The sequence below is a fragment of the Natronorubrum sediminis genome, assembly GCF_900108095.1.
Classification (GTDB): Archaea; Halobacteriota; Halobacteria; order Halobacteriales; family Natrialbaceae; genus Natronorubrum; species Natronorubrum sediminis.
On record NZ_FNWL01000003.1, the window covers coordinates 50,501 to 106,794 of the forward strand.

53 protein-coding genes, 2 tRNA genes and 1 pseudogene (1 of these 56 cut by a window edge) are annotated in these 56,294 nt (G+C 61.2%); 24 read left to right on the forward strand and 32 right to left on the reverse strand.

The features are described from left to right. Both BLW62_RS18760 and BLW62_RS13845 read left to right on the forward strand, forming a co-directional pair. A pseudogene (locus BLW62_RS18760) lies at window positions 1-315 on the forward strand (hypothetical protein); the annotation flags it as partial. A 775-nt stretch (window positions 316-1,090) separates the two neighbouring features. Continuing rightward, complete coding sequence (locus tag BLW62_RS13845) at window positions 1,091-1,657, forward strand: hypothetical protein (protein WP_090507651.1); 567 nt, start codon at window positions 1,091-1,093, stop codon at window positions 1,655-1,657. A gap of 169 nt (window positions 1,658-1,826) precedes the next feature. On the opposite strand, the gene hisE is transcribed toward BLW62_RS13845, so the two are convergent. From hisE to BLW62_RS13885, 8 genes are all read right to left on the reverse strand, one after another. After that, the gene (hisE, locus tag BLW62_RS13850) at window positions 1,827-2,111 is read right to left on the reverse strand and encodes a phosphoribosyl-ATP diphosphatase (protein WP_076584365.1); all 285 of its coding nucleotides are present in this window, start codon (window positions 2,109-2,111) and stop codon (window positions 1,827-1,829) included. Beyond that, on the reverse strand, window positions 2,112-2,579 hold the full coding sequence (locus tag BLW62_RS13855) for a bifunctional nuclease family protein (RefSeq protein ID WP_090507652.1): 468 nt from the start codon (window positions 2,577-2,579) through the stop codon (window positions 2,112-2,114). Between the two features lie 116 nt (window positions 2,580-2,695). Then, window positions 2,696-3,319: a pyridoxal 5'-phosphate synthase glutaminase subunit PdxT gene (gene pdxT / locus BLW62_RS13860; RefSeq protein ID WP_090507653.1), complete on the reverse strand. Its 624-nt coding sequence runs from the start codon at window positions 3,317-3,319 to the stop codon at window positions 2,696-2,698. Between the two features lie 23 nt (window positions 3,320-3,342). Then, the gene (locus BLW62_RS13865; RefSeq protein WP_090507654.1) at window positions 3,343-4,242 is read right to left on the reverse strand and encodes a VOC family protein; all 900 of its coding nucleotides are present in this window, start codon (window positions 4,240-4,242) and stop codon (window positions 3,343-3,345) included. Between the two features lie 259 nt (window positions 4,243-4,501). Then, window positions 4,502-6,607 carry a bacterio-opsin activator domain-containing protein gene (locus BLW62_RS13870; RefSeq protein ID WP_090507655.1) on the reverse strand — a complete coding sequence of 702 codons (2,106 nt, stop codon included), beginning with the start codon at window positions 6,605-6,607 and terminating at the stop codon, window positions 4,502-4,504. 80 nt (window positions 6,608-6,687) lie between these two features. Continuing rightward, window positions 6,688-7,140 carry a group I intron-associated PD-(D/E)XK endonuclease gene (locus tag BLW62_RS13875; protein WP_090507656.1) on the reverse strand — a complete coding sequence of 151 codons (453 nt, stop codon included), beginning with the start codon at window positions 7,138-7,140 and terminating at the stop codon, window positions 6,688-6,690. A gap of 211 nt (window positions 7,141-7,351) precedes the next feature. Beyond that, window positions 7,352-7,424 (reverse strand) — tRNA-Asp (locus BLW62_RS13880). Between the two features lie 295 nt (window positions 7,425-7,719). Further along, a tRNA-Asp gene (locus tag BLW62_RS13885) sits at window positions 7,720-7,792 on the reverse strand. 310 nt (window positions 7,793-8,102) lie between these two features. Here BLW62_RS13885 and BLW62_RS13890 point away from each other — a divergent pair. The 9 genes from BLW62_RS13890 (at window position 8,103) to BLW62_RS19290 (ending at window position 17,993) form a co-directional block, all read left to right on the forward strand. Then, window positions 8,103-8,330 (forward strand): DNA-directed RNA polymerase subunit H, encoded by a 228-nt coding sequence (locus BLW62_RS13890; RefSeq protein WP_076583657.1) that lies wholly within the window; start codon window positions 8,103-8,105, stop codon window positions 8,328-8,330. Continuing rightward, complete coding sequence (locus BLW62_RS13895; RefSeq protein WP_090507657.1) at window positions 8,330-9,904, forward strand: DNA-directed RNA polymerase subunit B''; 1,575 nt, start codon at window positions 8,330-8,332, stop codon at window positions 9,902-9,904. Before BLW62_RS13890 ends, BLW62_RS13895 begins: the two co-directional genes overlap by 1 nt. A 6-nt stretch (window positions 9,905-9,910) precedes the next feature. Continuing rightward, window positions 9,911-11,740: a DNA-directed RNA polymerase subunit B gene (rpoB, locus tag BLW62_RS13900; RefSeq protein ID WP_090507658.1), complete on the forward strand. Its 1,830-nt coding sequence runs from the start codon at window positions 9,911-9,913 to the stop codon at window positions 11,738-11,740. A gap of 3 nt (window positions 11,741-11,743) precedes the next feature. Next, a complete protein-coding gene (locus BLW62_RS13905; RefSeq protein ID WP_090507659.1) occupies window positions 11,744-14,668 on the forward strand; it encodes a DNA-directed RNA polymerase subunit A' in 2,925 nt (974 codons plus the stop codon). Beyond that, on the forward strand, window positions 14,661-15,851 hold the full coding sequence (gene rpoA2 / locus BLW62_RS13910) for a DNA-directed RNA polymerase subunit A'' (protein ID WP_090507660.1): 1,191 nt from the start codon (window positions 14,661-14,663) through the stop codon (window positions 15,849-15,851). The genes BLW62_RS13905 and rpoA2 overlap by 8 nt, the downstream gene beginning before the upstream one ends. Beyond that, window positions 15,851-16,270: a NusA-like transcription termination signal-binding factor gene (locus BLW62_RS13915; protein ID WP_090507661.1), complete on the forward strand. Its 420-nt coding sequence runs from the start codon at window positions 15,851-15,853 to the stop codon at window positions 16,268-16,270. Before rpoA2 ends, BLW62_RS13915 begins: the two co-directional genes overlap by 1 nt. Before the next feature lie 346 nt (window positions 16,271-16,616). Further along, window positions 16,617-17,045, forward strand: a complete 429-nt coding sequence (locus tag BLW62_RS13920) for a 30S ribosomal protein S12 (RefSeq protein WP_004267302.1) — start codon at window positions 16,617-16,619, stop codon at window positions 17,043-17,045. 2 nt (window positions 17,046-17,047) lie between these two features. Continuing rightward, complete coding sequence (locus BLW62_RS13925) at window positions 17,048-17,656, forward strand: 30S ribosomal protein S7 (protein WP_090507662.1); 609 nt, start codon at window positions 17,048-17,050, stop codon at window positions 17,654-17,656. 211 nt (window positions 17,657-17,867) lie between these two features. Then, a complete protein-coding gene (locus tag BLW62_RS19290) occupies window positions 17,868-17,993 on the forward strand; it encodes a DUF7503 family protein (protein WP_449289557.1) in 126 nt (41 codons plus the stop codon). 7 nt (window positions 17,994-18,000) lie between these two features. On the opposite strand, the gene BLW62_RS13930 is transcribed toward BLW62_RS19290, so the two are convergent. From BLW62_RS13930 to BLW62_RS13940, 3 genes are all read right to left on the reverse strand, one after another. Next, a complete protein-coding gene (locus BLW62_RS13930) occupies window positions 18,001-20,085 on the reverse strand; it encodes a hypothetical protein (RefSeq protein ID WP_090507663.1) in 2,085 nt (694 codons plus the stop codon). Window positions 20,086-20,151: 66 nt separating this feature from the next. Then, window positions 20,152-20,871 (reverse strand): DUF7504 family protein, encoded by a 720-nt coding sequence (locus BLW62_RS13935; protein WP_090507664.1) that lies wholly within the window; start codon window positions 20,869-20,871, stop codon window positions 20,152-20,154. A 205-nt stretch (window positions 20,872-21,076) separates the two neighbouring features. Next, window positions 21,077-21,832: a DUF5781 family protein gene (locus BLW62_RS13940; RefSeq protein WP_090507665.1), complete on the reverse strand. Its 756-nt coding sequence runs from the start codon at window positions 21,830-21,832 to the stop codon at window positions 21,077-21,079. 244 nt (window positions 21,833-22,076) lie between these two features. Here BLW62_RS13940 and BLW62_RS13945 point away from each other — a divergent pair, with 244 nt between their 5' ends. After that, window positions 22,077-24,263, forward strand: a complete 2,187-nt coding sequence (locus BLW62_RS13945; RefSeq protein ID WP_090507869.1) for an elongation factor EF-2 — start codon at window positions 22,077-22,079, stop codon at window positions 24,261-24,263. A 425-nt stretch (window positions 24,264-24,688) separates the two neighbouring features. Here BLW62_RS13945 and serS read toward each other — a convergent pair whose 3' ends face one another. Beyond that, window positions 24,689-26,068, reverse strand: coding sequence for a serine--tRNA ligase (gene serS / locus BLW62_RS13950; protein ID WP_090507666.1), 1,380 nt, complete (start codon window positions 26,066-26,068; stop codon window positions 24,689-24,691). A 139-nt stretch (window positions 26,069-26,207) separates the two neighbouring features. Between serS and BLW62_RS13955 the strand changes: the two genes are divergently transcribed. Further along, entirely contained in the window at window positions 26,208-27,416 is a 1,209-nt protein-coding gene (locus BLW62_RS13955) for a potassium channel family protein (RefSeq protein WP_090507667.1), read from the forward strand. 86 nt (window positions 27,417-27,502) lie between these two features. On the opposite strand, the gene BLW62_RS18765 is transcribed toward BLW62_RS13955, so the two are convergent. The 3 genes from BLW62_RS18765 to BLW62_RS13965 form a co-directional block, all read right to left on the reverse strand. Further along, window positions 27,503-27,640, reverse strand: coding sequence for a hypothetical protein (locus BLW62_RS18765; protein WP_175459757.1), 138 nt, complete (start codon window positions 27,638-27,640; stop codon window positions 27,503-27,505). A 254-nt stretch (window positions 27,641-27,894) separates the two neighbouring features. Next, entirely contained in the window at window positions 27,895-28,476 is a 582-nt protein-coding gene (locus BLW62_RS13960; RefSeq protein WP_090507668.1) for a magnesium transporter, read from the reverse strand. Next, window positions 28,476-29,051 (reverse strand): magnesium transporter, encoded by a 576-nt coding sequence (locus BLW62_RS13965; protein ID WP_090507669.1) that lies wholly within the window; start codon window positions 29,049-29,051, stop codon window positions 28,476-28,478. The genes BLW62_RS13960 and BLW62_RS13965 overlap by 1 nt, the downstream gene beginning before the upstream one ends. 167 nt (window positions 29,052-29,218) lie before the next feature. Here BLW62_RS13965 and BLW62_RS18770 point away from each other — a divergent pair, with 167 nt between their 5' ends. Then, the gene (locus BLW62_RS18770; RefSeq protein WP_175459758.1) at window positions 29,219-29,395 is read left to right on the forward strand and encodes a hypothetical protein; all 177 of its coding nucleotides are present in this window, start codon (window positions 29,219-29,221) and stop codon (window positions 29,393-29,395) included. Beyond that, window positions 29,382-30,449 (forward strand): magnesium transporter, encoded by a 1,068-nt coding sequence (mgtE, locus tag BLW62_RS13970; protein ID WP_090507670.1) that lies wholly within the window; start codon window positions 29,382-29,384, stop codon window positions 30,447-30,449. The genes BLW62_RS18770 and mgtE overlap by 14 nt, the downstream gene beginning before the upstream one ends. Before the next feature lie 106 nt (window positions 30,450-30,555). Here mgtE and BLW62_RS13975 read toward each other — a convergent pair whose 3' ends face one another. Together BLW62_RS13975 and BLW62_RS13980 are read right to left on the reverse strand one after the other, a co-directional pair. Next, window positions 30,556-30,948, reverse strand: coding sequence for a fluoride efflux transporter FluC (locus BLW62_RS13975; RefSeq protein WP_090507671.1), 393 nt, complete (start codon window positions 30,946-30,948; stop codon window positions 30,556-30,558). After that, window positions 30,945-31,358, reverse strand: coding sequence for a fluoride efflux transporter FluC (locus tag BLW62_RS13980; protein ID WP_090507672.1), 414 nt, complete (start codon window positions 31,356-31,358; stop codon window positions 30,945-30,947). The genes BLW62_RS13975 and BLW62_RS13980 overlap by 4 nt, the downstream gene beginning before the upstream one ends. Before the next feature lie 234 nt (window positions 31,359-31,592). On the opposite strand from BLW62_RS13980, the gene BLW62_RS13985 reads away from it, so the two are divergent. Next, window positions 31,593-32,498 carry a cation diffusion facilitator family transporter gene (locus BLW62_RS13985; protein ID WP_090507673.1) on the forward strand — a complete coding sequence of 302 codons (906 nt, stop codon included), beginning with the start codon at window positions 31,593-31,595 and terminating at the stop codon, window positions 32,496-32,498. 3 nt (window positions 32,499-32,501) lie between these two features. Here the strand turns inward: BLW62_RS13985 and BLW62_RS13990 are convergent, their stop codons facing one another. Continuing rightward, window positions 32,502-33,728, reverse strand: coding sequence for a sensor histidine kinase (locus BLW62_RS13990; RefSeq protein ID WP_090507674.1), 1,227 nt, complete (start codon window positions 33,726-33,728; stop codon window positions 32,502-32,504). Window positions 33,729-33,919: 191 nt separating this feature from the next. Here BLW62_RS13990 and BLW62_RS13995 point away from each other — a divergent pair, with 191 nt between their 5' ends. Next, a complete protein-coding gene (locus BLW62_RS13995; RefSeq protein WP_090507675.1) occupies window positions 33,920-34,846 on the forward strand; it encodes an MBL fold metallo-hydrolase in 927 nt (308 codons plus the stop codon). A 131-nt stretch (window positions 34,847-34,977) separates the two neighbouring features. On the opposite strand, the gene BLW62_RS14000 is transcribed toward BLW62_RS13995, so the two are convergent. Next, window positions 34,978-35,364 carry a hotdog family protein gene (locus BLW62_RS14000; protein WP_090507676.1) on the reverse strand — a complete coding sequence of 129 codons (387 nt, stop codon included), beginning with the start codon at window positions 35,362-35,364 and terminating at the stop codon, window positions 34,978-34,980. Between the two features lie 200 nt (window positions 35,365-35,564). On the opposite strand from BLW62_RS14000, the gene BLW62_RS14005 reads away from it, so the two are divergent. Further along, window positions 35,565-36,002 carry a hypothetical protein gene (locus BLW62_RS14005; RefSeq protein ID WP_090507677.1) on the forward strand — a complete coding sequence of 146 codons (438 nt, stop codon included), beginning with the start codon at window positions 35,565-35,567 and terminating at the stop codon, window positions 36,000-36,002. A 107-nt stretch (window positions 36,003-36,109) separates the two neighbouring features. On the opposite strand, the gene BLW62_RS14010 is transcribed toward BLW62_RS14005, so the two are convergent. The 5 genes from BLW62_RS14010 to BLW62_RS14030 all read right to left on the reverse strand — a co-directional run bounded on the left by BLW62_RS14010 (window position 36,110) and on the right by BLW62_RS14030 (window position 43,517). Further along, window positions 36,110-37,798, reverse strand: coding sequence for an aldehyde ferredoxin oxidoreductase family protein (locus BLW62_RS14010; protein WP_090507678.1), 1,689 nt, complete (start codon window positions 37,796-37,798; stop codon window positions 36,110-36,112). 141 nt (window positions 37,799-37,939) lie between these two features. Beyond that, the gene (locus tag BLW62_RS14015; RefSeq protein ID WP_090507679.1) at window positions 37,940-38,212 is read right to left on the reverse strand and encodes a hypothetical protein; all 273 of its coding nucleotides are present in this window, start codon (window positions 38,210-38,212) and stop codon (window positions 37,940-37,942) included. A gap of 81 nt (window positions 38,213-38,293) precedes the next feature. Continuing rightward, on the reverse strand, window positions 38,294-40,252 hold the full coding sequence (locus BLW62_RS14020) for an AMP-dependent synthetase/ligase (RefSeq protein ID WP_090507680.1): 1,959 nt from the start codon (window positions 40,250-40,252) through the stop codon (window positions 38,294-38,296). Window positions 40,253-40,795: 543 nt separating this feature from the next. Further along, window positions 40,796-41,932 carry a thiolase family protein gene (locus tag BLW62_RS14025; RefSeq protein WP_090507681.1) on the reverse strand — a complete coding sequence of 379 codons (1,137 nt, stop codon included), beginning with the start codon at window positions 41,930-41,932 and terminating at the stop codon, window positions 40,796-40,798. 121 nt (window positions 41,933-42,053) lie between these two features. Then, window positions 42,054-43,517, reverse strand: coding sequence for a hypothetical protein (locus tag BLW62_RS14030; protein WP_090507682.1), 1,464 nt, complete (start codon window positions 43,515-43,517; stop codon window positions 42,054-42,056). Window positions 43,518-43,893: 376 nt separating this feature from the next. Here BLW62_RS14030 and BLW62_RS14035 point away from each other — a divergent pair, with 376 nt between their 5' ends. Then, window positions 43,894-44,646 (forward strand): DUF5806 family protein, encoded by a 753-nt coding sequence (locus BLW62_RS14035; RefSeq protein WP_394328163.1) that lies wholly within the window; start codon window positions 43,894-43,896, stop codon window positions 44,644-44,646. Between the two features lie 362 nt (window positions 44,647-45,008). Continuing rightward, complete coding sequence (locus tag BLW62_RS14040; RefSeq protein ID WP_090507683.1) at window positions 45,009-45,968, forward strand: hypothetical protein; 960 nt, start codon at window positions 45,009-45,011, stop codon at window positions 45,966-45,968. Between the two features lie 190 nt (window positions 45,969-46,158). Here the strand turns inward: BLW62_RS14040 and BLW62_RS14045 are convergent, their stop codons facing one another. Both BLW62_RS14045 and BLW62_RS14050 read right to left on the reverse strand, forming a co-directional pair. After that, window positions 46,159-46,704 (reverse strand): DUF7529 family protein, encoded by a 546-nt coding sequence (locus BLW62_RS14045; RefSeq protein WP_090507684.1) that lies wholly within the window; start codon window positions 46,702-46,704, stop codon window positions 46,159-46,161. 99 nt (window positions 46,705-46,803) lie between these two features. Then, window positions 46,804-47,514, reverse strand: coding sequence for a lipoyl protein ligase domain-containing protein (locus tag BLW62_RS14050; RefSeq protein WP_090507685.1), 711 nt, complete (start codon window positions 47,512-47,514; stop codon window positions 46,804-46,806). 168 nt (window positions 47,515-47,682) lie between these two features. Here BLW62_RS14050 and BLW62_RS14055 point away from each other — a divergent pair, with 168 nt between their 5' ends. Beyond that, window positions 47,683-47,844, forward strand: a complete 162-nt coding sequence (locus BLW62_RS14055) for a preprotein translocase subunit Sec61beta (RefSeq protein WP_076583722.1) — start codon at window positions 47,683-47,685, stop codon at window positions 47,842-47,844. A 115-nt stretch (window positions 47,845-47,959) separates the two neighbouring features. Here BLW62_RS14055 and BLW62_RS14060 read toward each other — a convergent pair whose 3' ends face one another. From BLW62_RS14060 to BLW62_RS14085, 6 genes are all read right to left on the reverse strand, one after another. Further along, complete coding sequence (locus tag BLW62_RS14060; protein WP_090507686.1) at window positions 47,960-48,709, reverse strand: protein-L-isoaspartate O-methyltransferase family protein; 750 nt, start codon at window positions 48,707-48,709, stop codon at window positions 47,960-47,962. A 107-nt stretch (window positions 48,710-48,816) separates the two neighbouring features. After that, a complete protein-coding gene (locus BLW62_RS14065; protein ID WP_090507687.1) occupies window positions 48,817-49,476 on the reverse strand; it encodes an HVO_0476 family zinc finger protein in 660 nt (219 codons plus the stop codon). Between the two features lie 146 nt (window positions 49,477-49,622). Beyond that, window positions 49,623-50,573 (reverse strand): aminopeptidase, encoded by a 951-nt coding sequence (locus tag BLW62_RS14070; RefSeq protein WP_090507688.1) that lies wholly within the window; start codon window positions 50,571-50,573, stop codon window positions 49,623-49,625. An 84-nt stretch (window positions 50,574-50,657) separates the two neighbouring features. Continuing rightward, on the reverse strand, window positions 50,658-51,845 hold the full coding sequence (locus BLW62_RS14075; protein WP_090507689.1) for a DUF8167 domain-containing protein: 1,188 nt from the start codon (window positions 51,843-51,845) through the stop codon (window positions 50,658-50,660). A gap of 1 nt (window position 51,846) precedes the next feature. Beyond that, on the reverse strand, window positions 51,847-53,166 hold the full coding sequence (locus tag BLW62_RS14080) for a DUF8167 domain-containing protein (RefSeq protein ID WP_090507690.1): 1,320 nt from the start codon (window positions 53,164-53,166) through the stop codon (window positions 51,847-51,849). Between the two features lie 233 nt (window positions 53,167-53,399). Then, a complete protein-coding gene (locus BLW62_RS14085; RefSeq protein WP_090507691.1) occupies window positions 53,400-53,990 on the reverse strand; it encodes a DUF7382 domain-containing protein in 591 nt (196 codons plus the stop codon). 75 nt (window positions 53,991-54,065) lie between these two features. On the opposite strand from BLW62_RS14085, the gene BLW62_RS14090 reads away from it, so the two are divergent. The 3 genes from BLW62_RS14090 to BLW62_RS14100 form a co-directional block, all read left to right on the forward strand. After that, window positions 54,066-55,118 (forward strand): ATP-binding protein, encoded by a 1,053-nt coding sequence (locus BLW62_RS14090; RefSeq protein ID WP_090507692.1) that lies wholly within the window; start codon window positions 54,066-54,068, stop codon window positions 55,116-55,118. Between the two features lie 80 nt (window positions 55,119-55,198). Beyond that, entirely contained in the window at window positions 55,199-55,861 is a 663-nt protein-coding gene (locus BLW62_RS14095; protein WP_090507693.1) for a DUF7310 family coiled-coil domain-containing protein, read from the forward strand. Continuing rightward, on the forward strand, window positions 55,858-56,294 hold the 5' portion of the coding sequence (locus tag BLW62_RS14100; protein ID WP_090507694.1) for a DUF7311 family protein. Its footprint extends 28 nt past the window's final position; the window shows 437 of its 465 coding nt (coding positions 1-437); it begins with the start codon at window positions 55,858-55,860; its stop codon lies beyond the right edge, outside the window. Before BLW62_RS14095 ends, BLW62_RS14100 begins: the two co-directional genes overlap by 4 nt.

A 56,294-nucleotide genomic window follows, 5' to 3' on the forward strand; every position in this document is an offset into this window, starting at 1 on the left:
GACGACGCGGACGACGACGAAGCCGACGATGACGACGCGGACGACGAAGCCGACGATGACGACGCGGACGACGAAGCCGATGACGAACTCGATGACGTCGAAGAGCTCATCGTCGAAGAGCTGAACATCGAAGAACTCACCGTCGAAGAACTGAACATTGAGGAACTCAACATCGAAGAACTCACCATCGAGGAGCTGAACATTGAGGAGCTCAACGTTGACGAACTCCCTCTCGATGACGACGATGTCGACTCTGACGACGACAAGGACGACAAGGTCGACGACGATGACGACGACACCGACGCAGACTGCTGAGTAACTACTCAGCTCGAATCAGTTAGTAGCCAATACTTCTTTTTTGTACACTGCACGCCGTTAGCGACCGCCTGCAACCATTCTGAAAGGGAGTTACGCGTCGACCGAAGTGGCGAACGACGTGAGCAACGCAGCCGACACGTGCCCCGTCCGTTCTCACCAACGGGTATTCCTATCGACTCGAGCGAGTCGTTGTTATTCTCCCCGCACAGAAGCGTGAACCGACTCGACCGTACTCTGGCTGGGACGCTCTTCGCGGAGACCCGTGTCGAGAGTCATCACAGCCGACCACAGCGAAATTCGTCGAACGAGACCGTCGATGGTCCATTAGTCGATTGTTACACTCCACTTCTACTGAGATCGCCACTGACCCGAGGGGCTTCGTCGACTCCTCTCTACATCGCTCGCGTCGGGATCGTAAGTGGCCTGCGCAATATGGACCAATCGTTCACCACCGTGACGGTGTGTATCCCGACGTGGAGGACGAAGCCTGTGTCCGTTCCTTTCACAAACTCCACTTTCGTTTCGACGCCGATAGGGGTATTCACCTCGTGGCGAAATTACACTCGATGTCCGCCGCTGAGAACGGGTTTCTGCTGATCAAAAGGTGCGTTTGGGTGCAATCCATGCGTGCTCGGACCTGTCCGAACTGTTTCGAATACCTACACAGTTTATAATAATTATAGTAATTGATGATAGCTCTGTGTTAGCAGTTGTGATGAGAAACAATAACGTTTCCCGTCGTACGGCTATCAAAGTATCCGGTGCTGCCGTTATGGTCGGATTGAGCGGCTGTGCTGACGATACCGGTCAAGAAAGTGAAGGGGATGACAACCCGGACGAAACCGACGACAACGGGGAGTCCGACGTCGACCCGATCGATGGCTCGGCCGAGAGCGTCGACGAAACGGTCGAGGAGGTTAACAGCGGCCCGATCGCCGATACCAACGAAAACGTCGAAACCATCAACGCCGAGTTAGAGAACGTCGACGAAGTCGAGGGAATCGACGACGTTGCCGCCGAAACCGTTGACGAAGCCCAAGACGAAGCGGACCGCCTCGAGAGTGAGGTCGATCGACTTCAGGACGACATCTTCACGCAGGTTGTCGCCGAGATCAACGCCCAATCAGAAGAACTCCTCGGTGAGGAAATCGCCGATCCGGTCGAAACCCCTGATGAAGCTCGGGACGAAGCCCAAGAAATCGACGACGAATTCGGCAATGCGGCCGAGGAAGCGGTCGAGGCACTGAACGACGCTGCGGACAACGTCGAGGAAAATCAAACGCACCTGAACGGCGCAGCCGATGCGCTAGAGGACGTCGAGGAGGACGAAGACGAGTAACGACGACCTCACTGGGCACTCGGAAACGAACGTCTGTTCACACTCGAGCAATCGCGCTGGCGAGAGTATCGAGTTTCGCGACCAGCTATCGACTCGTTGTCGTTGGTTCTCGCTTCGAAGACGAGCCCATCTCCCGCCAGCGGAGTGTCCCGGAATCGACCCGCCCAGATTACCGTCGTGCCTCGAGTTCGGCCTCGAGGTCCTCGAGACTCATCTCTTTCATCGAGAGCAACACCAGCAGATGGTAGACGATGTCGGCTGCCTCGTAGGCGACCTCGTCGTGATCGTCGTCTTTGGCCGCCAGAACGAGTTCCGTGGATTCCTCGCCGAGCTTTTCTAACACTGCGTTTTCGCCCTTCTCGTGCGTGAACAGCGACGCGGTGTAGGAGTCCTCCGGGAGCGTTTCCTTCCGATCTTCGATGACGGCGAACAACTCCTCGAGCGTGTCGTCCATCTACATCTCACCCGTGACGGTGCGAATATCCTCGAGTTGCTCGAACGTTTCGCTCTCGTCGCGTCCGTCCTCGAAGACGTCTTCGGTAATCTCGATCGGGACGTTCGTTCGGGCCGCAAGCGCGAGCGAGTCACTCGGTCGACAGTCGATGACCGTCTCGCCGCGTGGCGTCTGGACGTGCAGGTCGGCGATGTAGGTTCCGCCCCGTCCGTCGGCACGCTCTTTGATTTCGTTGACGACAACGCGGTCGACACGACTCCCCAGTTCCTCCAGCACGTCGAGGAGGAGGTCATGAGTCAACGGCCGGCCGATGTCTTCGGCCTCGAGCCCGCGCGCGATACTCGTCGCCTCGTTGAATCCGATGAAAATCGGCACGACGTCGTCTTCGTCGGCGACCTCGAGAACGACCACTGGAACTGGTCCCTGTGGCGTCCCCGCGACGCGAACCGCGTCGATGGATGCCTGCATATCGCTATCCTTGCGTGCGAGAGAGAAAACATGTCCGGTCGCGAATGCATGCACGGAATTGACTCTGGGTTACCATGACCGGTATTGGAATTGGGGCTCGAGTGTGGGAACCCGCTTCAAACGTGCTCGAGCGCGGGTACGCTCGCGTCTTTGTTCTCGAAAAACGCCAGTTCGTGGATGCGACTGTCCAGCGTCAGTTCGGGGTGGAAGGCAGTGCCGACGACGGGGCCGTCTCGCACGGCGACCGGTCGGCCGTTCCACGATGCCAGCACCTCGACGGTCTCGCCAACGTCGTCGATTGCGGGTGCGCGGATGAACACTGCCGGATACGGTTCGTCGTCGGCCAATCCGTCGACTGCGAGCGGCGCTTCGAAGCTGTCTTTCTGGCGGCCGAAGGCGTTTCGCTCGATGGTTACGTCGACGAGATCGAGTTCCTCGACCCGGTCATCGTTCGCGTCGCTCGAGGCGACGATCAATCCGGCACACGTCACGAACAGCGGTTTGTTAGCGCCGACGTGATCGCGGAGTTCCGGTGCGATACCCTCGCTCTGGACGAATCGGGAGATGGTCGTCGATTCGCCGCCGGGCATGGCGAGGAGGTCGCACTCGGGGACCAGCCCCGACTCACGGATTTCGTGGACGGTGACCTCGCGTCCGTGGGCGCTCACTGCGCGTTCGATAGCCGCCGCGTGCTCTTCGACGTCGCCCTGAACGGCGACGACGCCAGCGGTCAGTGACATGGCCGCGGATAGGCGGAGGGGTATCAAAAAGGCCGCGTCCCCGATTCCGACTCGGTGACGAGCCGAACGATCGTGCCGTCGGGATCGCTGACGGCGATTCCGTCGCCTCGCTCGTCGACCGCGTGCCCGTCCGCCTCGAGTCGCGTTCGAATCTCCTCGAGCGCTTCACTCGAGGGCACGACGAGTTCGAACCACGCCAACCCCTGCTCGTCGGGGGATCTCGGGTTCGAGCGCCGATTCCAGGTATTGATCCCGATGTGGTGATGGTAGCCGCCTGCAGCCAGAAACACCGCCGACGGTGCCGTGTCCATCACGTCGAAGCCCAGCGCGTCCGCGTAGAACGCCCGTGACTCCTCGAGCGAGGAAACCTCGAGGTGGACGTGTCCGACGGTCGTGTCAGGTGGCACCGTCTCCGCTGGCGCTGCACTCGGGCCGTCCGCCTCCGCCGTGGGCCTCTTCGCTTCTTCTAGTTCCTCGAGATCCAGCGGCCACGAGCCGATCTGTAGGCTCCCGTCGTCCTCGCGGGGCCATTCCGACTCGGGACGGTCGACGTACACCTCGACGCCGTTTCCCTCCGGATCTCGACAGTAGAGGGCCTTACTGACGCCGTGATCCGACGCTCCACTGAGCGTCCAGTGATCTCTGATTCGAGCGAGCACATCCGCTAACGCTGCGTCGCTGGGAACGCGAATCGCCACGTGGAACAATCCGGCTGACGCCTCGTCTCGAGGGCTGGCGTCCGGCTCGGCGTCTATCTCGAGCAGTGGCGTCCCATCGACGCCGAGCACCGCCGGGTCTCGGTTCACGACCTCGAGGCCGATCACCTCGCGGTAGAACTCGATGACCGTCGACTCATCGCTGACGGTCAGTGCACATCGACCGAGTCGCGTCGACGCCGGCCGTTGCAGGTCGGGACTGGTCATACGCCGAATACGTGCTCTTCGCCTATATACTGTCGAACGGTGTCTCCTCTCAGTCTGCAGTGTTCGTCGAAACGTCGTGTTTTGCATTCGACTGGAAGCCCGTCGGGCGTCGCCACTCGAGGATATTGTGAAAGGGAAAGTTGGGGTGGGGGGATTGGGGGTGGCGATAGACTATCGCAGATCGCCATTTGTGGGTACGATTCGATGCAGCGTAAGTATACTTACTAATTATGTTGCCATTTCCCGAATCGGATACTAATTATCTAGAACTGCCATCGAACACGAGGGAGACGAGCTTTCGCTCGGCCGCTCGCAAGTGGTACTGATACGTCGGTGAGGAAATATCGAGTGCCGCCGCAAGATCCTCACCAGTGCTGTCACGTGGCCACTCGAAAAAGCCGCTGTAGTGGGCCGCTTGCAGGGCTTCGAACTGCTTCGTCGTCAATCGCTCCTCGAGGTGCGTCTCGATCTGTCGGACCGACCGCGTCGTCGTCTCCCGTCGCGCCTCGAGTTCGACGTCGGCGTAGTGGTCTTGAATCGCCTCGACGAGTGATCTGGTCTGGACCTGTTGGGACACCTCGAGGGCGAGCGTCGTCGTTCCATCCGCCGCCGTCGCTCGCTGTAAGTGCACGTCGTACGTTCGTAGTACGTTCAAAATCGGTGACGACGTAACCGTGAGTTCGAACAACGTCTGTTCGTCCCCCTCCGAGACGACCGACACCGTCTCGATGGATGCCCATTGCGCTACTGATGGGAGCGTGGACGTCGGTGCACTGACGAAGACGACGTACGAATCGCTCTCTCGGCTGATGACGCCTTCGACCGTAATCGCCCCGTTTACTCGCTTTGCAACGCGATTGAGTAGCAACCGGGAGTCGTGACACGCGACCTCGATCTCGAGTCGGTTGTCGGTTACCATCGCGTGCGTGCGCTCGACCGACCGAATTGCGTGTCCGATCGTCTCACCGAGTTCACCGAGAACGTCCTGTTCACGCTCGCCAACCGAGTCCGCACCCTTAACGTGGACGAGCAAGACGCCGTAGTGACGGTCCATATCGGTCAGTGCCACCGCGAGGACCGTCTGATAGCCGTACGTCAGGGCTTCCTTTCGTCGCTGGCTCCACCCCTCTTCCTCGAGGACGTTTCTGACGACGCGTACGTCTCCGTCCTCGAGAGTCTCATCGATCAGTTCGAACTCCGGCGTTCGATCACCGTCGTCACGAACTCGATCGATAAACGCCGTGTCGACGCCAGCCCAGGCGGTTGGTTCCATCGGATCGTTGCTATCGGCGATCCAGGCGAAACAGTAGCGTTCCGTGTCGGCTAACCGATCACAGACCGTCGTCTCGATCTCCGAGCGCGTCGACGCCTGTGTCACACCGTGGGTAATCTCCCTGACGATCTCGTTCGTGTGATTGAGCTGCGTCAACTCCTCGTTCTGGCGCGTGAGCGTCCGATCGTGCTCTCGAAGGAGTTGTTCTCGTTCGGCACGGTCGAGGGCTGCCTCGGTGTTCGCTGCCAACGTGTGAAACAGCTCCTGCATGGTCTCGTCGAACCCGTCGACGGTCTTCGTTCCCGCAACCAACATGCCGTGCGTTCCGAGTGGCACGAGTAACTCACTTTGATTCGGTGGCGTCGCGTTCAGCGCCCCCGCATCCTGACTCACATGCTTGTAGTAGGCACTTTCCCCCTCTGAAAAGACGGACCAGAGGTTCCCATCTTCGCGCGTGATGGATTCGTCTGGATCGATGATTCCGTCCGATTTGGCAGACACCGCTGCCGACTCGAGTCGTCCTTCACCTGGTTCGAACGCGTACGCTGCAGCGACCGAAACGTCTAAAATGTCACTCGCAGTTTCGACGGCAACCTCGTAGATCTCGGCTTTCGTCCCCGCTCGCATGAGGTCCCGGGTCGCCTCGTGTAACGCCGTCACCGTCCGCTGGTAGCGCCGTTTACTCTCGTGTAACGCCGTCTCAGTTCGATACTGCGAGACGGCGTTCGTAATCTGATTCGCGAGCACCGCGTACTGATCCGATCCGGAGTCTTTCTGTAAATACTGGGTCACTCCCGCCGCAATCGCCTCGCTCGCCACGGCTTCTGACCCTCGACCCGTAAACAGAATAAACGGTAGTTCGGGATCACTTTCACGAACCCGATCGAGCAACTCGAGGCCCGTTAGCGTCGGCATCTCGTAGTCGCTCACGATACAATCGATCGGCTGTTTCTCGAGGCACTCGAGCGCCTCACAGGCGCCCGTCGCCGTTTTGGTCACGATCGCGTCGCGCTCTCGCTCGAGCATTTCACCGGCGAGTTCGGCAAATCCGGGTTCGTTATCGACGACGAGGACGGTGATCGGTTGCGTCATTGATTTCGATTCGGTCTGCCGTGAGGACAGTCTCTGATTGCGAACACTCGATTGAGTACTAAATAAGTAGCTCTTGAAGGTTATCCGGTCCGATCGTGGCTGTGTTTGGGGCGACAGTTTTCAGGAATCGTTCCGTCGAACTCGTAGGAGTCTGCCCAATTTATCGATGGATGATCGATACGTGAATCGAATCGTAACTCCATCTTTTGGGTCGTTGCATCCACCTCGTTGACCCAGTACAGTGTGTCAGTAGCGGGGTAGTACACGAGGAACGCATCGATTGCATCACCATACGTGTGCTCGTAGTACTCTCCATCTTTCGTCGTTTGTGAGTGCGTATTGAAACGTATCGTTTCGGCCTTGTTCTTCCACGCTGTCTTGCACTGAATTCGGTAGAGATCCCCGCTATCACCGACGACGAAATCGTACTTGTCGTTGTCTCCAAATGGAATTGAAACGTTGTACCCATACTCGATCAGTGTCGCAAGTACTTTCGACTCAGTCCGATCTCCAACGTCCTTCGAATTAGACATACCGTGGTTGCCTTTACTTTCCGATAAAAACATGCGGCGTCGAGAACACTTTCGCCTTTTGACAGCGGTTAGCCGATCAAAAAGCTCCTGGAGCGGGGTTTGAACCACGGTCGTTTCGCTGGCTGTGTTCGTTTCACTTATAGAATCAAATCCCTATCGAAGGTTCTCACAGACAAGTGACTCGCGTTACTCGTCGTGTTAGTTTGTAAAACGCCCGGAGCGGGATTTGAACCCGCGTCACAACCGTGACAGGGTTGTATGATGGGCCACTACACCATCCGGGCTTACAACACATCGTTTTCCGGTAACACTCTTAAGGGTTGTGCTCTGGAGATTGGCTGACTCACTTCCCCCACCGTCTTGGCGGAATTTTCTAGTACGGAAGTGTGTATGGAACCCTCTTCTCGAGCCGTGGTTCACTCGCGAATTGACGTCAATAGAATACACCCAGTGCGGGATTTGAACCACGGTCGCTTCGCTCCACTCCCTGTTTCAAATTCCGCTTCGTGTCGTCTATTCCGCTCACGGATGACGAGCACACGCTACGCGGTGCTCGGTAGAATTGTTCGCGGAAGAAGACGCCCGGAGCGGGATTTGAACCCGCGTCACAACCGTGACAGGGTTGTATGATGGGCCACTACACCATCCGGGCTTACAACACATCGTTTCCCGGTGACGGTATTAAGGCTTTCCAATCGAGTGCCGTGTGGTACGGGGAATCGGGACACGACGCCGGCACATCGACGCACTTTGTCACTGCTACACATGCTCCACAAGGAATTTAACTGATACTGGGATAGTAGCAGATGTGATCGGCACCTTCGATCAGGGTTGCCCGGTCGGCTAGCTACTGCTTCCGCTCGAGTTAGAAACCGTTAAATGCGTCCCGCCGGTATCTTCCTGTAGTATCCCGTGACAGCCGTTTCTCTCCCGATAGCCCACATGCACATCAACCTCAACACATGGTAGACGTAAGCCAACACGAACTCGTACCGGAGCACACTGTGCTCGATGAGGACGTCCTCGAGGGTGTCCTGACCGAGTATGACATCGACCGTACAGACTTACCGAAAATCAAGCGCACCGATTCAGCCTTGCCGGACGAAGCGGAGGTCGGAGACGTCATCAAAATCGTTCGGGACTCACGGACAACTGACCAAGCAGTCGTATATCGACTTGTGGTGGAATAATGGCAACTGAACTGAACAGATCAAAACGACGCGACATTTCACGCGAATACTTCTCGAAGGAACGACTCGCAGAACACCACTACCGTTCGTTCAACTCCTTCCTCAACCGGGGGATGCAACGGGTGGTCGACGAGAAGGAGACGATCGATACGGACATTGGCGATAAAGAGGGCGAAGAACCGGTTCACGTCAAACTCGGCGACGTTCGCGTCGTCACGCCTCGAGTTCGGGAAGCAGACGGCTCCGAAGAACTGCTCTACCCGCAGGAGGCTCGACTCCGCAACATCACGTACTCCGCGCCGGTCTTCATGGAAATGTCGATCGTCAAGGGCGAGGAGGGTGACCAGCGCGTCGTCGACTCGACGGAGACGAAGATCGGTCGGATGCCGATTATGGTCGGCTCCGATAAGTGTAACATTGCCGGCTTCTCCGACGAAGAACTGATCGAAATTGGCGAGGATCCTGCCGATCCCGGCGGCTACTTCATCGTCAACGGCTCCGAGCGCGTGCTAATGACCAGCGAGGACCTCGCGCCGAACAAGATCCTCGCAGAGTACGACACGAAGTACGGCGACGAGATTCAGGTCGCCAAGACGTTCTCCCAGCGCCGTGGTTATCGAGCCCTCGTGCTGTGTGAACGAACGCGAGACGGGCTCCTCGAGGTTTCCTTCCCCTCGGTCTCGGGCTCGATCAACTTCGTCACGCTCGTGCGCGCACTCGGACTCGAGAGCGACGAAGAGATCGTTCACAAGGTCTCGAACGACCCCGAGGTCGTCAAGTACATGCTCGAGAACCTCGAGGAAGCGGAGGTTCAGACCGAGGAAGAAGCGATCGAGGAACTCGGTAAACGCGTCGCCTCCGGCCAGGGCAAGAACTACCAGCTCAAACGTGCGAACTACGTCATCGACCGATATCTTCTCCCGCACCTCCACGAGGACGGCGTCGAGGAAGAAGACGTCCGAATCAACAAAGCACACTATCTCTGTCGGATGGCCGAAGCCTGTTTCGAACTCGCCTTGGGCCGTCGCGATTCGGACGACAAGGACCACTACGCGAACAAGCGACTGAAGGTCAGTGGCGACCTGATGAAGGATCTGTTCCGAACGGCGCTGAACAAACTCGCACGGGACGTGAAGTACCAACTCGAGCGAGCGAACATGCGAAACCGGAACCTCTCCGTTTCGACGGTGGTTCGCTCGGACGTGCTCACGGAGCGCCTCGAGCACCCGATCGCGACTGGCAACTGGGTCGGTGGTCGATCCGGTGTCTCACAACTGGTCGATCGAACGGACTTCATGGGCGTGCTCAGCCACCTTCGCCGTCTGCGATCGCCGCTGTCGCGTTCACAGCCACACTTCGAGGCGCGGGACTTACACGCGACCCAGTGGGGTCGCATCTGTCCCTCCGAGACGCCTGAGGGACCGAACTGTGGGCTAGTGAAGAACTTCGCGCAGGCGATGGAACTCTCCCAGAACGTCGAGGACGAACAGGAACTCAAACGAGAACTGGCATCGATGGGCGTCGAGGGCATTCCGGGCCTCGAGGGCATCGAGCGATCGACCGCAGACGACTAATCAACTATGAGCAGCCAAGAGCGAGAAGCGAAAGTCTACGTCAACGGATCGCTGGTGGGGACCCACCCAGATCCACACGAACTGGCCGAACAGATTCGCGAATCACGACGCATCGGCGACGTCAGCGAGATGGTCAACGTCTCCGTGAAAGAGCGGACGCGTGAAGTGATCGTCAACGCAGACGCCGGCCGAGCACGCCGACCACTGCTGGTTGTCGAAGACGGCGAGCCACGGATCTCCCAACAGGAGATCGAGGCACTCCAGGACGACGACCTCGAGTTCGAGGACTTAGTCGAGCACGGCTACATCGAGTTCATCGACGCCGAGGAAGAAGAGGACATCTACGTCGCCGTCGACGAAGACGATCTGACCGAGAAACACACGCACCTCGAGATCGATCCTCAACTCATCTTCGGGATCGGTGCGGGGATGATTCCGTACCCAGAACACAACGCCTCCCCGCGTATTACGATGGGGGCGGGGATGGTCAAACAGTCGCTGGGACTACCGAGTGCGAACTACCGAATTCGCCCGGACACGCGCCAGCACCTGCTGCACTACCCGCAGCTTTCGATGGTCAAGACGCAGACGACGGAGCAGATTGGGTTCGACGACCGTCCGGCCGCCCAGAACTTCGTCGTCGCCGTGATGAGCTACGAGGGGTTCAACATCGAGGACGCGCTGGTCATGAACAAAGCCAGCGTCGAGCGTGCACTCGCGCGCTCGCACTTCTTCCGGACCTACGAGGGCGAGGAACGACGCTACCCCGGTGGTCAGGAGGACCGCTTCGAAATCCCGAGCCAGGACGTCCGTGGCGCACGCGGTGAGGAAGCCTACGCCCACTTGGACGAGGACGGCCTCGTGAATCCGGAAACGACCGTCGACGAGAACTCCGTGCTACTCGGCAAAACCTCTCCGCCGCGATTCCTGGAGGAACCCGACGACATGGGCGGCCTCTCACCACAGAAGCGTCGGGAGACCAGTGTTACGATGCGCTCGGGAGAGAGCGGCGTCGTCGACACGGTTACGCTGATGGAAGGCGAGGACGGCTCGAAGCTCTCGAAGGTCTCCGTGCGCGACGAGCGAATCCCCGAACTCGGGGACAAGTTCGCGTCCCGTCACGGACAGAAGGGCGTCGTCGGCCACCTCGCACCCCAGGAGGACATGCCGTTTACCGAGGAGGGAGTCGTTCCCGACCTCGTCCTCAATCCACACGCGTTGCCATCGCGGATGACCGTCGGGCACATCCTCGAGATGATCGGCGGCAAACTCGGCGCGATGGAGGGACGACGCGTCGACGGGACGCCGTTCCTCGGCGAGGACGAGGATGAACTTCGCGACGGTCTCGAGGAGAACGGCTTCAACTCCGCGGGGAAGGAGACGATGTACTCTGGCGTGACGGGAGAGAAGATTGAAGCCGAAATCTTCGTCGGGATTATCTTCTACCAGAAACTCTACCACATGGTCTCGAACAAACTGCACGCCCGTTCGCGCGGTCCCGTGCAGGTTCTCACTCGACAGCCAACGGAGGGTCGCGCCCGCGAAGGTGGACTCCGTATCGGTGAGATGGAACGGGACGTCTTCATCGGCCACGGTGCCGCGATGACGCTCAAGGAACGACTGCTCGACGAGTCCGACCGCGAGTTCATCAACGTCTGTGGCCAGTGTGGGATGAGCGCGGTCGAGAACGTCGAACAACGACGTGTCTACTGTCCGAACTGCGACGAGGAGACCGACATCCACGAGATCGAGATGAGCTACGCGTTCAAGCTTCTCTTGGACGAGATGAAGGCACTGGGTATCGCGCCACGACTGGAACTGGCAGACGCCGTTTAAACAATGCAACACAGCACACCAAAAGATATCGGATCGATCAACTTCGGGCTGATGGAGCCCGAGGAGTACCGGGAGATGAGCGCGACGAAGATCATCACCGCCGACACCTACGACGACGACGGGTTCCCCATCGACATGGGGTTGATGGACCCGCGCCTCGGCGTGATCGATCCCGGCCTCGAGTGTAAGACCTGCGGGAAACACTCCGGTTCCTGTAACGGCCACTTCGGGCACATCGAACTGGCCGCGCCGGTCATCCACGTCGGCTTTACGAAGCTCATTCGACGACTCCTGCGAGGGACTTGCCGAGAGTGTTCGAAGCTCCTGCTCACCGAGGACGAACGAGAGGAGTTCCGAGCGGACATCACGGAGTCTCGAAAGCTCGGTCGTGACCTCAACGACGTCACCAAAGCCGCGATCCGACAGGCTCGAAAGAAGGATCGTTGTCCGTTCTGTGGGGAGGTCCAGTACGACATCGACCACGAAAAACCAACGACGTACTACGAGGTCCAACAGGTTCTGACGAGCGAGTACTCCCAGCGCATCGCTGGTGCGATGCAGGGTGACGAGGAAGCCGGTATCGAACGCACGACGCCGGACGAACTCGCCGAGAAGACAGAGATCGAACTCACTCGAGTTAACGAGATCCTCTCGGGATCGTTCCGTCCGCGCGAGAGCCAGCGAAAGGCGATCGAGAAGGCACTCGACATTGACCTCACGGAAGAGGACACGAACAAGTTGATGCCGAGTGACATCCGGGATTGGTTCGAAGCAATTCCGGACGAGGACATTCAGGTCCTCGGTATCGACGCCGATCGCTCCCGGCCGGAGTGGATGATCCTGACCGTCCTCCCCGTGCCGCCGGTCACCGCACGGCCGTCGATTACACTCGACAACGGCCAGCGATCCGAGGACGACCTCACGCACAAACTGGTCGACATTATCCGGATCAACCAGCGATTCATGGAAAACCGTGAGGCTGGTGCGCCACAGCTGATCATCGAGGACCTCTGGGAACTGCTCCAGTACCACGTCACCACCTTCATGGACAACGAGATTTCGGGCACGCCGCCAGCGCGACACCGCTCCGGACGGCCGCTCAAGACCCTCTCCCAGCGTCTCAAAGGGAAGGAAGGTCGCTTCCGTGGCTCGCTCTCCGGGAAGCGTGTCAACTTCTCGGCCCGGACCGTCATCTCGCCGGACCCAACCCTCTCGCTGAACGAGGTCGGGGTTCCAGACCGTGTCGCAAAGGAGATGACCCAGACGATGAACGTCACCGAGCGCAACCTCGAGGACGCCCGTCGGTTCGTCTCTAACGGACCGGAAGGCCATCCGGGTGCGAACTACGTCCGACGGCCGGACGGTCGCCGACTGAAGGTGACCGAGAAGAACTGCGAGCAACTCGCAGAGAAGGTCAAAGCCGGGTGGGAGGTCAACCGCCACCTCATCGACGGTGACATCGTCATCTTCAACCGCCAGCCGTCGCTCCACCGGATGTCGATCATGGCCCACGAGGTCGTGGTCATGCCGTACAAGACGTTCCGACTCAACACCGTCGTCTGTCCGCCGTACAACGCTGACTTCGACGGCGACGAGATGAACATGCACGCCCTCCAGAACGAGGAAGCCCGCGCGGAGGCCCGCGTCCTCATGCGCGTCCAAGAACAGATCCTGAGCCCCCGCTTCGGTGAGAACATCATCGGCGCGATTCAGGACCACATCTCGGGAACGTACCTGCTCACGCACGACAACCCGCGGTTCAACGAGACGCAGGCGCTCGACTTGCTTCGGGCGACCCGGATCGACGAACTGCCGGAACCCAGCGGAATCGACGACGAAGACGAACCGTTCTGGACCGGCCACGACGTCTTCTCCGAACTCCTCCCCGACGACCTCAATCTCGAGTTCACCGGGACCGTCGGCGATCAGGTCGTCGTCGAAGACGGGCAACTCCTCGAGGGAACGATCGCCGAGGACGAAGTCGGCGAGTTCGGCGGCGAAATTGTCGACACGATCACGAAAGAGTACGGCAACACTCGCTCGCGAATCTTCATCAACGAGATTTCGACGCTCGCAATGCGTGCGATCATGCACTTCGGGTTCTCGATCGGGATCGACGACGAGACGATCCCGGAGGAAGCACAGTCTCGAATCGACGAGACGATCGAGGACGCGAACGATCGTGTCGAGGAACTCATCGAAGCCTACGAGAACAACGACCTCGAGAGTCTCCCCGGTCGAACGATCGACGAGACCCTCGAGATGAAGATCATGCAAACGCTCTCGCGTGCGCGTGACAATGCAGGGAACATCGCCGACGAGCACTTCCAGGACGACAATCCGGCCGTCGTCATGGCAAACTCCGGTGCGCGTGGGTCGATGCTCAACCTGACACAGATGGCCGGTGCAGTCGGTCAGCAGGCAGTCCGAGGAGAGCGCATCAACCGTGGCTACGAGGATCGAACACTGAGTCACTACGAGCCAAACGACCTCTCCGCGGAGGCACACGGGTTCGTCGAGAACTCCTACACCAGCGGCCTGACGCCCCGGGAGTTCTTCTTCCACGCGATGGGTGGCCGCGAGGGCCTGGTCGACACGGCAGTCCGGACCTCGAAGTCCGGGTACCTCCAGCGTCGTCTGATCAACGCCCTCTCCGAACTCGAGACCCAATACGACGGGACGGTCCGAGACACCTCGGACACCATCGTCCAATTCGAGTTCGGCGAGGACGGCACCTCGCCGGTTCGCGTTTCATCTGGAACGGACAACACCATCGATGTTGACGAGATCGCGACGCGCGTACTCGATTCGGAGTTCGACTCCGAGGCCGACCGAGACGACTTCCTCGGTACGAAGCCACAACTGACGAACCTCTCGGAGCACGCGGATGATCGCCTCGAGGGAACGGAGGTGACCTCCGATGACTGAGGTCGACTACGACGTGAGCGACGACACGATCGCCGTCGTCGAGGACGCCGACCTTCCGCGACGACTCAAAGACGAGGTCTACGAGACGATCGAATCGCGAGACGACGCGACGGTCGAAGACGCCGACGAACTCGCGAAAGCCGTCGAAACGCGCTACGTCGATACGCGTGTCGACCCACTCGATCCCGTTGGAACCGTCTCGGCGCAGTCGATCGGCGAACCCGGAACGCAGCTGACGATGAACACGTTCCACTACGCCGGTGTTGCGGAGATCGACGTGACTCAGGGGCTCCCACGCCTCATCGAACTCGTCGACGCGCGGAAGACCCCGGATACGCCGATGATGACGGTCTATCTGGAAGACGAATACGCCACCGAACGCGAGAACGCTCACGAAGTCGTCTGGAAACTCGAGGCGACGAAGATTCTCGCACTCGGTGACGTCTCGACGAACGTCGCCGACATGCGGGTTCAGATCTCGCTCAACGAGGACACGTTAGAAGAGCGCATGATCACGCCCGACGAGGTTGCCGAGATAATCGAGGACAACCTCGGCGTGAGCACGGTTCAGCAGGGAACCGAGATTCAGTTCGGTCCGGAAGAGCCGTCGTACCGAGACCTCCTGCAGTTAGTCGAAGAACTGCGTGACATCACGTTCAAGGGAATCGAAGAGATTTCCCGCGTCGTTATTCGCCGCGAAGAACTCGAGGACGGCGAGGAGTTCGTCCTCTATACGGAAGGGTCGGCCTTCGGTGACGCCCTCGAGATCGAGGGTATCGACGCCTCGAGAACGACGTGTAACAACATCCACGAGATCCATCGAAATCTTGGTATCGAGGCAGCTCGCGAAGCGATCATCGAGGAGACGAACAACACGCTGGCCGAGCAGGGTCTCGACGACGTGAACGTTCGGCACCTGATGCTCGTCGCCGACATGATGACCAACGAGGGGACGATCGAGTCGATCGGTCGCCACGGCATTTCCGGATCGAAAGACTCCGTCCTCGCACGTGCGGCATTCGAGGTTACGGTCAATCACCTCCTGAACGCGGCGATCCACGGCGAGATCGACGAACTCGACGGCGTTACCGAGAACGTTATCGTCGGCAAACCGATCAAGCTCGGAACCGGGGACGTCGACCTGCGGATGGGATCGACCGGTCCGAGTAGTCAAGCTGACTGATGGGCGTCACCCTCGAGGACGAGGCACGTCAGTACCTCGCGGCCTTCGAAGACGTGACGGAGACGACGGGACGGGATTGTCTCGTCGACGATGAGAAGCTACTGATCGTCGTAAACAGCGGCGAGATGGGCGAGGCGATTGGTCCGGGCGGCCAGAACGTTACGCAGTTCGAGGATCGAGTCGACAAATCGGTTCGGCTCGTCGAAGACGCGGATGATCCCGAAACGTTCGTTGCGAACGCGCTCGCACCCGCTGCGGTGTATAACGTAACCGTCAGCGAAAACGACGACCTCGTCGCCTACGTCGAGGTCGCAGACGAAGATCGCGGCGTTGCGATCGGTTCGGGCGGCGAGACGATCGAGCGGGCGCGTACCCTCGCGGATCGCCATTTTGGGTTCGACGATGTGCAGTTGATCTGAGTCGGTCTGCGTGCAGTCGCGTACGTTTGTTTTGAGCCGCGTTCTCACTCGAGAATCTGTTGGAATGCCAATCAGCAACAGCGGGCGAATCTGGGTTTCGACGAGCTTATTCAACTTCTCCCCGTCGGGATCCGTCGTTCACAAGCATTCGTACGAGGGGAAACGGATCGGCAACCGTTCGGATACCTCCTGTCCGCCGAGGCGCGCTACGCCGTGCTCTGTCCGTAACTCGAGTCGTTCTGAAACGCGCTCAGATTCCTCGAGGGGGGTACGTCGAGCGTTCTCGAGGCGTAACGTCCGACTCCAAAAGGGGACGCTTAAGTGCCTCCGTCGGATACCGACGTGCATGGCAAACGGCAAATACGCCGCGCGCAAGCTCAAGAAGGACCGCCAGAATCAGCGGTGGTCCGACTCTGACTACGCGCGCCGTGCACGTGGACTTCGAGAGAAGTCGGACCCGCTCGAGGGTGCCCCACAGGCTCGCGGTATCGTCCTCGAAAAGGTCGGCATCGAAGCGAAACAGCCCAACTCGGCGATTCGAAAGTGCGTCCGAGTGCAGCTCATCAAGAACGGAAAGCAGGTCACCGCGTTCTGTCCCGGTGACGGTGCCATTTCGTTCATCGACGAACACGACGAAGTCACCATCGCCGGTATCGGTGGGGCGAAGGGTCGTGCGATGGGTGACCTTTCCGGTGTCAACTACAAGGTCGACAAGGTCAACGGCGTCGCGCTGAAAGAACTCGTTCGCGGAAACGCAGAGAAACCGGTGCGATAATCATGGCGACAGAAGATCAACCAGATCCAGACGCCCCTGCTGGCGGCGCAGACGTGGGCGCACAGTTGTTCGGCACGTGGGATATCGACGAAATCGCGTACGAAGATCCCTCGACCGAACGCTACATCACGGTCACGCCGGTCGCTCACACCGCCGGTCGACACGCCGGCAAACAGTTCAAGAAGTCTCAGGTCTCCATCGTCGAGCGCTTCATCAACCGACTGATGCAGACCGAGGAGAACACGGGGAAGAAACAACAGACGCTCAATCACGTCCGCGATGCGTTCGAACTCATCAACGAGCGGGTCGACGAAAACCCGATTCAGGTACTCGTCACCGCTGTCGAGAACGCAGCTCCGCGTGAGGAGACCGTCCGCCTGAAATACGGTGGTATCTCCGTTCCGAAAGCTGTCGACGTCGCACCTCAGCGACGAGTCGACCAGGCGCTCAAGTTCCTCGCAGAGGGTGTCTACAACGACTCGTTCAAAACGCCGACGCCGGCCGCAGAGGCTATCGCGAGTCAGCTCATCGGCGCGTCTAACTACGACGTCCAGACGTACGCTGTGAGTCAGAAAGAAGAAAAAGAGCGCGTTGCGGCAGCAGCACGCTAACTCCGACGCGATATTTTCTCTCTCGACGCCAGCTCTTCTCGAGAGAAATCTTTCGATGCCGTCGGTACGGAGATTGCCCCGTCGAACATCCTCGTGAACACAACTGACTGTGTTCTTGATACAACTCGGGAGAGTGGTTCCACTCTGGGTTTACTTGTGAGAATTTTTCAGAAAAATTTATTCCACGCTGGGACGATGTATCTATTGCACCATGACGGACCTTACCACGCACCTAAAGAATCACCCACGAATGATTGGCGTTCTGTTCACAATATTGCTCGCCCTCTCACAGGCGGGAACCGCTGCTGCGAATATGGAATTCTACCCGGGACCGTAACTGAGTGCTAGAGTCGCTCAGTTACGTCGTCACTCCAGTGTATTTCACCGTCGACCAGAAGCGGTGTCTCTTTCAATCGGAGAAAGTCCTCGAGCTGTTGGGGTGTCGCGGAGATCGATTCGATTCGTTTAGGGTGCAAGTAGTACGACTTGATAGGCTCTAAATGGGATGTAACGACACTCCCCTTTTTCGTCCCAGCGCCTTCGTAGGTTTCGAGCGAAACGGTGAGTTCGTCAGCACTGGCGGCATCGTCTATCTCGTCGTGAAACACGCACAGTGCTGGTACGCCGGTCGTTGGCTGAGCGATCGTCGTCGTTCCGTCGCCGACGATCTGATACTGGCCCGCGACGGTGCTTTCCTTTCGTGCGAGATTGAGCGCAGCGTAGAGTGAGAATCCGTGGTTCAAGAGGTGTGCGACAACGCTGCCGACGTTGATGGCTCCGTCGTTGACGACGTCGCCACGGGTCGTAATGCCACCAATACTTCCCGATTCGATCAAGTGAATCCCCTGTTCGTGGGATTGACAGGCGTTGAGGATGAACGCCTTCGCACCGACTTGGTCGACGGTCTCCGCGCTCAGGACGCCATCTGTACACTGAAACCCATCGGCGTCGATGTGGCCGATATAGTGGAAGAAGTCACCGTTGCTCGAGAGGATCGCCTCGAGTTCTGCGACGGTGACGTCGTAGGAGACGGTCACGTCGAAGGGAAGTTCCTCGTGAGTTCCGTAGACGCCGTTTACGGTCTCGAGTTCGTCTGACATCCGCTCGTCGGTGCAGACGACGTCGATCTCGATTGGATCCGCTCCAGGTCGTCGATCGACGTTGTTGTAAAATGCCGAGAGCGGTGTCGTACTCCGGAGCGCACTCTCGCTTGCGCGCTGCCACACCTGCTGTACTGTCTTTCCCGTCGTCGGAATATTCTCACTCGAGGACTCGGTTCCACCACGTTCGTGGCGATTGTCGGTGGTTCCCGACCGAGTGAAGTCAGCAACTGCCCGTCGCTGTTGTGTCGACGTAGATCGCTGCGTGACGTCGTTATCGGTCGTCTGGACGAGTGCGAGGTCGTTCGCGATAAACGGGAGGAACGGGGCCCGATCTGGAGTTGGACGACAGTGGACCTCGAGGCGCCACTCGGGAATGTGGTCTGCGATCACCGAATGCGGGACCTCGAGGTAGCGTTCGAGTTGCACCGCCAGTGGCTCGTCGTAGAGTGCGTCGATATCGAACGGGAGATGGGATTCGACGGCCGGCCGCTCGGCGAGGGGCAGCGGGGTGATTCCCGCCGTCCGAACGATGCAATCGAGGAAGAACACGTGCTTCAACACCCGCCCGACCGTTCGTTCGAAGGATTCCCCCGTATCGAGTGGATACTCGAAGCCGCGGTCGGTAGTGAGTTGTGGGCTGGGACCGGGGACGACCGACGCGCCGAGATAGTATGCCAGTGACACCACTGGAAACAGCTGTCGGTGTGTGGGCTGTATTGCAATTTCCACGCCCGTGTCCGGTGTGTCGAGCGAGTCTGGAATCGCTACTTCGTCACCGATCTTCAGTGAGGGCGGATGTCCACGAAGGGTTGGATACGATCGATCGGCCTCGAGCGTCTTCAGTGCGGACCCGAATGCGGAGACGGCCGTCATGACGTCCGTCGGTGCTGTCGTCGTCGTGATCTGTTGTGCTGGGCGCGTGTGATACGACCGGGCACCGACGACGACGCGCGTTTCGTCGCCAAAGGCGATGTGTGTTTGATCCGCGTCGAAGTAGACGTACGCACTCCCCGTTGCCTCGAGGTAGATTTTCAGGGAGGCGGAGAGTTCGAGTGTGTACTGTCCGGCAGGCATCGACGTCGGGTTCGGCGGTTTCGCCTCGGCGACCATCGCGCCACTCTCGTCTCGGATGTAGACGTGCTTGTTCGTCGGGAGCGTGATCGTGTTCGTCGATATCTCGACCGCTGCATCGACCGGATACTCGAGACGACCAGTGCGTACGGGTGTTGGCGACACCGTCGTCTGTGTCGTGAGCCGATAGCGATGTCGCTCGATCGGATCGATAATGACGATTCCATCGTTGGTCCGTTTGAACTTCGGTTTCATGGCGAGGACGATTCGGACTGGCGTCGTGCTGGTGCACAGTAGACGACTCGGGTGGTGGTGCGGCGACTACTCGCGCGAGATCCAACCGGAACTGCGGTTACCCTCGTTGATCGACCACTGTTCTTGGAACGCTCCGTCTCGTTCGCGAAGCTCGACGACGATGTCAAACAGTGGTTCGAGAAGGGAGACGGCGTCTGCGTCGCGCTCGAGTGGGAGGTGATAGTGGATCATGCCGCTTGAGTCCTGTACTTTGCCGGTGGTCAGATGCACGAACTTGAAAACACGTTCGACGCCGTATTCCTCGAGCAGTGGCACCAGTGAGTCGACACCGACGCGGAGGGCTGCGGGTTCGAATCCGTCGTTGCTCGCCTCGAGCGTGTCGACCGCCCTCGATATTTCGACGGCGAGGTCGGTAAGTGACGTCGTTCTCGCGGGTGTTTGCTCGAGCGCAGGCGACGAACGTTCCTCGAACGTAGACTCGTTGTTGTCGGTACTGACGCTCCGGGCGTGTGTTTCGTAGCTGATGAGTTCGAGGGGGTCGGACGACAGTTGCGCTGCGTCGAGCACGTCGGTGGTTCGGTACGGTCGGCCGAGGGTAGAGACCAGAACACGATGGCGTGACTGGGCAGCCGATTGGCCCAGGAGACGGTGACAAATATCTCGGCGGTAGTCAGTATCGACGGCACCGACGACGAGGACGCTTGCACCCGAACGTTTCAGTTGTGACAACGTTTTGGTAAACTTCCCCTCGCTGGTCGTCTCACCCCAGCTGTCTCGCGAACTCATCGATATATTCCACACATCGGCGGGTGGAACATTAAATGTTCGGGCTCGTTGGGACAGTGTGTCCGTTTGTGAGCCTGTCTCGATCGTTTCGGAGCGTTCGTGAAACACGACGTCTTGTCGAACAGACAGAAATGCAGAGCGGGTGTGACGGACGGAGACCGGTTTCGGTCGGAGGGCGTCACTTTCAGCAGGTGCGAAACGGCGGTTACTCTCCTGTGACTCCACCGTTATCGACGTATGCGCGGGTCGCATCGACGAGCATCTGTCGATACGTACTCGAGTCCGGATTCGCGACGAGTTCGCGAAAGCGGCGTTTGAACCCCTCGAAGTCGACGCTCGGCGCGTCCATCGCGGCGGCGTACGCGAGATCGTACAGTCGGTGGTCGTCCTCGACGAGGTCGTGACGTTCGGCCAGTGCGAGCGCGAACGCGGCGTTGACGGCCGTGATATCCGGATCTGCACTCGCAGAGCGGCGCGTGAGTCCTGACCGAGACGGCGTCTCGGGTCGGTCGGCGACGGCCATCGCGAGGCTGGACTCGAGGAACGACAGGAGTTTTTCGCCGGGACCGACGGTGAGCGTGATGTCGTCGGCGTAGATATCCTTCATGTGATTTGCGATCTGGTAGCAATGCGAGAGCTTTCGGCGCTCGACGCTCTTGCCGGCCAACCCGAGGTAGAGAACCTCTTCTGTCGATTGAGTGTGGGAAGGGTGGGCCTGCTCGTACCTGGCCATATGGGAGAACTCGTGAAGGGCAAGTTCGCGAGCCATCGCGCTCGAGGCGGCTTGCTTCGAGATGTTCAGGACGTGTCGGTCGTCGTAGTGTCCGGCCCAGGTTCGTTCGTCTGGGTCGTCTCGGAGGTGGACGTGGACGGGCAACGAGAGATCGTGTTCCGTTTCGAAGAGGTCACGGGCCCCGAGGAACGGAGAAGTCGGCCCTGCACCCTGTACGCGGAGATCCATGGGTATCTGTATCACGTTCTGCCGCCCTATGTCTTTTGCGCTCGTACTGTCCGATTACTGATGGGTAAGTGGTCGTTCCTCGACGTTGTATTCACGCGTTCGAATCCCGTCGTTTCGTCTTTACAGGCTGCATGTTATTCACTCACCCAGATTGGAAATTATGGCGTAACGTGCGCGAATCCGACGGATTCGAGCGGCGACGAAACACTACCCTTTTGACCCCGCTACCGATAATAGGATGTATATGGGCCGACGCAAGAAAATCGTCCAAGAGTGTGAACGGTTGATGGACGAACCGGAGAACATCCGGAACATCGCCATCGCCGCTCACGTCGATCACGGAAAAACAACCCTTTCTGACAATCTCCTCGCTGGTGCCGGCATGATCTCCGACGAGACTGCCGGCGAACAGCTCGCGATGGACACGGAAGAAGACGAACAAGAACGTGGGATCACCATCGACGCGGCGAACGTTTCGATGACCCACGAGTACGAGGATACCAACCACCTCATCAACCTCATCGACACGCCCGGCCACGTCGACTTCGGTGGCGACGTGACCCGTGCGATGCGCGCCGTCGACGGTGCGCTCGTCGTCGTCGACGCCGTCGAGGGTGCCATGCCACAGACCGAAACGGTTCTGCGACAGGCACTCCGCGAGGGCGTCAAGCCGACCCTGTTCATCAACAAGGTCGACCGTCTGATCTCCGAACTGCAGGAAGGTCCCGAGGAGATGCAACAGCGCCTCGTCTCGGTCATCAACGACGTCAACGAACTCATTCGTGGCATGACCGAGGAGATGGACGACATCGACGACTGGACCGTCTCCGTCGAGGACGGCACCGTCGGCTTCGGTTCCGCACTGTACAAGTGGGGTGTCTCGATGCCGTCGATGCAGGCCACCGGCATGGACTTCGCCGAGATCATGGAACTCGAGCGCGCCGACAAGCGCCAGAAACTCCACGAGAAGACGCCGCTGTCGGACGTCGTACTCGACATGGTCTGTGAGCACTTCCCGAACCCCGTCGACGCGCAGCCACGGCGTATCCCACGCATCTGGCGTGGTGACGACGAATCTGAACTCGCAGAGGGCATGCGCCTCGTCGACGAATCCGGCGAGGTCGTCTTCATGGTCACCGACATCGGGATGGACCCACACGCCGGCGAAATCGCCTCCGGTCGTGTCTTCTCGGGAACGCTCGAGAAGGGCCAGGAGCTCTACGTCTCCGGGACCGCGGGCAAGAACCGCGTCCAGTCCGTCGGGATCTACATGGGTGGCGAGCGCGAGGAAGTCGACAACGTTCCCGCGGGGAACATCGCAGCCGTCACCGGCCTGCGAGACGCCATCGCGGGCTCGACGGTCTCTTCCGTCGAGATGACGCCGTTCGAGTCGATCGAGCACATCTCGGAACCGGTCATTACAAAGAGCGTCGAGGCCCAGACGATGGACGACCTCCCAAAGCTCATCGAGACGCTGCGCCAGGTCTCCAAGGAGGACCCGACGATCCAGATTACGATCAACGAGGACACCGGCGAGCACCTGATCTCCGGACAGGGTGAACTCCACCTCGAGGTCATCACCCAGCGTATCGAGAAGAACCAGGGCATTCCGGTCAACACCGGTGAACCGATCGTCGTCTACCGCGAGCAGTCCCAGCAGCCAAGCGACGAGATCGAAGGCATCTCGCCGAACCGCCACAACCGTTTCTACGTCTCCGTCGAGCCGATGTCGGACGAACTCGTCGACACGATCAAGCTGGGCGAGGCGTCGATGGACATGCCAGAGCAGGAGCGTCGAGAGGCTCTGCAAGAGGCCGGCATGGACAAAGACGACTCCCAGGAAGTCGAGCACATCCACGGGACGAACATCCTCATCGACGATACGAAGGGGATTCAGCACCTGAACGAGACGATGGAACTCGTGATCGAGGGATTCGAGGACGCCCTCGACAACGGGCCGCTCGCGAACGAGCCGGTTCAGGGGACCCTCATTCGACTCCACGACGCTCGACTCCACGAGGACACCATTCACCGCGGCCCGGCACAGGTCATTCCGGCAACCCGAAACGCGCTCCACAAGGCGCTGATCGACGGGAGGATCAAGCTGCTCGAGCCGATGCAGGACGCTCGTATCGACGTGCCAAACGACCACATGGGTGCCGCCTCCGGCGAGATCCAGGGTCGACGTGGCCGCGTCGACGACATGTACCAGGAGGGTGACCTCATGGTCGTCGAGGGTATCGCACCCGTCGACGAGATGATCGGCTTCGCGAGCGACATCCGCTCCGCGACCGAAGGTCGCGCCGCCTGGAACACCGAGAACGCCGGCTTCGAGGTCATGTCCGACTCCCTCCAGCGCGAAAAGATCATGGAGATCCGCGAGCGCAAGGGCATGAAGCTCGAGTTGCCGCCGAGTATCGACTACATCTAAGGCCCGTTTTTCTCTTCGAGTGCGCTTCGCGCACCGTTTTTGCCACGCCAGTCAGCACCTGCCCTCGAGCACGGCGTTCGTGTTCACCTTCGGACGTTCGCGAATCGTTGGGTGCAGTACTGACCCGTCGCCGATAGTCGACGGTTCGTTCGGTTGTCTCTCTTAGGCTGACCCGCTCCAACCGAGTTGGTAGTCAGGGTTCTGGCGGGTGAGTTGACCAATCCACCTCACTATGGGCGCTTCGTTCATGCTCAACTCGAGTCGAGGACGAACGCCAGCCACTGCTCGTCGCTTCGGTACTCGAGTGACCGTGGCCATGACACAGCGGTGGTTAGGTCGTCCGACATTCGGATAGCGATCGAACCGGTGAGAAGATTGTTACTGTGTTCGACAGGAACGCTCGTCGTCGACCGGGGCGAAATGAGTTACTCTCGTTCGCCCGCACCGAGTGCGGCCTCGCCGACCTTCTCGTGGCCCTCGATGACCTCCTGGCCGCCCATGTACGGCCGCAACGGTTCGGGGATCGTCACCGTGCCGTCGTCGTTCTGGTAGTACTCGAGGATCGCGACCATCACGCGGGGGAGTGCGAGCCCCGAGGCGTTCAGGGTGTGGAGGTACTCGGCCGACTCGTGGCGCTCAGGGCGATAGCGCAGCCCGGCGCGTCGGGCCTGAAAGTCCTCGAAGTTCGACGCGCTCGAGACCTCGAGCCAGCGGCCGCCTTCTTCGGGGCCGACATCCATGTCGTCGCCGGGGGCCCAGATTTCGATGTCGTAGGTCTTCGCGCTCGCGAAGGTCAGGTCGCCGGTACAGAGTTCGAGGATGCGATACGGAAGTTCCAGTCGGCGCAGGACTTCTTCGGCTTCCGAGAGGAGCTCCTCGAGTCGGTCATAGCTTTCCTCGGGTTCGACGAAGTTGACGAGTTCGACCTTGTTGAACTGGTGGACGCGGACGATGCCGCGGGTTTCGGTGCCGTGTTCGCCGGCCTCCCGGCGGAAATTCGGGGTGTAGGCCTGGTGTTTGAGCGGGAGGTCGTCTTTGAGGAGGATCTCGTCGGCGTACATGTTGGTGACGGGAACCTCCGCGGTCGGACAGAGCCAGAGGTCGTCGTCGTCGTAGTCCTCTTCGTTGCTGGCGCCCAGTCGGTAGGCGTCGTCCGCGAACTTCGGGAGCTGGCCGGTGCCGCGCATCGATTCGCTCGAGACGGGAATCGGCGGGAAGAGATCGACGTACTCCTGCTCGCGGTGGACGTCCATCATGAACTGGACGAGGGCGTGCTCGAGTCGTGCGCCGTCGCCTTTGAGGAAGTAAAAGCCAGAGCCCGTCGTCTTCGCGCCGCGGCCTTCGTCGATGATGTCGAGATTCTCGCCGAGTTCGTAGTGGGGGGTGATTTCGTCGGCGTCGACGCGGAGGTCCTCGAAGCCCCAGCGCCGGTCCTCGACGTTGTGGCGCTCGTCGACCCCTTTCGGGACGCTTTCGTCTGGGAGTTGGGGAACCTCGAGCATTCGCTCGTCGAGTTCCTCGCGCAACTCGGCGGCTTCGGCTTCGACGTCCTCGATTTCGGCTTTCAGCTCCTTCGACTGGGTGATCGCCTCGTCCTTTTCGTCCTGTTTGCCGTCGGCGACTAATTCGCCAATTCGTTGGGTGACCTGATTGCGCTCGTGGCGCAGTTCGTCACCGCGAGCTTTCAGTTCTCGCCACCGTTCGTCGATCTCGAGGAGGTCGTCGAGGTCGACGTCTGCACCGCGGGCCTCGAGCGCGTCGCGTACCTCTTGGGGGTTCTCGCGAAGATAAGTCCGGTCGAGCATTGCTCGTGGCTTCTTCGTGGCGGGGCAAAACCGTGTCGGAAGGCAGTTCTAGTGGCGATTGTCGCAGTTGGTGAAAATCCGGGGCGAATATGGCGAGTCGCGGGAAACGCTTTTTTCGGTACGGGACGGGGTTTCGCGTATGGACCCGCTCGAGGGCGAAGCGTCGTCGGCATCGGTCGAGTACGAGCCCGTCAGCGTCAAGGACGTCCTCGTCGAGATGAAAGACACCGCAGAGTTGCTCATCGACCTCTCGTATTCGGCCGTCCTTCACCGAAACGCGGACCTCGCACACGAAGTATTGCGCTTAGAAGAGCGAATGAACGTCCTCGAGCTTCGCGCGCGGATGAGCCTTATGATGGCCGTCCGGAAGCCGGCGGACGCTGAAGAACTCGCGCCGGTGTTAGGGATCGTCGCGGCAACGGACTCGATCAGCGATGCGGCCGGCGACATCGCGAAGATCGTCTTAGAGGAGATGGGACTGCCCGATGCGATGCGGGCGGCGCTTCCGGAAGCCGCCGAAACCCTCGTTCGAGGCGTCGTCGACCCGAACTCCGCGTACGCAGGTCGAACGCTCGCGGATATCGACCTCGAGTCCGAAACGGGCGTTCGCGTGATTGCCCTCCGTCGCGGGGACGAGTGGCTGCTCAATCCCGGGCCGGAGACGACCATCGAGGGAGATGACGTCGCGCTCCTTCGCGGACCCGACCCGGCGATCGGTGAGGTCTGTACGGAACTCACCGGTGAGACGTTCGAGCCCCCGACGATCGACGACCCGGGTATTCCGGATCTCGAGCGAGCGGTCGATACGATCGTCCACATGAAGAACCTCTCCGAGCTAGCGGTCGATCTGGCTTACAGCAGCGTCTTGTTCGACAGCGCAGAGTTAGCAGAGGAAGTTCGTAACCTCGAGGTCGAAGTCGACGCGATGCAGTCACGATTCGAGGCGTGGACGTTGCGCGCGGCCGCAGATGCGGACAATCCGGTTGTCTTGCGTGGGCTCATTCGCCTCGGAACCAGCACGGAGGTAATAAGCGACGCGGCGGTCGACATCAGCGAGGGCGTCCTTCGGGATATCGACGTCCACCCGGTCGTCCAGCAGGCGGTTCAAGAGAGCGACGAGATCATTACGCGAGTCGAGGTCAAACCCGAGAGCGAACTCGACGGGACCGCTGTGGTCGCGGGCGTTCCCGACGTCGAGTCGACGATGTCGGTGATCGCGATTCGCCGTCCCGGTGACGGCTGGCTGTTGGTCGCGGACTCGGACGCCGAACTGCGCGGCGGCGACGTGCTCATCTCGAAAGGAACGCGGACGGCTGCGGACGCCTTCGACGCGCTCTCGACGGTCTGAGTCGCTTTCACAGTCGCGTATCTGTCCTGCCGACTGTTGTTTACGTACTTGCGCGTTCACGGCTCGCGTACTCGCGCGTTCGCATCTCACGTGTTCGTCGTGAGAATCGCGACCAACTCGAGGTAGACGAGCGCCCCGAGGAGGGCGACGGCGATGGCGACGAGGAGGGGGACGCCGGTTTTTACGGCGAGTGGGACGCGACTCGTTTGAAACGACGGAATCATGCGTTTCCTCGCTCGGCGAGCTGTCGGTGTCCTTGTCCTCGACTGTCGGTGCGTCGGTGATCGTCGGCGCGCTGGTGGTTGATGACGCGTGCGTGCGGGCGGACTCGAGTCGCTCGTTCGTGATGAGTGGTGACGTGTGAGGCCATACCATGTGGCCAACAGCATGCTATTTGAATCTCAGTCAGACGCCTGACAGACGGCCACTCAGTCCCGGAATACGCCCGTCTCAACGGGGAAGTTACGGTTCGAGTCGCTTAGAATCCGAGGACGCTTGCGGAAACGCCGATGAAGATGACCATACCGAAGACGTCGACGACGTTCGTGACGATTGGAATCGTCGTGTCGTCTGGATCGATCCCCAGCCGATAGGAGCCGTAGGTTGCGGCGAAGCTGAAGACGATCGCGATGACGGCGACGGACATGCCGCTGACGAGCGAGATGAACAGCAGCGACGGAAACCCGACGGCCCCGCCGAAGAGGACGATATCGATCACACCGGCACCGATCGCGAGGGCCGTGAATATCGTTACTGCAAGCGCGAGGATCGCCGCGATGTCAGCCCAGAGTTCTCGGTCGCGCGGATCGAGTTCGGTGGTCCCCAGGTGAAAGCGCGTCGAGAGTCGGGAGCTCAAAATCGCCCCGAGGTTTCCGCCCATGTCGACCATCGTCGGAACCATCACCGCGAGGATAGCGATTTCCTCGATCATGTCCTCTGCGGACTCGAGGGTGATCCCCGCCCAGAGGACGATGGCCGAGAGCACGATGAGCAGCGGAAACATGTTTCCGACGATCGACTTCCAGTCCCACGTCCCGAGTGAGCCCTGTGGAACGACCATCAGAGCAATACCTCCATCGTCCCAACGGCGAACAGTAAGAACAACATCCCGAAGATGTCGCCGAGCGTCGTAACGACTGGGCCGACGAGGTTGTCAGGATCGTAGCCGTATCGATAGCCCGCAAAGATCAACGCGAGCAAGCCGGCGATCATGACGAACGAGGTCAACACACCAGCGACCAACATGATCCCGACGAGTTCGTACAGAGCGGCGACGTCGTCCCAGCCCAACACCCACTCGAGAGCGAACCAGGTGAGCGCACCGATGACGACCGAGATCCCGATGCCGTTGACGAACGACGCCAACACGGCGTTGGTCAGCCGTTCGTTCCACTCGAAGCGGGGTTCGATCAGTCCCTGGTGGAGCCCGCTGGCGATTCGGCCGCCGAGTGCGCCGTAGACGTTCCCGCGAGTTGCCAGAAACACAGGAATCATGACGAAGAGGCCGGGGAACCGTTCGATACTATCGACGAGCCCCTCGAGCACGATGCCAGCGAACAGTCCACCGCCGAGGGCGATCACCAGAATCGGCAGGGCCTCTCGGTAGATTGCCCAGAAGTCGCCGCGAACGCTCATACCAGTGAGTCACTGAGTCTGATGTTAAACGTACCGGCACTGGACGCCGTTTTCGGTCTGTCTCGATCTCGACACCTGTTGGTTGTTACCGATATCCACGGGCCTCTGTGTCGATGTTAGTCGAAGTAGAACTTATTTTTAGCCTGTTCTAATAATCGATTATTTGCATGCTGCACACCAATCACAGCAGTCGAGATGGAACTGCCATCAACGATACCGAACTCGTCGCTGCCGGTTACGAATTCACTCGGACGCTCGAGGACCTGATCCTCGACCTGCTTCAGGGAGAGTTTGCAGGAGTCATTCGCTCGCACAGCCGCGGTGAGGTGTATGGAGGCGAATAACCCCGACCTCGAGTTCCACGCGGATCGGGCAGAAGAGATGGTCGACGACGAGTACGTCGCTGTCACCCAGGAAACGTTCGTCGACACCGCGATCGAGGAGTTCCGCGCGTTCGAACCCGACTCTGACGAAACGACCGTCTATTATCTCTACGTCACCGACAACTCCGGCCGACTCGTCGGCGTCATGTCACTCCGGGAGCTACTCAACGCACCCGAAGACGATGTCGTCGAGGCGCACATGTCGACCGACCTCATTACGATCAACGCCACCGCTGATCCGGAGTACGCCGCGAGCGAGATGGCCGAACGGGACTTTCCAGCTCTGCCGGTCGTCGACGACGACGGCGTGTTAGTCGGCGTCTTGCGAACCGACGACATGATCGATGTCGTCGAGGAGGAAGCGACCGAAGACATCATGAAGAGCGCCGGTTTCTCGTTCGCCGATGTCGAAGCCAGTCGTTCGACGGCGATCCTCGAGTCCTCGATCACGAAAATTCTGCGGCTGCGCTTGCCGTGGTTGCTCGTTGCACTCGCCGGCGGACTCACCGCCGGACTGGTCATCGAAGGCTTCGAGGAGACCCTCGAGGCCATCATCGTGCTCGGCTTTTTCATCCCCGTCATTATGGACATGGGTGGCAACGTCGGCACGCAGGCCTCGACGATTTTCGTCCGCGGCCTCGCCGTCGGCCACATCGACGACCGAAACGCGATGCGCCATTTCAGGCGTGAGGCTGGCGTTGGTCTGACGATCGGCGTCATCATCGGCGCAATCGGCTCCGCGGCGGCGTACCTCTACCTGATGTACGTCCGCGGCCTCGAGGAACCCCTCGCAACGCACGGCGACGTACTCTCCGTGAGCGCCGTGTTGTTCGTCTCCCTCGCAGCCGTCTGTACGATCGCGAGCACGGTCGGCTACGTCGTGCCGTGGATCGCCCACAAACTGGGCTACGACCCGGCGGCCGTCTCCGACCCGCTCGTCACGACGGTCAAGGACATCACCGCGCTGGTGATCTACTTCGGGATGGCGACGCTGCTGCTCGGTCATCTGGTCTGATTCGAACGCGATTCAGAACGGAACCTTTTCTTTTCGCACACGGTCTCGAGCAATCGGCGACGGCATTCGAAACGGGGTTTCGGCGTGCGTTGCGTCGACTCGAGTTTCAAACGACTCCGACCGAGACGACTCCCCAGGCGAGGGCGATCGCACACAGCGAGAGGCCGAGGTTGCCCGCGGCGTTCGCCACGGCGAGGAGTCGATCGCCGCGTTCGTAGAGCTGGACGGTTTCGACGGAAAACGATGAGAAGGTCGTAAACGCCCCGCAGATGCCGATGCCGACCAGTTGGATCGTCGTGTCGCCCGCGCCCAGAAATGTCGCCAGCCCGAAGACGAAACTGCCGAGCACGTTGACCGCGAGCGTCGGCCACGGGAAGCGCTCGCTCGAGAACTGGAGGTAGACCCAGTGGCGTAACAGGGCGCCGATCGCACCGCCGGTGCCGACGACGTGTGCCGGTTCGGGCTCGAACGCGAGGCCCACTATCGACTCGACGCTCACGCCGTCTCACCCTCGGTTGTGCTCACGTCACCGCTGTCGCGAAACTGCCGGGCGAGTTCGCGACTCGCGATGACGGCGGCGAAGCCGAGTCCGTAGTTTCCGGCGACGATAGCGACGAAGAGGAACGGGTCGGCCGCCAGCGACGACTGGACGGCGAACGTGCTGTAGGTCGTCAGCGACGAGAGAAAACCGGTCGTGAAGACGGTTCGGGATCTGCTCCCGACGTATCCCGTGTATTCGGCCTCGTAGACGAGAAAGCCGAGCAGGAAGCAGCCGAGCACGTTGGCCAGCAAAACGGCCTGTATCTCGGTGAACGCGCCGAGTGCGAAGTACCGGAGATTCGCGCCAGCGAAGCCGCCGATGGCGATCAGGGCGAGCGTCTCGAGTCGAACGAGGGGGTGGTCTGCCATGGCTGATGGTGGTACAGGGACCGTCAGCCGTCCTCGCGGTCGGTGAGGGCCCGACGCGAGGCAGTCGGCAGTTGGATTAGGCGGGCCCCATCGCCCAGTTGTGTCGAGGTTCACACACCAGTGGCTTCAGAATTACGGTCTCACGACTCCGATGACGGTCTCCTGACCGTAGCGGGTCGCGATGGCCGACACAGAAGGAAAAGACCCAAGTTTAGACTTGCTCTAAACCAGACGATGGCAATCACCGAGGACGAGCGACGTGGGTTTACTCGAGCGTCGTGGGTCAACGTCCTCGGGAACGCAGCGAAAATCGTCGTCGAGGGGGCCGTCGGATTAGCCTTCGGCAGCGTCGCGCTGATCGCCGACGCGGCCCACTCGATCGCGGACCTGGTCGCGAGCGGCGTGGTCTTGATCTGGGGGCGCAGTTCCTACGACGAACCCGACGATACGCACCCCCACGGCCACGACCGGATCGAACCGCTGACCGCGCTGTTCGTCGGTGCGATGATCGCGCTCCTCGGATTGAATCTGCTCTACGAGTCGGCTCAGGGGATCCTTCAGGGCGTCGACGTCGTTTTTCACCCGTTGTTGCTCGGCGCGCTGGCGTTCGCGATCCTGGATATGCACCTCGTCTACCGCTACACGTCCCTCGTCAACGAGGACCTCGACTCGACGGCGCTCAAAGCGCTCGCGACGGACTGTCTGAACGACATCTACACCTCCTTCGCCGCCGTCGTCGGGGTCATCGGCGTGTTGCTCGGCTTTCCGCTGCTCGATCCCCTCGCCGGCGCACTCGTGAGCGTTCTGGTCGTCTATCAGGGCGTCGAGATCAGCCGCGAGAACGTCGATTACCTCATCGGTGCGGCACCCCACCCCGAGAAGCGAGGCGAGATTACCGAAACGCTCCGTGAGCACCCCAACGTGCAGGGCGTCCACGATCTCACCGTCTTCTATGACGGTCCCGTCCTCGAGGTCGAAGTGCACGTCGAGGTCGACGGCGACATGCCGTTCCGACAGGCACACGACATCGAGTCGGACCTGATCGATCGACTTCGCGCGCTCGAGGACGTCGGTGACGCACACGTCCACCTCGACCCGTCGGGGATCGGCGAGTGGAAAGACTGTCGAGACGACCGCTGAGGCTTACCCGTCGCCGGCAGCAGTCCTCGCGGATCGGTTCGTCGATGCCGACTTACCCGTGTCGTCAGTGACGTCCGTGTTGTCAGTATCGTCCGCTTCGCCGGTACCGTTCGCACCACGACCGTCGGTACCGGCCCGTGGCAACGTAACGGTGAACCTCGAGCCGTCGGGGCTGGTCTCGTTCAACTCGACACAACCGCCGTACCGATTCGACAGAATGTGGACGAGGTACAGTCCAAGCCCGTGATTTCGTGACTTTCGCTCGAACAGCGTCCGTCGGGTCTCCTCGGAAATCCCAGGACCGTTATCCGCGACTTCGACAGTTGCTGTGTCGGCTGTCGTCGTCACGGTGACCGTGACGTGTGGCCTGTCGCTGTCGTTGTGCTCGAGCGCGTTCTCGAGGAGGTTGATGACGATCCACTTAACGCCGCTGTTCGCGCTGACGGCCACGTCGTCGGGAATCGTCGTCTCGATCTCAAGGTGGTCGAACCGTTCGTTAAAAGACTGCACCTCCTCGCGTACCAGCGCGCTCAGGTCGACGCTCGTCGTCGGGTCCTGCGTTTGGCTGGCGTTCAACATCGCTCGCACGTCGTCGATCACGTCGGTGAGTCCCTCGCTCTCGCGGTCGATCGTCTCGAGACTCGAGCGATGGCGATGTTCGTCGCCCACCTCCTCGAGCAACAACGACGCGTGCCCGCTGATTATCTGAGCGCTGTTGAGTACCTCGTGACGGAGGAGGTCGTTTAGATACGTCAACACCTCGCGTTCGTCCTCGAGTCGCTCCGCCCGGACGGCTACGGCCGTCGCCTCGACTTCGCGTTGGATCGCTCGTGCTTCGATGAATCCGAACGTGAATCCAGCGATTGCACCGGTGTTCACGGCGAAGTGCGCCCAGGCGACGTCGCCGGCGAATGAGTACCACGGAAAGAGGACGATCATCGCGAGATTGATCGCCAAAAATCCGAGTCCGACAGCTGTCGTCCAGTAGACGACCCGGCAGTAGCGATCGACGCCGATCTGACTTCGCTCGAGGCGGTATCCGCCCCAGACGAGTCCGAGTGCGGGAGCGGCAATCGTGACCATGCTGAGCGCGATCGCTGTCGTATCGAGCACCGAACGAAACCAGACCGCCCAGCCGAGAAAGACCGCGATCGAGAGCAGGCCGAATCCGCTGACGAGCCACGACAATTTCGCCTGGCCTGCCTGGCAGAGCGCACGAACGGTGCTCATCGGCCCCTCACCATCGGTTCGACCGGTCCAACCACCCACATCTATCGTTAGTAACACGACGCGCGCTAAAGGGTGTACCGGCCAACGGACGAGGGTAAGGCCAACGGACGAGGGTAACCGGCCGACGGGTGGCACTATTGCGTTGTCACCGGGAAACGAGCTTTTAACCGTACAGCCGTGAGGATACGGGTATGGATTCGGCTATCGGCGACGTACAGGAAGTGACGGCGGGCGAGTGTACGGACTGCTACTTCCTCGACACTGGGATGTACGAGACGGCCGGCTACGGTGGCGTCTACATCGTCGACGACGACAACCCGGCCGTCGTCGAGACGGGACTCGGGACGAACCACGAACTCATTCTCGAGGCCCTCGAGGAACTCGAGATCGCCTACGAAGACCTCGCGGCCATCGTCGTCACGCACATTCACCTCGACCACGCCGGCGGCGCTGGCCTCCTCGCCGAGGCGTGCCCGAACGCGGACGTCTACGTTCCCGCACCCGGGACCTCGCTGCTCGCGGACCCCTCGAAACTGGTCGCCGGAACGAAAGCCGCCGTCGGTGACCAGTGGCAGTACTACGTCGACCCGTTGCCCATCGACGAGGACCGAATCGTCAGCGTCGAGGAGGGGGACGTCATCGACCTCGGGACGCACGAACTCAGGGCCCACCACGCACCCGGCCACGCGTTCCACCAACTGGTCTACGAAGATCCCGCGAACGACGCCGTCTTCGTCGGCGACGCCGCGGGTATCTGGGCACCCGGTCCCGAGACGATCACGGAGACTTCTCCACCCTCCGACTTCGACCTCGAGGAGTGTCTTGCGGACGTCGAGATGCTGCAGGAACTCGACCCAGACGTGCTCCTCTACACTCACTTCGGCCCGCGAGCGGTCGGCGACAACGCCGAGGCCGCACTCGAGGAGTACGCCACCGTCCTCACCGAGTGGGTCGATGAAGTCGAATCGAAACGGGAGGAACTCGAGGGCGACGAGGCCGTTCTCGAACACTTCGCGGCCTCGAGCGAGATGGCCGACACGTGGGGAGCAGAGAAAGCGAGTGCGGAAGCGGTGATGAACGCGCGCGGCGTTCTCGGCTATCTCGACGCCGACGAATAACTCGAACCGGAGGACGTGGAAATCCCTGTTGCCGTGTGCACAACGTCGATTTCTCTCGTTGCCCAAAGGGACGGCTCATCGTTACCAACCTCTATCAAAAACCACGGACACCGGTAGCAATCGCGATTGAGTCACTCGTCCTTCCAGATGAGGCCCTCGGTCGTCGTGGTCAACACGGTGTCACCGTCGTCGTTCTCGCAAACGACGTCGCTCGTGAACTCGTAGCGGTCATCTCGTTCGACGACCGTATCGTACGTCGACCGGCAGGTGATCCGTTCGCCGGTAAAAACCGGTCGACGAAAGTCGAGTTCCATCGTGCTGGCCAACACGTCGTTATCGCTACCCAGTTTCGTCGGCAATGTCGCAGTCAGTAACCCCTGAACCATCACTCGCCCGTTTTCGTCCGGTTCAGTGTGACGTGACTGATCGTCACCGGTGAGTTCGCCAAACTGCTGGACGTCTTCGACCGTAAACGTTCGCTCGAACGTTCTCGTCTCGCCTTCGACTGGCTGAGTCATCAATATCGATCGTACTAATTACGCCCCTGAAACAAGAGGATAGCGGTATAACAGCGGTGGAATCGGTATACCCCCCGTCTCAGTGACTGCTCCACTGCTATCGTCCTCCACGAATCCACTCGAGGCCCGAACCCTCCTCCGCACGCTCGAGCCAACCGTACGGCCGGACGTTTAGATAGTTCCGGCCCGAACACACGGGTATGAGCGACATCCTGTTGGCGGCGATCGTCGTCATCCCGCTTACCTGGCACCTCGCGCTCACCGCGTTCGTCTACCACGACGCCGGGAAGGTCGGCCTCGAGCCACCGAAGAAGTGGGCGGCGATCACGTTCTGTATCCCGATTTTTGGCTTCTTCATCTACATCTTCGAGCGCAGCGAACTCGATTATAAACCCGAAGAAGATCCCTACAAGGGCCAGAACTACAACATTCACCCCTCGAGGGCCGATGATTCGCCGCTTCGCTCTCGGGGAGACGACCGGCCGGACCCCGGCGACGCCGAATGGGACGGGACGAGCGACGATGCGTGGACCGAAACGGAGAGCGCTAGCGACGGAGGCGATGGCGACGAGTGGGGAGCAGATCGCGGCGAGTGGGGCAACCAAGACGACGACGCCGTCGACCAAGGATCGCGGTAGCGTCGACGGTCGGTCGGCCTCGGCAACTCAGTTTTTGTCCCAAAACACAGATCGAAAATCGACACGCGAACGTCTGAAAGTCACCGACGGCGACCGACAGCCGCCGCTCAGTCGTCTGCGGGTGCGCTCGCCGCACTCGAGTCGAAGCGTTCGGCTGGCACCGTGCCGTCGTCGTTCCACTCGCGCTCCTCGTAGTACTCGGAGAGTCCCGTTTCGAACTCCGGCACTTCGTAGGGCAGCGTGTCGTCCCCGCGGTCGAAGCCGCGCTGGTTATTGAAGTGACGCTCGAGCGAGACGACCTCGCCGCCGAGTTCGAGGAGTTCCTCGTAGTCAGCGTCGAGGAGGGTCTCGAGGCGCTCGGGGGTCATGAAGTCCCGCGAGAACTTACAGAGGACGCCGCTGTCTTTGATCGCGTTGATGTTCTCGAGTTCGATGACCTTCGGCGGCTTGCCCTCGAGGCCGTCCTTGTCGAAGGCATCGTCGGCGTCGACGAGTGGGTACTCGTAGGGGTAGAACTCGGCGTACATGTGGTCGGCACCACGATTCGAGGTGGCGAAGGCGAGTCCCTGTCCGTTGAGGGTGCGCCCGTCGTGGGCGGGGAACTCCATGCCCTTGACCGTCCAGTTCTCGACGCCGAGTTCGTCGTGGAAGGCGTCAATTCCCTCCGCGAGCGTGTCGCCGACATCCTCGCGGTAGGCGATTTTCTCGACGAGGTCGTGGATCAGGTCGACGTTGCCGAACTCGTCTTCGCTTTCGAGGTAGGCCGCGACGACGTCGCCCGCCGAAATGGTGTCGAGGCCGAGTTCGTCACAGAGCTTGTTCGATTTCATCACGTCGACGACGTCGTCCACGCCCGAGTTCGAGCCGAACGCCATGACCGTCTCGTACTCCGGCCCTTCGGTGACGACGTCGCGCTCTTCGTCTTTCGTCGGCAGCTTGCACGCGAACGCACAGGCCGAACAGGTCCCCTTCTTGTACTTCTTCTCGGCGACGGCGTCGCCCCCAATGTCCGCTGCGCCTTCGAAGGAGAGTTCCGAGAAGTACCGCGTCGGGAGGGCTTCGACCATGTTCGCGTACTCCGTGACGGAGGTCGTTCCCGACTCCTTCATCGGGTGGTCGGCCTGGGCGGCCTCGCCGTGAATCTCCATCTGAACCGGCGGAATCTCGACTTCGTTGGTCGAGTCGCCGTCGAACGTGATCGCCTTCACGTTCTTCGCACCGAGGACGGCTCCGAGACCGCCCCGTCCGAACGCGCGCTCACGCGAGGTCATGATCGACGCGAAGCGCACCTCGTTCTCGCCGGCGGGGCCGACGACGACCGTGTGATCTTCCTCGAGGCCGTGTTCGTCCTCGATGTACTCGCAGGTGTCAGTGACGGTCGCCTCTGCGAGATCCGGAACGGCCTCGAACTCGACGCCCTCGTCGGTGACGTGGACGATCACCAGTTCGTCGCTCGAACCGGTAATCTCGACGGCGCTGTAGCCCGTGCCGGTGAAGTTTCGCGAGAGGAATCCTCCCGCGTTCGAGGAGAGGAGGCCGTCGGTGAGCGGCGAGACACCCGTTGCGGACATCCGGCCGGTAAAGCTCATCGTCGAGTGCTGGAGTGGTCCCGTCGCCAGATACAGACGGTTCTGGGCACCCAGCGGGTCAACGTCGAACGGAACCCGATCGTGGGCCAGTTTCGTTCCGAGCGCACGACCACCGAGGTACGACTCGAGGACATCGTCGATATCCTCGGTGTCACTCGTTTGCTCCCCAACGTCGATCGTACACAGTGGTCCCCGGACGTGTTTCATATGGACACTAGTGCCGTCCGCGTCTGCAAAATGGTACCGGTTCCTGTCGTCGGAGCAAACAGTTGTGTGGGGTGAGTCGACTACGAACCACTCGAGTGAGTCAGCCGAGAGCCCGGAGTTCACCCTCGACTCGAGGGAGAGTCAGTCGGCCGAAGACGGCGTCGTCACGTCGTCTCCCGGAACGTGCGTTCGGTCGTCGAGAACGACCTCGAGTCGGTCGTCTGCAAATAGGCGGTCGATCTGATCGTAGGTGAATCGGCCATCACACTCCGTGCCGAGGAAGGTGATGAATCGGTCGGATCGGTCGACGACGGTCGCTAGCGAATCGCCGGTTCGATAGTAGTAGCGGACCGTGGTTCCGGGGAAAAGCGCGTCGGCGGTCGTCTGGAGGGACAACGCAGGGGAAGGGACCATACCCGTGGACACGCGAGCACTGATATCTGTCTTGTGGATTGGGGCCGGTCGACGACGACCGTCGCCGCCAGCGCAAGCCGCCTACTCGTCCTCGTAGATCCGATCCACGCGGTCGTCGAACTCGTCCAAGATGACGCGGCGCTTCTTCTTCATCGTCGGCGTCAGCATCTCGTTTTCTTCCGTGAACTCCTGTGGGACGAGTTCGAAGCGCTTGATCGTCTCGTGTTTCTCGAAGTCCTCGTTGACTCGCTGGACTTCCTCGCCGACGTACTCGCGGACGCGCTCGTCGTCACACATCTCCTCGAGGTCGTCGGGGAGGTCGATGCCCTCCTCGTCAGCCCAGTCGCGGATGTGCTCCGTGTTGGGGACGACCAGCGCGCCGATGTACTTCTCGTCGTTGCCGACGACCATACACTGCTCGACGACTTCGCTGGCCGCGAAGCCGTCCTCGATCGGCCCGGGGGCGACGTTCTTCCCCGTCGAGAGGACGATGATCTGTTTCACTCGGTCGCGGAACTCGAGGTAGCCGTCGGGTCGAAGGTGAACGATGTCGCCGGTTCGGAACCAGCGCTCGCCGTCGTCGTCTTCCGTGAACGCCCCTTCGGTCGCGCCGGGCTTGTTCCAGTACCCCTGCGTAACGTTGGGGCCGTTGACGAGGAGTTCACCGACGTCGCCGGGATCGTCCGCAAACGCCTCCTGATCCGCGACGCTCTCGTCGACGTCCAGTTCGACGCCGGGGAGCGCCGGACCGATGGTGCCGATCTCGACCGCTTCCGGCGGGTTCGTCGAGACGACTGGCGACGTTTCGGTGAGGCCGTAGCCCTCGTAGATCGGGAGCCCCATCGCGTGGTAGAGTTGGCAAAGCTCCGGCGAGAGGCTGCCGCCGCCGCTGATCAGCAACTCGATCTCGCCGCCGAGCGCCTCGCGAACGGTCGAGAAGACCAGTTTGTCCGCGAGGCGTTGCTTCGCGTTCAGGATCGGACCCGGAGAGTCCGCTCGCTGGTACTCGACGCCGACGTCGGTCGCCCACTCGAAGATCCGTCGTTTGGCACCGGATTCGCTGGCCTGTTCGCGGATGCCGTCGTAAATCTTCTCGTACACACGCGGAACGCTCGTCGCCGTCGTCGGCTGAACGGTCGCGAAGTCCTCTTGGAGGGTGTCCGGGTCCTCCGCGTAGGCGACGCAGGCTCCGGTCGCGAAGAGCACGAAGTGTCCAGCCGTCCGCTCGAAGACGTGTGCCAGCGGCAGGTACGACATCGCCAGCGAGTCTTCGTCGAGTGCAGGAACGTCGTCGGGTTTGTCCGGCCGCGGAGCGAACCGTTTTCGGACCGCGTTGACGTTCGAGCGAAAGTTCTTGTGGGTCAACTGGACGCCCTTGGGCTGACCCGTCGTTCCGCTCGTGTAGATCAGGCTCGCCAGGTCGTCCATCTCAGGCGCGTCGACGCGTTCCTGGTGGGCCTCGAGGTCGAACGTCTCCTCGCCGCGCTCGTAAACGTCCGCGAGGGTCATGATGTCGTCGCGGTCGTCGTAGCCCGACACTTCGTCCATCGAGACGATGAACTCGAGGTCGAGGTCGTCTTCGACCGTGAGTACCTTCTCGAGGAGGTCCTCGTTTTCGACGACGACGGCGGAGGCGTCCGGGTCGTCGAGGAGGTACTCGACCTGATCGGGCGAGGAACTCGTGTAGACGGTGGTGATGACGGCACCCGCACTCAAGAGTGCAAAATCACACTGGGCCCACTCCATTCGCGTATTGGCGAAGAGTCCGACTCGATCGCCCTGACCGACTCCGAGGTCGTGAAACCCTGCCGAGACATTGCGGACGATATCGCGCATCTCGGAGTAAGAAATCGAGCGAAACTCGCCGGAATCGGCGGCCGGAAGGACCGAATCGGTCAACGACCGGTCGTAGATTCCGCCCTTGTACTGCTGGGCCGGCCGGTTCGCGTTCCGTTCGACGGTATCCTCGAACAGGCGGCCAAGTGTCGTCTCCCCGATTACCTCGTCCTCGTACTCTCGTTCGGCATCCCGCCAACTCATATACGTGTGACAGTACCTGCCGTGCGATAAAACGTGCTGAAACTCCAGCAATATTCATCGGCGTTTATTCGTCTCGAGAACAACGTTTCCAGCCCTGAAGCCGCCGAAATAGCCGTATCCCTGAGTGGTATCGTTTGGCTGATGGTTTGGCAGGATACTTCGAGTCTGCGCGCGAACAGTGAGGACAGGACGGTCCCAACCGATTTGCTCACTCACGGTGTTCGTTCGCGTATCCACCGGAAGACGCGTACGTCTTCCGAGCCTTCGCTCGCGTACTCGCGAAGACCTCGCACGCTAGCGTCGATCAGTTCTCGCCGGTGCTCGAACGTGATCGAGAGCGCGCGCCAACCGCCTCCCCTTCCCCCTCTGAGAAACCCGTTCGAACTTCGCGGTTCTCGGCCGTTGGCCTCCGAACCGCGCCGTAGTTGACGTCGAACTCGATCGCTGCTCCCTGACGCACCCACCTTTTGTCTCGGCCGACTCGCTCGCGTCGCTCACTCGCGGCCTCGCAAAACCTGGACCAAAAGGTGGAAACTGCAATCCTTAGTTGACGTCGAACTCGATCGCTGCTCCCTGACCGAAGCCGACGCAGAGCGTCGCCAGTCCGAGGCCGCCGCCGCGTTTCTGGAGTTCGTGAATCAGCGTCACTGGCAGGCGCGCACCGGAGGCACCCAGCGGGTGGCCGATGGCGATTGCGCCGCCGTTGACGTTGAATCGGTCGGGGTCGATGCCGAGTTCGTCACGCGAGTACAGCGACTGACTTGCGAACGCCTCGTTGAGTTCGACCAGTTCGTACTCGTCGATGTCACGCCCGTTTCGCTCGAGGAGCCCTTCCGTCGCCGGGACTGGGCCGATTCCCATGACGGTTGGATCGACGCCCGCGACGTTGTTCATGCCGACCTCGGCCATGATCTCGAGGTCGTTCTCTTCGGCAAACTCCTCGCTGGTGATGAGTAGCGCGGAGGCACCGTCGGAGATCTGAGAGGCGTTTCCGGGCGTAACGGAGCCGTCGGATTTGAAGACGGTCGGCAGTTCGGCGAGTTTCTCGGCAGTCGTGCCGGGGCGGATGCCCTCGTCTTCGGAGACGGTCTCTTCGTCGGTTTCGATCGGGACGATCTCGTCGTCGAAGCGGCCTTCTTCGGTGGCTTTCTCGGCGTTTTGCTGGCTGCGGGCGGCGTACTCGTCTTGTTCCTCGCGGCTGACGCCGTACTCCTCGGCGACCTTCTCGGCGGTCATCCCCATCTGGAGTTCGCCGACGTTGTAGAGTTCGGCCAGTCGCGGGTGAATGTCCGACATGCCGTCGCCCATCGGGACGCGGCTCATGCTCTCGACACCGCCGGCGATGATGGCGTCGCGGTTGCCCGCGGCGATGGCGTCCGAAGCGGAGATAACCGACTGCATCGAGGAGGCACACCAGCGGTTGATCGTCGTCGCGGGGACGCTCTCGCCCAGTTCCGAGAGGAGGGCGATGACGCGAGCGAGGTTGTTGTCCTGTTCGCCGCGTTGCTGGGCGCAGCCCCACATCAGATCGTCGATGTCCTCGCCAGACAGTCCAGTCTCGGCGAGAATTTCGTCGATGAGCGGCACGGAGAGATCCTCGCTGCGGAGATCGGCGTACACACCGTCTTCTTTCCCCTGCGGGGTTCGTACAGCCTTCACCACGACTGGTGTCTGTGACATACTCTAGCGAATAACCCTCGTAAACTTAAATCCGGTCGAACTGCCGTACACAGGCTAGGTGTTTACGCCAAATGCGACCCACTGCCGGTCGGACCGTCCCGCTCGCCTCAAACCGAGTTCGCTATCGAGTCTGCTCGTGATCCGGAAGGTGAACCGTCATCCGATGCTCGTCCGAGGGTCTGTTCGGTACCTTCACCGTTCGCTCGAGGCCGTCTCCGTCTCGTGACACGCCCGTCACGGAGACGACGTCGTCCGGCGGATCGGCCGCTGGAATGTGCGTGTTGATCCCGGTCAGAAACGGCAGTGCCTGAAACGCGGGCACCGGCTGCGTAACGTCGGTCTCACCGTCTTCGCCGGCGTCGAACACCATCGGCGTCACGATGCCGTCCTCGAGCGGGGCCGTCGCATCGGTGAGTACGCTCGTCTCGTCGATCAGGAGTTCGTCGCTGGCGTCGCCCTGGTCGGCCCACCACTCCTTGTCGCGGTTGATCACCAAGGCGGTGTGATCGGGACCGCGGTCGACGAGTTCGTCAGTGAGGCCGCCGGGTTCGCCGACGAGCAATCGAACGAAGCCGTTGCTCCGGAGTTCGGGCTGGCGGTAAACGTGGCTGCTCACGCCGTTGCACTCGCGCACGACGAACTCGTGGTGGTCGGTTCCGTCGACTTCGAGTGGCCCCCACCGACCGTCGTCTTTTATCGTTTGCGTCGCAACCGTCTCTTCTCGAGCGCCCGTCTTCGGGTTGATCGCGTACACCTCGAGGGTAGCGCCCTCGAGACCGACGTTGTCGGGGAATACGAGCGCTCGACCAGACACGGTAACCTCGTCAGCGGGTTCAGGTTCGATCTGGGTCGTCTCCGGCGGGTCGTCGGTCAGGAACTCGTAGATTGCTCCGAACGCCTCCTCGCTGGTGGCGACTTCGACGTGGCCTTGCTCGAAGAACTCGTTCTTTGCGCCACCGATTTCGGCGTCTTCGTTGCCGAGCGCCCAGAGGGCGAGCGTGGGGACGCCACCCGGTGGGGAATCGGCCTCCCTCCCGTCGATGTTGACGTAGTTTGCGACCGATTCGGCACGGTCCGGATCGGCGAGATAGCTCTGGAGCACCTGTGTCCCGAGGGAGTGGGCCAGCACGTCAACGCCGTCGGCACCCGTCTCCGCCAGCAGGCGTTCGACTCGCTCGTGGACGCCCGCGATAACGTCCGCTTGGATTTCCTCGAACGCGAGGCTGTCGTACTCGTAGGCGGCGAGGTACTCCTGTGGATATCCGTTGCTCGTAAAGCGCATCGCCTGCGATTCGAACTGTGTCGCCGACCCCATGCCGCCGTGGACGAAGAGAACGGGTCGGTCCGGGCCGTCCGATTTTGGCTTCTCGTCTTCCTCGTCCGATTTCGACTCCTCGGTGTCGTCTTTCTTGCCGTCCCCGTCACCGGTTCCGTCGTCGCTACTCGAGTCGTCTCCGTCGTCTCCCTCGGCGTCGTCGCTGGTACCGCTCGCACAGCCTGCAAGTGCCGCCAGTCCACCGACACTCGCTGTGACACCGGCCAGTTCGAGAAGTCGCCGCCGCGATTGTGCGTTCTCATCGGTCATGATACGCCAGTAGTATTAACGAATTTCAATAAAGTAATCAACTGGTTACCGACTGTCGTTCTCGTGGCCATCAGTTACTACTCGAGTGGGCCAGTCACGGTTCAATCCCGTGCGTCGTTGTCTGGTGGGTGCAGGATTCCCAATACGTTCGGAGGGAACGGATTTCGCGGAGACGGCGACCCTTCCCTCGAGAACAACGCTTATCCCGAATTGCTGGCAATACGCGGCTATGGACGAGGACGGATTATCTGCCGCTCGAGACGACGCCGACGATGAACCGGCGTCCGATCCCGATCACGACGCCGAATCTCCCTCCGAATCGAACGCGAGTGCTGTGGCGGCTGACACGCCTGCCGAGAAGGGCACGTCGGACGAGATGCTCGAGGACACCGACGAGAGAAGCGACGAGTCGGATGCTGTGGATGCGCACGGCGATGAGGTGGCTACTGGCGGCAAGCAGCCGACCGACAACGACGCGGAGGACCGTCCGGCCAACGGCGACGCAGCCGATAGCCCGGTCGACGGTGAATCGAACGACAATCGACCGGCCGACGACGATCGAGAGGATGAGGCGGTGGTCGAAACCGAGTCGTCCTCGATGCCGAGCGTGCCCGACACCGAGCCGGAAGCGAGTGACGTACCCGAGGACGTCCAGAAGTACGCGCGCTTCACGAAGATGGACGGCGCGCAGTACGAGCGCGTCAACGAGTTCCTGCGCGATCGAACGTACATCACGGCTCGAGAGTGGGCGATCGCCCGTCTCTGTTCTGACTTCCGGACCGAAACCGGCGTCGAGATGACCAAAATCGGCGAGAACCTCCCTGAACTCGTCCCCTTCATGACCGACACCTACACTCCACAGGCCGTCAACCAGGCCCGTTCGTCGTTCGAGGAGAAGGTTCGGACGGCCGGCGCGACCTTCCTCTACGGCGCGATGTGTGACTTCTTCACCGCCGAGGAACTCGACGACGTCATGTACGAGTCGACGGAGGTCGCGAAGTTCTTACTCGAGGTCGAAGGCGTCGACCTCTCCGTCGAGGACGAACTCGAGGCCGAAGAACGGATCTCGAGCGTGATGCGCGACGTTCGCGAGGCGAGTGAGCAACTCCGAGAAGAAGACGACGCCTGAGCCGATTGCTCTCGTCGTCGACTAACGAGTGCCTGCCCGTCGTTGTTCGTACGCGAACAGTCTCGTTCGCGTGGTAGGTGCTCCGTTCCGGGTCGTGTGGCACTGCGTTCTCGAGGTGCGCGATTCGTCGCTCGCGGGCCCTCGCCTGCTCGAGTCGAGTCCGTCTGTCTCGAGTATCGATGAGTTTTCGAGCGGACCGATAGCAACCACCGGGGAGTGGTTTCTTCGTCCCCCTACGAATCGTGTCACACTACCACACTGTCCGTCATGTACTCAACAACTATCGAGCAGACAGTTGCTCACAATCAGATAGTCTCTAGCGGACTCGATACAATCACGAATCGGACGTAAATTTTCATCGGATGACGACAAATACAACTGCTAGTGACGAACGAACGACTGACGAGGTCGACGGTACTGATCCGGCTGACGGAGCGAGCGACGCGAGCGTCACTCGACGACGCGCGCTACACATGGGCGGCGTCGTCGGTCTCGGTGGCCTGCTCGGCGGGATCGGTGTGGGATCGGACACTGCGGCGGCGTCCCGTGACTCGAGTTCGGTTGTCCATCTCGATTACGACGACTACGACGACTGGAGCGACATCTACCGGGTGTCGAACGGCAACAGCGACGCCCTGTCGCTCGTCGCGTCGCCGACGTACTCGGGCGAGCGCGCGTTACAACTTCAGGTTTCTGAGGGCGACCACTGGGGTGTGAGCACCCAATACGACTTCGAGGACGGTTTGCTCGAACTCAACGGGCGCGTGCGCTTTGCGCTCAACACGAACTGGTCGATGGACGGACGTAACTACGCGAACTGTCGTCTCTGGAACTGTGCGATTTCCCACGGTGAGGGCAGCGCAGGTAGCGGCGATACCGACGGGACGAACGGCTGGAGTAACCGCCTGTACGTGACGAGTCGCGGAACGAATCCTGACGGCCCGTTCCACCTGCTCTCGAACACGTACCACATGGATCACCCCGGCTGGGGCGATCAGGACTATCTCATCGACGGCGAACCGGAGGCGATCGCCGCACCCGAGATCGAACCGGGTACGTGGTACGAATTCGAGTACTACGTCGCCGTGAATACGATCGCGGCCGGCATGGCGATTCCAAACGGCGTCGTTCGCTACTGGCTGGATGACGAACTCATCTACGACCGCGGTGACTTCCGGTTCACGACGGACCAGGAGAACAATATCATCGACTCGAACGGTCCCGTCGGCCACTACGGCGGAACCTACACTGCACCCCAGAACCTCTACGCTTACTACGACGACCACTCGATGGCACTCGATAGTACGTTCTGTGATTGTTAACTCACAACACGCACGTAGCCGCTGACGGAGCGAAACGCGGTCGTTCGTCGAACAACTGATTTCGCCACACGCGAATGGCCACTGTTCGAATTCGTCGACCGAGGGACAACGGACGGTTCAGACGTCTGTCCCGTCGGTCGGTCCACGTCTACTACGACAGGCAACCCGTTACTCGAGCGCGGAATCGACCCTACTGCGTCCACTCGCGAACGTCTGCTTCCTCGAGAAAGAGCGACGGATCGTCGTGTGAGAAACTGATCCACCGCTCGGTCTCGTGATTGGGGCCGCGCTCAGCGGCCGCGCTGGCATCGACGTCGGTAGACTCGCCTTCACTCAGCACGTGTACCAGTAACTCCTCCTGTACGAGTGCGGTTTCGAACACATGCTGTGCGTCGGTGATTTCGTACGCGAGCGGGACGACTACTGCCGTCTCGTGCTCGTCGTCGCGTTCGATCGCGAGTGCGAGTCGCTGTGCCGATTCGTCGGGCGGGGGTCGATAGTACACCTCCGCGGCGGTGACCGTGACGTCACCGCGCTCGATCACGTCCTCGAGCAGGTTGTACTCGTCCGCCGAGACTGCCACGTCGAATCCGGTGCGTTCCTCCCGTGCAACTGGCGTGATCTCCTCCGGTTCGAGTACGATCGTCTCCCAGCCATTCGCCTGATACTCCTCGGCGATCGCCCTCGCATCCTCGAGGAGCACCTCCCACTGTGAGTCCGGTGTCTCATCGGTCATCGGGATTCCCCTCGAGGTGGATCGACTCGACGTGTTGAACGGTGGCGTAAGTGTAACATAGTCCTACGTCGACGGCCGGCCGGAAAAACGGTCGTGCTCTCAGGTGCCGACGGACTCGATTCGAACTGGTGCTCGCTCGTCGCCGACGAGTGCGTCCTCGAGCGCCGAGCGAACGGCTGTGGGATTGCTCGGACCCCCTGCCGCTGCGATGGTTCCGACGGTGGCGGGCTCGAACTCGAGTGCGAGCGCGTCGTACACTGACTCGAGGACGTTCGCCACCTTCTCGCGGTTCGCCACGAGTACGACACCGGCGACGACGGCGACGTCCTGTCGGACTCGCTGGGCGAGTCCGGCTACCTTTCGTCGGTTTCCGTCCGAACTCACGAGAGAGAGCGAGTGTGTCCCCGGACAAAACGAGCGTTCGGGTTCGCCGCGGCCGACCTCGAGTTCGCCGCCGAGTCGACCGAGTGCGTCCTCGAGGTCGGCAGTCGCCTGCTCGTACCGTTCGGTGGTTCCCCGGCGGAAGTCCTCGATCGGTTCTACGCGGGTGAACGCGAGTGACGTTTCGCCGTCGAACGCGACTGCACGACCGCCGACGTCTCGCTCGAGGGGAACGAATCCGCGCGCTCGAGCACGCTCACGGGCCTGCTCGTAGCCCTCCTGTCGCTTATCTCGCCGACCGAACGCGACCTGTCGGTGGGGTCGCCAGACGCGCATCGCCGACTCGCCGTCGGCGACGCTCGAGTAAAGTTGGCGACTGAGTTCCCGGTCCGCATCGACGGTCGCCCCCCGGCCGCGAATCACGCGCATCGTCTCGGTGATCGTTCCGTGGTGAGTTATGTCCTTCTTCCCACGAGATGTTTGTCACGCTCGGTCCTCAAGACCCCCTATCTCGTGAGCAGAGAGTCGACTGAGAGACGACGGAGAGCGTCGTGTGAAGGACAAAAGATTTAGTGCTATCGTCTCGTACGGTGACGTATGGATAAAGGACAGAATACCGGTGGGCTGATGTCCAGTGCCGGGCTCGTTCGGTACTTCGACGCAGAAGACTCCAACTCGATCAAGATCGACCCGAAGACGATCATCGCGACCGGTGTACTCATCGGCGTGTTGATCCAACTTCTCACCTTCGTCGCGTAATCGCTCGCCCGTATTTTCGCCGACTACCGTACCGACCGAAGAGCACCGTCCTCCATCGACCACCGTCCACCTCGAGGAAACACCGGCCTTCTCGCCTTACTCCGACCGCTCGCGGTTAGTGAGACCCGATCGAGTCCTCCCACTCGATCCACTCTTGTTCCCAACCCCGCCGTGACTCGCTTCGTCGGATAGCGTGCTCGCGATCCTCTCGAGCCGTTCGATTCCGCTCGACGGCACCCGACTGTTCGCCATCGACGAGCAACGGATCTACCGAGACGGCGTCGAAGGCACGTCGCTCCCTGTCTGCCGACACTGCTTCGAGTCGCTGGCGCTGCGTTCCACGTGGATAGACCAGTCTCCCGCCGTCGGCCAGTTGCTCGAGCAACGCTTCCGGCGGATCGACGGCGGCCGCCTCGAGCAAAATTCGATCGAACGGTGCGTACTCTGGTAGGCCACGCGCTCCGTCGCGCCGGTCGACGAGGACGCCGCCGTAGCCCGCTCGCTCGAGGTTCTGGCGAGCGTCGATGACGAGCGGTCGGGAGATATCGATGGCGTGAACGTTGGTGTCGCCGACGATTTCAGCCGCGACGGCGGCCGTGTAGCCAACGCCTGCGCCGACGATCAAGACATCGTCGCCGTCCTCGAGTCCGAGTGCTTGCAGAAACTGCGCGGCCGTACTCGGGGCGAGCACGCGGGTTCCGAGCACGTCGTGGACTCGGTCCGCGTAGGCCGTCTGTTCGTCTGGGAGAAACTCGTGGCGCGGAACGTCACGCATCGCGACGGCGACGGTCTCGTCGTGGAGGACGTCCTTCGCAGCGGACTCTAGCCCGTCGACCATATCCTCTCGCAGTACCGCGGGGTCCATACCCCGGCTATCGGTTTGGTGGTTATCAATGGCCCGCTTGCGCGAGCGTTGTGCAGACTGAAACAACCGACAAACGGTGAGAAGAGGTGCTCTCGAGGCTGAATTTCCTACCAGGCCGACCAGGCGCTGGTCTGTTCGTCGTATGCGTAGACGCGTTTCGTGTCCTTGGCGAAGACCGCGTCGCCGTCCACTTCGAAGCGCTTGCGTCGGTAGCCCGTCGCGTCGTCGCGCACGACGACGGCGTCGATTTCGAACTCGTCGTCGCCGAACGAGTCGACTGCGCCGACCTCGAACTCGTAGTCGCCGGGGACGTGGACAGTAATACTTCGACTGTCGTTTCGCGAACCATCTTGGGGGTGGACGGTGACGTTGACGGCCACGTTGTCGACTTCCCGCGTCCAGACCGTCTCCACGTCGTCCACGACTGCCTCCTCTCGTCGCTTCTGTTGGTCGAGCTCGAGACTCGTCACCCGAACCGTCGAGAGCACCTCGTCGGTCTCGAGGATGAACTCGTCGCCGGTCTCGATCGTCTCGCCTTCAGCCGTCGTGACGTTCGCGGTGAAGGACTCGCCTTCCTGGGAGACGACGACGTCGAGCGTGACTTCGCTCTCTTGTTCGGGCTGGACCTTGTGGACGTGTGAACACTCGCTACAACGAACCGTAACTGTCCCGCCGCCTTCCGTCGTCGTCAGGACCTCATGAACCGTCTCGAGGTCCGGCGAACACGACGGACACGCCGTCGGAACTCGATCCGGAATATCGTTCATACCACGTCCTAACGGCTGCGTCCCTAAAAGCCGATTGAACCTGTGGCTGGAGCTGATTCAGACATACCCCGCTGTGCTACCGACCACCCACTGTTTCCCCCACCTGCCGTCTTCCCCCACTCGCCGTCTTCCCCTCCCACGGCCGACTACTCGGCCTGCGGCAGGTCGATTTCGACGCCGTCAGCGAAGACGGTCGGTTCTCGCAAGATACCATCGAGGTGGATCGGCGCTTCCGTCTCGCCGCCGATTCCCGCGTTGTCTCCGACCGCGATGTGGACGGTGCCACCGGCTTTCTCGTCCAATAATACCGAGCCGACGAGTTCGGTGACCGCGACGTTCGTTCCGATCCCCAACTCCGCGAGGTTGTAGGCGGCATCACCAACCTCGTCTGCGGCCGTTTCGACCGTTTCCCGAATCTCGTCGTCCGAGATGTGCGTTACGAGCCCGTCTTCGACCTCGAACGTCAGCTGCTGACCGTCCTCGAGCAATCCGTGGGGACGCATCGTGCCGTCGACGACGAACGTTCCCTCGGCCGTTTCGGGGCTGATGAACACCTCTCCTGCGGGGAGGTTCGACATGATCCCCGGTTCGTGGACGATTCCGGTATCCGAGAGCCACGCTCGGTTTCCAACCGCGAACGTGATGTCCGTGCCAGCCGGCGTCGTTACGCGAATCTCGTCTGCGTCGTCGACCTGCTCGCGGACGTCCTCGCAGTGGGCCGCGATCGACTCGTAATCGGCGTCCAACCCCGTCGTAAACACGTCTTCGGTAATTCCTGGCAGCGTCGCGACTCGCGCACCTGCGTCGTTCGCTTCGGTGCGAGCGCGGGTGTGACTCAAACTCTTCGTCGTCGGCGCGAGGACGACGTCCGCACCGGCCATCGCCGCTGCGACGGGTTCCGGCGGTTCGGCCCCGTGTGTCTCCCCGGGTGGATAGCGGATAATACTGGCATCGTCGGTGATCTCGCTTGCGACCGCGTACAGCGACTCGCCGATCGGTTCGCGTGTATCGTCGGTAACGATCACACAGGATTCGTCCGACTCAAGCGCCAGACATTGTCGAACAGCGGTTTCGGCAGCACTCTCACGTGTCGTCATTGCCGTATATGTTCGTCACTTCTTCCGAAAGTTGTTCGTGTTCGCTCTCCGCGTGCCGGCTACGACAGTGTTTTCAGGTTGGAGTCATCGAGACAGCGACTCGAGTTCCGCGGGTGTCGCGAGAACGTACGCCGTGTCACCAGCCTGTAGAGCTTCACTCTCCGCCGGGAGCGCCACCTCCTCCCCGTTTCGCTCGAGCAAAAGGACGGTTCCCGGAACCCAGTCGACGAACTCGCTCTCGAGCGGCCCGTCCGCGTCGATTTTGATCGCCACGACCGTTTCGGCTGCGCCTCGGATTGCAGCGACGAGCGCGTGCCAATCGGCCGGCGTCTCCGGTCCCGTCGTCAGCCGGTATCGCTTTCGGGGTTCGAACGCGTTCGCGTCGTCCTCGTCGACGAGGAGCGTCACGACCGATCCGGAACTCGAGCGAAGCGTTCCCGTGGCGACCAACTGGCTCGAGTCGCCCTCGTCCGTCCAGACTTCGATCGGATCGCCCGCGCTCGCGTTCGCCGAGAGAGTGCTTGCGATAGCGACGGCGACCTGACCCGGCCCGAGCGTCGGGCTGATTCCGGATCGCTTCCCACCCACCGAGACCGACGAGACGGTCCCGTCGGCTGTGAGTTCGACGCGAACGTAGCCCACGTCGAAGTCCGTCTCGATTCGGGATTCGATTCTGGTGCGACGAGCCGCGAGGGACAACCCACTCGGGAGGAGAAACCGTCGTCCCTCGAGCACTCGTGACACCGATTCGTCGACCGCCGGATACCCCTCGGCATCGTCGATCGACGACGGGAGGGTGACGGCGACGGCGAGTCCTGCCGACTGGAGTAATTCGGTGACGGTCCCGGATCCGGTGGCATCGAATCGCCGTATCTCGTAGCTCCCACACGCCAGTCGATCGCCGAGTCGGTGGCCCCCAATCGCCGCGACCGTTCCGGCCGCTAGCACTCCGAAGAGAAACGTTCCGGACGTGTAGTGTGTCAACGGCGCATCGGCGATGACGGCGTCGTGGCGAATCGCACCCGCAGTGAGCCAACTCGCCGGCAGCGCCAGACCCGCGAGCACTGCGGGTCCAGCGGGCAGTTTCCGTACGGTCATCGCTCGGTAGCCAAACGCACCGATGAGTGCGACGATACCGGCGACCAAGCCGTACCCGAGGATGTCGAGTAACGCCACGCGGGTCCACTCGAGCGTCGTTCCGTCCCCGACCGAGACGCTGCTCGAGAGTCCACTGTCGGCGCTGAGCGCTTCGAAGCCGATGGTTGCGATCATCTCAGTCGCTCACCTCGGGTTGTCGTGCATCTCGATCTGGGATCGGTGCCATGTGCTCAGCACGCTGTGGGCCGAACGCGCTTTCATCCGGCCCAAGCAAAAACGCGTCCGAGCCATCCGCGAGCGCGTCCTCACCGGGGAAGAACGCCCACTCGGACGCGGGTTCCGCCGGCTTCGTGTCGGCGGCCTCGGCCCCGTGGACCGCAGCGATCGTAAGTTCGTGTTCGTCGTCCAAAACGGCCGATTTCACGTTCTCGGTGATCGATACCTGCCGGATCGATGTTCCCGCTCGCTCGAGCAACGAGACCGCCTCGAACGCTGGTGCGGTATCGTTCGGCGTTGCGACGATCCGGGCTCGAGACGCCTCGAGAAGGATACTCGCGTCGACCGTCGGAACGGCGACGGTTACGAACCCTGCTCCACTACTCGCCGGCGAACCGAGTGGGTGAGCGTGGCTCCGTTTCTCGAGTCGGTCGACCGTCGTTCCGGTGCCAGTGTCCGGTTCGGTCGCCCGTGTATGCGCTTCGGCGTCATACGTCTCGTCGGCGACCCCGAGTCCCGCCTCGTTGGTGACGCCGAGTACCGTTCCGGCGACCGAATCCGACGCCGTTTCGACGACAACTGTATCGCCGCGAGCCAATCCCGCCGAAAGCAGGGATCGAACCGAGACGGCGCGGTAACCGTTAGGGACGTGCTTCGACAGTCCGTTGGCGGGCGGAGCAGCCCTGATCGTTGCACGGCCGCGACTGTCGACGGTGACGGCGACCGCCTCGAGACCGTCTCTCGTTCGGAGTCGGTCCTCGAGTCGACTCTCGAGTGCGCACAGTGGAAGGTCGGCGGGGAGTCGCCAGGCACCGTCCTCAAGTGTGCGCCGTCGTTGCGGTGTCAACGGCGGATACCCCTCGAACTCGCGGATCTTGCCGCTCGAGCGAATCGTGACCTGTCCCATTGCGTCGACCGCATCGACCGCATCGGCGCTAAGTGGCTGCGCTCGTTCGACCGATTCGCCGGCAAACTGCGGCAGATCGAGCGCGAGTTGTCGCCCCCAACTCGTCGCGTAGACGCCGAGGAGCACGCTGAACCCGAGTCCGAGCAGTCCCTCGAGTGGTGATGTCTGCAGGTCGAGCACACCGGCAGCCGTGCCCGTGGTTGCGGCGAGGAGCGCGGTTCCGAGGCCGCCGACGAGGGCGGGCACTGCCTTGGCTGACACCTGCGTTACTACGAAGCTGAGACCGCCATTGAGCGTGGCGAAGACGACCGAACACAGGAGAACGAACGAGACGCTCGTCAGCACCTCGACGGGGGTGAAGAGCTGCTCCATTAGCAGCCCCTCGATTGTTGCCACCGAGTTCTCGTCCCACCTGGACGAGGCGAACGCTCAGCAGTACTCGAGAGCGCTCTCGAGTCGGGCGATTCACTCGGATCGATGCCGATTGCTGCTGGTCCCCGTCGGTTCGCTAGCTGGTCTGATTTCGCTGATTTTAGTAGCTCAACTGATCTGTGTGGCGGTCTCGTCGGTTGTGTACTGATTGAACCCATCGTTCGAATCGACCGTTAGGACTCGACCCGAATCTCCGGGTTCGGCTGCTCGTCGATGTAGTTACTGTCTGACGGCGGGACGACCTCGAGTTCGAGCGTCCCGATATCTTGATCCGCACGCAGACTCTGATTGCCGTCGAATTTGAGGACCGCCTGATGGTCGTCGATGTCGGAATGGTCCTCCGCATCGTCGTCGTCACCGGTATCCGCAGCGATAACGCCGTCGAGTTGGGCGTCGCCGGCCGTCGCGATCACCGTCGCGTCTTCGACGTTGTTCCCGTTTTCGTCGATGACGTCGACCAGTACTTCGTCGTCGCCTCTCGTGTCCGTGCCGTCTGCTCCGGCCTCGATTATCTGATCCTCGTCGTTGACCTCGACGGTCACTTCGGTGTCGCCGACGTCGCCGATGCCGCCGAGCATGTTCAACATGAGTGCGAGTGCCGCGACGCCGACGACCAGGGCGATGACGAGCCGAATTGGCAACCCCTCGATCGCCCGATCGTCTCGAGTGAACGGTGTTCGTGAGTGGTTTCGTGAGCGCGAACGCGACGATCGATCGGTCGTCGCCCGCTCAGTTCGCTCCGAAGAGTGTGTGTCCGATAGCATGCCCCTCCTTGGCTGCGTCTTTGCACTTAAACTCTCGACCGAGCGTTCAAATACGAATCCGCGCCAGATCCCTACGTGAGTTTCATACTCGGACGTCGCGGTGCGCTCGAAGCGGGACCGGTGGGGCGACTCGGTTCGTATCGCGCTCGCGATGGCAGCGAAGGTGCACCGCTGCACGTCGATTTCGACGGACCCCACGCGATGTTAGTCGTCGGAAAACGTGGATACGGGAAATCCTACACGCTGGGCGTCCTCGCGGAGGGGCTCGCTCGAGCGCGAGGCGTCGCACCGGTGATCGTCGACCCGATGGGTGTCTTCGACACGCTCGCCGCCCCGTCGACCGAATCACCGGTTCCGGCGACGGTGATCGCAGAGCCGGCTGTCGCGCCGACTGCACTCGACCCCAGCTCGTGGTGTGCGCTGCTGGGCCTCTCGCCCGAGAGCGGCGCAGGGGGGCTGATCTGGCGGGCAGCGCAGCGCGAAACGACGCTCTCGGGAATGCTGGCTCACGTCGAGAACGCTGGTGCACCGTCCGCCGATACGCGAGCCGCGAGTAATCACCTGCGACTCGCCGAGGCGTGGGACGTCTTCGATTCAGACGGAATCGAGGCAGCGGCGCTCGCCGGGCCCGAAGTCACGGTACTCGACGTTTCGGGACTCGAGTCCGCGCCGATGAACGTCGTCTGTCGTGGCGTCGCGGAGACGCTCTATCGCGCTCGCGTCACGGAAACCATCGACCGACTGCCGTGGGTGCTCCTCGACGAGGCGCACACGTTCTTCGACGGAGTCGCTGAACCGGCGCTTCGACGGATCCTGACGCGCGGGCGTGCACCCGGTGTGAGCCTCGTCTCGGCGACCCAGCGCCCGAGTGCGATTCCGCCGGTCGGCATCTCTCAGGCCGATATTCTGGTTTCCCATCGGCTGACAGCTCAGGCGGACCTCGAGGCGCTGGAACGAGCACAACCGACGTACCTGAACGGGTCGTTATCGGACGCGGATCGACTGCCCGAGGCCCCCGGTGCGGTCGTCATCATCGACGACACGACCGAGACGATTCACTCGGCACAGATACGAACGCGGGACACGCCACACGGCGGTGACAGTCCACGTGCGAGCGATGTCGTGTAATCTCTCTGGTGGCTGACTCTGCTCTCGGACCTGAATCGGCCGTGATGGTCTTTAAATACGATGGCGCGGCCAACACCCCCATGACCGATATCGAGCGGATCGACCAGCGACTTTCCGCAGTCGAGCGCGCGGTCGTCGACAACGATCTCGAGTTCGATCGACTCGAGGATCTCGCGACGTTGACAGCAACCGTCGACCGACTCGAAGCGCGCCTCGAGGAACACGAGCGCCGACTCGCCGAACTCGAGGGATCCGTCGATGCCGTTAGCGGGTTCGTCGACAACGTAGGGACAGTCAACGACGGCGTCGAGCGACGAGCCGATGCGGCGATTGCAGCCGTCGACCGACTCGAGTACCGTCTGGACGAGTTCGAGCGCGTCCTCGCGAACCGAGACGCAGCGAATCCGACATCAGACCGCGTTGACGAAGCACCCGGCGTTCCCCCAGCCAGGTCGAGCGAGGCTGTGCAAGCCGAGTCTGGCGTGGCTGTCTCGGCGGAGTCGGCGGCCCGATCCGAACGCGACGGAATTTCGGCCCCGAGTACACTCGAGGAGAGGCCAGATCGGGTGACAGCCAGCGCCGAGGCCGTCGCATCGGACCTTCTCGACGACGCTGCCGACGAGATGGGATCGGAGAGGGAATCACCAGCCATCGACGAGCACGCGTCGAACTCGTCCGAGGCTGGTGGAAACGAATCCGACTCGAGGTCGTTCGTCGCCTCATTGCGGGCCCGGTTCGCGTGATTCGCTACGTCCTCATCGTGTTGGTGACAGTTGCGCTGCTCGTACTTTCGATGCCCGCGATCGACCGGGCAGCGACGCTCAACAGTGAGCGACAGGTCGATACCACGCTCGCGTCGATCGACGACGCCGTGACCGATCTCGAATCGAACGAGGAGGTGACACCGGCGGGCCATCCCGATCCACAGCGCGTCGTCGACCTGGCGCTTCCCGCGAGTACGCTCACCACGGAAGGAGTTGACCACTTCGAACTGGATCCACACGAGAGTAGCGGCTATACCCACGCCCGGTACGTCCTCGCGGACGGGACGACGCGTGAACAGACGATCGACGCGACCATCGTCTGGAACGATCCTGATCGCACCGGTTCGACCGAAATCGGTGGCAGCAGCGACCAGCAACTCGTCTTTCGCCTCGTCGAAACCGACGACGGCGA

Bases quoted from the DNA above. Each gene is read 5' to 3' on its own strand.
- BLW62_RS13845 (WP_090507651.1), top strand. From the start codon at position 1,091: ATGGTCGGATTGAGCGGCTGTGCTGACGATACCGGTCAAGAAAGTGAA.
- hisE (WP_076584365.1), bottom strand. From the start codon at position 2,111: ATGGACGACACGCTCGAGGAGTTGTTCGCCGTCATCGAAGATCGGAAG.
- BLW62_RS13855 (WP_090507652.1), bottom strand. From the start codon at position 2,579: ATGCAGGCATCCATCGACGCGGTTCGCGTCGCGGGGACGCCACAGGGA.
- pdxT (WP_090507653.1), bottom strand. From the start codon at position 3,319: ATGTCACTGACCGCTGGCGTCGTCGCCGTTCAGGGCGACGTCGAAGAG.
- BLW62_RS13865 (WP_090507654.1), bottom strand. From the start codon at position 4,242: ATGACCAGTCCCGACCTGCAACGGCCGGCGTCGACGCGACTCGGTCGA.
- BLW62_RS13870 (WP_090507655.1), bottom strand. From the start codon at position 6,607: ATGACGCAACCGATCACCGTCCTCGTCGTCGATAACGAACCCGGATTT.
- BLW62_RS13875 (WP_090507656.1), bottom strand. From the start codon at position 7,140: ATGTCTAATTCGAAGGACGTTGGAGATCGGACTGAGTCGAAAGTACTT.
- BLW62_RS13890 (WP_076583657.1), top strand. From the start codon at position 8,103: ATGGTAGACGTAAGCCAACACGAACTCGTACCGGAGCACACTGTGCTC.
- BLW62_RS13895 (WP_090507657.1), top strand. From the start codon at position 8,330: ATGGCAACTGAACTGAACAGATCAAAACGACGCGACATTTCACGCGAA.
- rpoB (WP_090507658.1), top strand. From the start codon at position 9,911: ATGAGCAGCCAAGAGCGAGAAGCGAAAGTCTACGTCAACGGATCGCTG.
- BLW62_RS13905 (WP_090507659.1), top strand. From the start codon at position 11,744: ATGCAACACAGCACACCAAAAGATATCGGATCGATCAACTTCGGGCTG.
- rpoA2 (WP_090507660.1), top strand. From the start codon at position 14,661: ATGACTGAGGTCGACTACGACGTGAGCGACGACACGATCGCCGTCGTC.
- BLW62_RS13915 (WP_090507661.1), top strand. From the start codon at position 15,851: ATGGGCGTCACCCTCGAGGACGAGGCACGTCAGTACCTCGCGGCCTTC.
- BLW62_RS13920 (WP_004267302.1), top strand. From the start codon at position 16,617: ATGGCAAACGGCAAATACGCCGCGCGCAAGCTCAAGAAGGACCGCCAG.
- BLW62_RS13925 (WP_090507662.1), top strand. From the start codon at position 17,048: ATGGCGACAGAAGATCAACCAGATCCAGACGCCCCTGCTGGCGGCGCA.
- BLW62_RS19290 (WP_449289557.1), top strand. From the start codon at position 17,868: ATGACGGACCTTACCACGCACCTAAAGAATCACCCACGAATGATTGGC.
- BLW62_RS13930 (WP_090507663.1), bottom strand. From the start codon at position 20,085: ATGAAACCGAAGTTCAAACGGACCAACGATGGAATCGTCATTATCGAT.
- BLW62_RS13935 (WP_090507664.1), bottom strand. From the start codon at position 20,871: ATGAGTTCGCGAGACAGCTGGGGTGAGACGACCAGCGAGGGGAAGTTT.
- BLW62_RS13940 (WP_090507665.1), bottom strand. From the start codon at position 21,832: ATGGATCTCCGCGTACAGGGTGCAGGGCCGACTTCTCCGTTCCTCGGG.
- BLW62_RS13945 (WP_090507869.1), top strand. From the start codon at position 22,077: ATGGGCCGACGCAAGAAAATCGTCCAAGAGTGTGAACGGTTGATGGAC.
- serS (WP_090507666.1), bottom strand. From the start codon at position 26,068: ATGCTCGACCGGACTTATCTTCGCGAGAACCCCCAAGAGGTACGCGAC.
- BLW62_RS13955 (WP_090507667.1), top strand. From the start codon at position 26,208: ATGGACCCGCTCGAGGGCGAAGCGTCGTCGGCATCGGTCGAGTACGAG.
- BLW62_RS18765 (WP_175459757.1), bottom strand. From the start codon at position 27,640: ATGATTCCGTCGTTTCAAACGAGTCGCGTCCCACTCGCCGTAAAAACC.
- BLW62_RS13960 (WP_090507668.1), bottom strand. From the start codon at position 28,476: ATGGTCGTTCCACAGGGCTCACTCGGGACGTGGGACTGGAAGTCGATC.
- BLW62_RS13965 (WP_090507669.1), bottom strand. From the start codon at position 29,051: ATGAGCGTTCGCGGCGACTTCTGGGCAATCTACCGAGAGGCCCTGCCG.
- BLW62_RS18770 (WP_175459758.1), top strand. From the start codon at position 29,219: ATGCTGCACACCAATCACAGCAGTCGAGATGGAACTGCCATCAACGAT.
- mgtE (WP_090507670.1), top strand. From the start codon at position 29,382: ATGGAGGCGAATAACCCCGACCTCGAGTTCCACGCGGATCGGGCAGAA.
- BLW62_RS13980 (WP_090507672.1), bottom strand. From the start codon at position 31,358: ATGGCAGACCACCCCCTCGTTCGACTCGAGACGCTCGCCCTGATCGCC.
- BLW62_RS13985 (WP_090507673.1), top strand. From the start codon at position 31,593: ATGGCAATCACCGAGGACGAGCGACGTGGGTTTACTCGAGCGTCGTGG.
- BLW62_RS13990 (WP_090507674.1), bottom strand. From the start codon at position 33,728: ATGAGCACCGTTCGTGCGCTCTGCCAGGCAGGCCAGGCGAAATTGTCG.
- BLW62_RS13995 (WP_090507675.1), top strand. From the start codon at position 33,920: ATGGATTCGGCTATCGGCGACGTACAGGAAGTGACGGCGGGCGAGTGT.
- BLW62_RS14000 (WP_090507676.1), bottom strand. From the start codon at position 35,364: ATGACTCAGCCAGTCGAAGGCGAGACGAGAACGTTCGAGCGAACGTTT.
- BLW62_RS14005 (WP_090507677.1), top strand. From the start codon at position 35,565: ATGAGCGACATCCTGTTGGCGGCGATCGTCGTCATCCCGCTTACCTGG.
- BLW62_RS14010 (WP_090507678.1), bottom strand. From the start codon at position 37,798: ATGAAACACGTCCGGGGACCACTGTGTACGATCGACGTTGGGGAGCAA.
- BLW62_RS14015 (WP_090507679.1), bottom strand. From the start codon at position 38,212: ATGGTCCCTTCCCCTGCGTTGTCCCTCCAGACGACCGCCGACGCGCTT.
- BLW62_RS14020 (WP_090507680.1), bottom strand. From the start codon at position 40,252: ATGAGTTGGCGGGATGCCGAACGAGAGTACGAGGACGAGGTAATCGGG.
- BLW62_RS14025 (WP_090507681.1), bottom strand. From the start codon at position 41,932: ATGTCACAGACACCAGTCGTGGTGAAGGCTGTACGAACCCCGCAGGGG.
- BLW62_RS14030 (WP_090507682.1), bottom strand. From the start codon at position 43,517: ATGACCGATGAGAACGCACAATCGCGGCGGCGACTTCTCGAACTGGCC.
- BLW62_RS14035 (WP_394328163.1), top strand. From the start codon at position 43,894: ATGCTCGAGGACACCGACGAGAGAAGCGACGAGTCGGATGCTGTGGAT.
- BLW62_RS14040 (WP_090507683.1), top strand. From the start codon at position 45,009: ATGACGACAAATACAACTGCTAGTGACGAACGAACGACTGACGAGGTC.
- BLW62_RS14045 (WP_090507684.1), bottom strand. From the start codon at position 46,704: ATGACCGATGAGACACCGGACTCACAGTGGGAGGTGCTCCTCGAGGAT.
- BLW62_RS14050 (WP_090507685.1), bottom strand. From the start codon at position 47,514: ATGCGCGTGATTCGCGGCCGGGGGGCGACCGTCGATGCGGACCGGGAA.
- BLW62_RS14055 (WP_076583722.1), top strand. From the start codon at position 47,683: ATGGATAAAGGACAGAATACCGGTGGGCTGATGTCCAGTGCCGGGCTC.
- BLW62_RS14060 (WP_090507686.1), bottom strand. From the start codon at position 48,709: ATGGACCCCGCGGTACTGCGAGAGGATATGGTCGACGGGCTAGAGTCC.
- BLW62_RS14065 (WP_090507687.1), bottom strand. From the start codon at position 49,476: ATGAACGATATTCCGGATCGAGTTCCGACGGCGTGTCCGTCGTGTTCG.
- BLW62_RS14070 (WP_090507688.1), bottom strand. From the start codon at position 50,573: ATGACGACACGTGAGAGTGCTGCCGAAACCGCTGTTCGACAATGTCTG.
- BLW62_RS14075 (WP_090507689.1), bottom strand. From the start codon at position 51,845: ATGATCGCAACCATCGGCTTCGAAGCGCTCAGCGCCGACAGTGGACTC.
- BLW62_RS14080 (WP_090507690.1), bottom strand. From the start codon at position 53,166: ATGGAGCAGCTCTTCACCCCCGTCGAGGTGCTGACGAGCGTCTCGTTC.
- BLW62_RS14085 (WP_090507691.1), bottom strand. From the start codon at position 53,990: ATGCTATCGGACACACACTCTTCGGAGCGAACTGAGCGGGCGACGACC.
- BLW62_RS14095 (WP_090507693.1), top strand. From the start codon at position 55,199: ATGACCGATATCGAGCGGATCGACCAGCGACTTTCCGCAGTCGAGCGC.